Source organism: Glycomyces sp. YM15 (genome assembly GCF_016918015.1).
GTDB lineage: Bacteria > Actinomycetota > Actinomycetes > Mycobacteriales > Micromonosporaceae > Glycomyces.
Genome location: NZ_JAERMK010000007.1, coordinates 142,626 through 199,679, shown reverse-complemented (window position 1 = coordinate 199,679; position 57,054 = coordinate 142,626). Strand labels below are relative to the sequence as shown.

51 protein-coding genes and 2 pseudogenes (2 of these 53 running past the window's edge) are annotated in these 57,054 nt (G+C 69.7%); 22 read left to right on the top strand and 31 right to left on the bottom strand.

The features are described from left to right. On the top strand, positions 1-181 hold the final stretch of the coding sequence (locus tag JHY01_RS27710; protein ID WP_205325568.1) for a helix-turn-helix domain-containing protein. The gene continues 656 nt to the left of window position 1, outside the view; 181 of the gene's 837 nt are visible here — the last part of the coding sequence; its start codon lies beyond the left edge, outside the window; its stop codon occupies positions 179-181. A gap of 24 nt (positions 182-205) precedes the next feature. Here JHY01_RS27710 and JHY01_RS10415 read toward each other — a convergent pair whose 3' ends face one another. Next, on the bottom strand, positions 206-742 hold the full coding sequence (locus JHY01_RS10415) for a histidine phosphatase family protein (protein ID WP_205325567.1): 537 nt from the start codon (positions 740-742) through the stop codon (positions 206-208). A 414-nt stretch (positions 743-1,156) separates the two neighbouring features. Here JHY01_RS10415 and JHY01_RS10410 point away from each other — a divergent pair, with 414 nt between their 5' ends. Continuing rightward, positions 1,157-1,501, top strand: coding sequence for a hypothetical protein (locus tag JHY01_RS10410; RefSeq protein WP_205325566.1), 345 nt, complete (start codon positions 1,157-1,159; stop codon positions 1,499-1,501). Here the strand turns inward: JHY01_RS10410 and JHY01_RS28100 are convergent. From JHY01_RS28100 to JHY01_RS10340, 14 genes are all read right to left on the bottom strand, one after another. Further along, complete coding sequence (locus JHY01_RS28100; RefSeq protein WP_205325565.1) at positions 1,455-1,721, bottom strand: substrate-binding domain-containing protein; 267 nt, start codon at positions 1,719-1,721, stop codon at positions 1,455-1,457. The genes JHY01_RS10410 and JHY01_RS28100 overlap by 47 nt on opposite strands. A gap of 461 nt (positions 1,722-2,182) precedes the next feature. Further along, complete coding sequence (abc-f, locus tag JHY01_RS10400; protein WP_205325594.1) at positions 2,183-3,814, bottom strand: ribosomal protection-like ABC-F family protein; 1,632 nt, start codon at positions 3,812-3,814, stop codon at positions 2,183-2,185. A 260-nt stretch (positions 3,815-4,074) separates the two neighbouring features. After that, positions 4,075-5,397 carry a M20/M25/M40 family metallo-hydrolase gene (locus tag JHY01_RS10395; protein WP_205325564.1) on the bottom strand — a complete coding sequence of 441 codons (1,323 nt, stop codon included), beginning with the start codon at positions 5,395-5,397 and terminating at the stop codon, positions 4,075-4,077. Between the two features lie 81 nt (positions 5,398-5,478). Next, a complete protein-coding gene (locus tag JHY01_RS10390) occupies positions 5,479-6,669 on the bottom strand; it encodes a cation:proton antiporter (RefSeq protein WP_205325563.1) in 1,191 nt (396 codons plus the stop codon). Further along, complete coding sequence (locus JHY01_RS10385; protein ID WP_205325562.1) at positions 6,669-7,154, bottom strand: cation:proton antiporter regulatory subunit; 486 nt, start codon at positions 7,152-7,154, stop codon at positions 6,669-6,671. Before JHY01_RS10385 ends, JHY01_RS10390 begins: the two co-directional genes overlap by 1 nt. Before the next feature lie 54 nt (positions 7,155-7,208). Then, a complete protein-coding gene (locus JHY01_RS10380) occupies positions 7,209-8,096 on the bottom strand; it encodes a transglutaminase domain-containing protein (RefSeq protein WP_205325561.1) in 888 nt (295 codons plus the stop codon). Positions 8,097-8,256: 160 nt separating this feature from the next. Continuing rightward, the gene (locus JHY01_RS10375; protein WP_205325560.1) at positions 8,257-9,342 is read right to left on the bottom strand and encodes a polysaccharide deacetylase family protein; all 1,086 of its coding nucleotides are present in this window, start codon (positions 9,340-9,342) and stop codon (positions 8,257-8,259) included. Between the two features lie 326 nt (positions 9,343-9,668). Continuing rightward, a complete protein-coding gene (locus tag JHY01_RS10370) occupies positions 9,669-11,618 on the bottom strand; it encodes a phosphatase PAP2 family protein (protein WP_205325559.1) in 1,950 nt (649 codons plus the stop codon). Between the two features lie 202 nt (positions 11,619-11,820). Then, complete coding sequence (locus tag JHY01_RS10365) at positions 11,821-12,828, bottom strand: serine hydrolase (RefSeq protein ID WP_205325558.1); 1,008 nt, start codon at positions 12,826-12,828, stop codon at positions 11,821-11,823. Between the two features lie 80 nt (positions 12,829-12,908). Beyond that, positions 12,909-14,237 carry a glutamate mutase L gene (locus JHY01_RS10360; RefSeq protein WP_205325557.1) on the bottom strand — a complete coding sequence of 443 codons (1,329 nt, stop codon included), beginning with the start codon at positions 14,235-14,237 and terminating at the stop codon, positions 12,909-12,911. Then, entirely contained in the window at positions 14,234-14,614 is a 381-nt protein-coding gene (locus JHY01_RS10355) for a hotdog fold domain-containing protein (protein WP_205325556.1), read from the bottom strand. Before JHY01_RS10355 ends, JHY01_RS10360 begins: the two co-directional genes overlap by 4 nt. Beyond that, positions 14,611-15,357 (bottom strand): OAM dimerization domain-containing protein, encoded by a 747-nt coding sequence (locus tag JHY01_RS10350; protein WP_205325555.1) that lies wholly within the window; start codon positions 15,355-15,357, stop codon positions 14,611-14,613. Before JHY01_RS10350 ends, JHY01_RS10355 begins: the two co-directional genes overlap by 4 nt. Further along, positions 15,354-16,943, bottom strand: coding sequence for a lysine 5,6-aminomutase subunit alpha (locus JHY01_RS10345; protein WP_205325554.1), 1,590 nt, complete (start codon positions 16,941-16,943; stop codon positions 15,354-15,356). The genes JHY01_RS10350 and JHY01_RS10345 overlap by 4 nt, the downstream gene beginning before the upstream one ends. Next, positions 16,940-18,025, bottom strand: a complete 1,086-nt coding sequence (locus JHY01_RS10340) for an L-erythro-3,5-diaminohexanoate dehydrogenase (protein ID WP_205325553.1) — start codon at positions 18,023-18,025, stop codon at positions 16,940-16,942. Before JHY01_RS10340 ends, JHY01_RS10345 begins: the two co-directional genes overlap by 4 nt. A gap of 222 nt (positions 18,026-18,247) precedes the next feature. On the opposite strand from JHY01_RS10340, the gene JHY01_RS10335 reads away from it, so the two are divergent. From JHY01_RS10335 to JHY01_RS10320, 4 genes are all read left to right on the top strand, one after another. Continuing rightward, positions 18,248-19,687: a KamA family radical SAM protein gene (locus tag JHY01_RS10335; protein ID WP_374199518.1), complete on the top strand. Its 1,440-nt coding sequence runs from the start codon at positions 18,248-18,250 to the stop codon at positions 19,685-19,687. Beyond that, complete coding sequence (locus JHY01_RS10330) at positions 19,684-20,523, top strand: 3-keto-5-aminohexanoate cleavage protein (protein WP_205325552.1); 840 nt, start codon at positions 19,684-19,686, stop codon at positions 20,521-20,523. The genes JHY01_RS10335 and JHY01_RS10330 overlap by 4 nt, the downstream gene beginning before the upstream one ends. Positions 20,524-20,741: 218 nt before the next feature. Further along, a complete protein-coding gene (locus JHY01_RS10325) occupies positions 20,742-21,827 on the top strand; it encodes a tetratricopeptide repeat protein (RefSeq protein ID WP_205325551.1) in 1,086 nt (361 codons plus the stop codon). Between the two features lie 55 nt (positions 21,828-21,882). Beyond that, the gene (locus tag JHY01_RS10320) at positions 21,883-22,404 is read left to right on the top strand and encodes an isochorismatase family protein (protein ID WP_307814363.1); all 522 of its coding nucleotides are present in this window, start codon (positions 21,883-21,885) and stop codon (positions 22,402-22,404) included. Between the two features lie 60 nt (positions 22,405-22,464). On the opposite strand, the gene JHY01_RS10315 is transcribed toward JHY01_RS10320, so the two are convergent. Together JHY01_RS10315 and JHY01_RS10310 are read right to left on the bottom strand one after the other, a co-directional pair. After that, the gene (locus tag JHY01_RS10315; protein ID WP_205325549.1) at positions 22,465-22,764 is read right to left on the bottom strand and encodes a hypothetical protein; all 300 of its coding nucleotides are present in this window, start codon (positions 22,762-22,764) and stop codon (positions 22,465-22,467) included. A gap of 255 nt (positions 22,765-23,019) precedes the next feature. After that, entirely contained in the window at positions 23,020-23,322 is a 303-nt protein-coding gene (locus JHY01_RS10310; protein ID WP_205325548.1) for a hypothetical protein, read from the bottom strand. 153 nt (positions 23,323-23,475) lie between these two features. Between JHY01_RS10310 and JHY01_RS10305 the strand changes: the two genes are divergently transcribed. The 3 genes from JHY01_RS10305 to JHY01_RS10295 are packed head-to-tail and all read left to right on the top strand — an operon-like array spanning position 23,476 to position 27,583. Next, positions 23,476-25,170, top strand: a complete 1,695-nt coding sequence (locus tag JHY01_RS10305; protein WP_205325547.1) for an ABC transporter ATP-binding protein — start codon at positions 23,476-23,478, stop codon at positions 25,168-25,170. Continuing rightward, complete coding sequence (locus JHY01_RS10300) at positions 25,167-26,906, top strand: ABC transporter ATP-binding protein (protein ID WP_205325546.1); 1,740 nt, start codon at positions 25,167-25,169, stop codon at positions 26,904-26,906. The genes JHY01_RS10305 and JHY01_RS10300 overlap by 4 nt, the downstream gene beginning before the upstream one ends. A gap of 41 nt (positions 26,907-26,947) precedes the next feature. After that, complete coding sequence (locus JHY01_RS10295) at positions 26,948-27,583, top strand: hypothetical protein (RefSeq protein ID WP_205325545.1); 636 nt, start codon at positions 26,948-26,950, stop codon at positions 27,581-27,583. Between the two features lie 75 nt (positions 27,584-27,658). Here the strand turns inward: JHY01_RS10295 and JHY01_RS10290 are convergent, their stop codons facing one another. Beyond that, positions 27,659-28,855, bottom strand: a complete 1,197-nt coding sequence (locus tag JHY01_RS10290) for a serpin family protein (protein WP_205325544.1) — start codon at positions 28,853-28,855, stop codon at positions 27,659-27,661. Between the two features lie 1,476 nt (positions 28,856-30,331). Beyond that, entirely contained in the window at positions 30,332-31,294 is a 963-nt protein-coding gene (locus JHY01_RS10285) for a YafY family protein (RefSeq protein WP_275889742.1), read from the bottom strand. 105 nt (positions 31,295-31,399) lie between these two features. Between JHY01_RS10285 and JHY01_RS10280 the strand changes: the two genes are divergently transcribed. Further along, complete coding sequence (locus JHY01_RS10280) at positions 31,400-32,344, top strand: alpha/beta fold hydrolase (RefSeq protein ID WP_205325542.1); 945 nt, start codon at positions 31,400-31,402, stop codon at positions 32,342-32,344. Positions 32,345-32,422: 78 nt separating this feature from the next. Here the strand turns inward: JHY01_RS10280 and JHY01_RS10275 are convergent, their stop codons facing one another. Further along, positions 32,423-33,613 (bottom strand): serpin family protein, encoded by a 1,191-nt coding sequence (locus JHY01_RS10275; protein WP_205325541.1) that lies wholly within the window; start codon positions 33,611-33,613, stop codon positions 32,423-32,425. Positions 33,614-33,793: 180 nt separating this feature from the next. Between JHY01_RS10275 and JHY01_RS10270 the strand changes: the two genes are divergently transcribed. Both JHY01_RS10270 and JHY01_RS10265 read left to right on the top strand, forming a co-directional pair. Beyond that, entirely contained in the window at positions 33,794-35,698 is a 1,905-nt protein-coding gene (locus JHY01_RS10270; protein WP_205325540.1) for a translation factor GTPase family protein, read from the top strand. Positions 35,699-35,965: 267 nt separating this feature from the next. Continuing rightward, entirely contained in the window at positions 35,966-36,544 is a 579-nt protein-coding gene (locus JHY01_RS10265) for a GNAT family N-acetyltransferase (RefSeq protein ID WP_205325539.1), read from the top strand. On the opposite strand, the gene JHY01_RS10260 is transcribed toward JHY01_RS10265, so the two are convergent. Both JHY01_RS10260 and JHY01_RS10255 read right to left on the bottom strand, forming a co-directional pair. After that, the gene (locus JHY01_RS10260) at positions 36,528-36,719 is read right to left on the bottom strand and encodes a hypothetical protein (RefSeq protein WP_205325538.1); all 192 of its coding nucleotides are present in this window, start codon (positions 36,717-36,719) and stop codon (positions 36,528-36,530) included. The genes JHY01_RS10265 and JHY01_RS10260 overlap by 17 nt on opposite strands. A gap of 41 nt (positions 36,720-36,760) precedes the next feature. Further along, on the bottom strand, positions 36,761-37,396 hold the full coding sequence (locus tag JHY01_RS10255) for a GNAT family N-acetyltransferase (RefSeq protein ID WP_205325537.1): 636 nt from the start codon (positions 37,394-37,396) through the stop codon (positions 36,761-36,763). Between the two features lie 148 nt (positions 37,397-37,544). Between JHY01_RS10255 and JHY01_RS10250 the strand changes: the two genes are divergently transcribed. The 3 genes from JHY01_RS10250 to JHY01_RS10240 are packed head-to-tail and all read left to right on the top strand — an operon-like array spanning position 37,545 to position 40,350. After that, on the top strand, positions 37,545-38,726 hold the full coding sequence (locus JHY01_RS10250) for an FAD-dependent oxidoreductase (RefSeq protein ID WP_205325592.1): 1,182 nt from the start codon (positions 37,545-37,547) through the stop codon (positions 38,724-38,726). Further along, complete coding sequence (locus tag JHY01_RS10245; RefSeq protein ID WP_205325536.1) at positions 38,723-38,980, top strand: (2Fe-2S)-binding protein; 258 nt, start codon at positions 38,723-38,725, stop codon at positions 38,978-38,980. Before JHY01_RS10250 ends, JHY01_RS10245 begins: the two co-directional genes overlap by 4 nt. Continuing rightward, positions 38,977-40,350, top strand: a complete 1,374-nt coding sequence (locus tag JHY01_RS10240; RefSeq protein WP_205325535.1) for an FAD/NAD(P)-binding oxidoreductase — start codon at positions 38,977-38,979, stop codon at positions 40,348-40,350. Before JHY01_RS10245 ends, JHY01_RS10240 begins: the two co-directional genes overlap by 4 nt. Positions 40,351-40,377: 27 nt before the next feature. Here the strand turns inward: JHY01_RS10240 and JHY01_RS10235 are convergent, their stop codons facing one another. Next, positions 40,378-41,124: an NADPH-dependent F420 reductase gene (locus JHY01_RS10235; protein WP_205325534.1), complete on the bottom strand. Its 747-nt coding sequence runs from the start codon at positions 41,122-41,124 to the stop codon at positions 40,378-40,380. Positions 41,125-41,250: 126 nt separating this feature from the next. Here JHY01_RS10235 and JHY01_RS10230 point away from each other — a divergent pair, with 126 nt between their 5' ends. Both JHY01_RS10230 and JHY01_RS10225 read left to right on the top strand, forming a co-directional pair. After that, entirely contained in the window at positions 41,251-42,081 is an 831-nt protein-coding gene (locus JHY01_RS10230) for a helix-turn-helix domain-containing protein (protein ID WP_205325533.1), read from the top strand. A gap of 127 nt (positions 42,082-42,208) precedes the next feature. Further along, positions 42,209-44,323: a beta-galactosidase gene (locus JHY01_RS10225; protein WP_205325532.1), complete on the top strand. Its 2,115-nt coding sequence runs from the start codon at positions 42,209-42,211 to the stop codon at positions 44,321-44,323. 190 nt (positions 44,324-44,513) lie between these two features. Here the strand turns inward: JHY01_RS10225 and JHY01_RS10220 are convergent, their stop codons facing one another. Further along, complete coding sequence (locus JHY01_RS10220) at positions 44,514-45,407, bottom strand: sigma-70 family RNA polymerase sigma factor (RefSeq protein ID WP_205325531.1); 894 nt, start codon at positions 45,405-45,407, stop codon at positions 44,514-44,516. Positions 45,408-45,459: 52 nt separating this feature from the next. Here JHY01_RS10220 and JHY01_RS10215 point away from each other — a divergent pair, with 52 nt between their 5' ends. The 3 genes and pseudogenes from JHY01_RS10215 to JHY01_RS28095 form a co-directional block, all read left to right on the top strand. Further along, positions 45,460-45,657 (top strand): DUF4267 domain-containing protein, encoded by a 198-nt coding sequence (locus JHY01_RS10215; protein WP_205325530.1) that lies wholly within the window; start codon positions 45,460-45,462, stop codon positions 45,655-45,657. A 49-nt stretch (positions 45,658-45,706) separates the two neighbouring features. Beyond that, positions 45,707-46,225, top strand: a complete 519-nt coding sequence (locus tag JHY01_RS10210; RefSeq protein ID WP_205325529.1) for a GNAT family N-acetyltransferase — start codon at positions 45,707-45,709, stop codon at positions 46,223-46,225. Between the two features lie 144 nt (positions 46,226-46,369). Further along, a pseudogene (locus tag JHY01_RS28095) lies at positions 46,370-46,729 on the top strand (RDD family protein); the annotation flags it as partial. Between the two features lie 140 nt (positions 46,730-46,869). Here the strand turns inward: JHY01_RS28095 and JHY01_RS10205 are convergent. Further along, on the bottom strand, positions 46,870-48,171 hold the full coding sequence (locus JHY01_RS10205) for an MFS transporter (protein WP_205325528.1): 1,302 nt from the start codon (positions 48,169-48,171) through the stop codon (positions 46,870-46,872). 61 nt (positions 48,172-48,232) lie between these two features. On the opposite strand from JHY01_RS10205, the gene JHY01_RS10200 reads away from it, so the two are divergent. Next, a complete protein-coding gene (locus tag JHY01_RS10200) occupies positions 48,233-48,778 on the top strand; it encodes a transcriptional regulator (RefSeq protein WP_205325527.1) in 546 nt (181 codons plus the stop codon). A 235-nt stretch (positions 48,779-49,013) separates the two neighbouring features. Here the strand turns inward: JHY01_RS10200 and JHY01_RS10195 are convergent, their stop codons facing one another. The 5 genes from JHY01_RS10195 to JHY01_RS10175 all read right to left on the bottom strand — a co-directional run bounded on the left by JHY01_RS10195 (position 49,014) and on the right by JHY01_RS10175 (position 55,552). Further along, positions 49,014-50,633, bottom strand: a complete 1,620-nt coding sequence (locus tag JHY01_RS10195) for a glycerol-3-phosphate dehydrogenase/oxidase (protein ID WP_205325526.1) — start codon at positions 50,631-50,633, stop codon at positions 49,014-49,016. Between the two features lie 13 nt (positions 50,634-50,646). Beyond that, positions 50,647-52,176: a glycerol kinase GlpK gene (gene glpK / locus JHY01_RS10190; RefSeq protein WP_205325525.1), complete on the bottom strand. Its 1,530-nt coding sequence runs from the start codon at positions 52,174-52,176 to the stop codon at positions 50,647-50,649. Positions 52,177-52,243: 67 nt separating this feature from the next. After that, complete coding sequence (locus tag JHY01_RS10185; protein ID WP_205325524.1) at positions 52,244-53,017, bottom strand: MIP/aquaporin family protein; 774 nt, start codon at positions 53,015-53,017, stop codon at positions 52,244-52,246. 274 nt (positions 53,018-53,291) lie between these two features. Continuing rightward, positions 53,292-54,056: an IclR family transcriptional regulator gene (locus tag JHY01_RS10180; RefSeq protein WP_205325523.1), complete on the bottom strand. Its 765-nt coding sequence runs from the start codon at positions 54,054-54,056 to the stop codon at positions 53,292-53,294. 245 nt (positions 54,057-54,301) lie between these two features. After that, positions 54,302-55,552 (bottom strand): cellulose binding domain-containing protein, encoded by a 1,251-nt coding sequence (locus tag JHY01_RS10175; protein WP_205325522.1) that lies wholly within the window; start codon positions 55,550-55,552, stop codon positions 54,302-54,304. Positions 55,553-55,697: 145 nt separating this feature from the next. Here JHY01_RS10175 and JHY01_RS10170 point away from each other — a divergent pair, with 145 nt between their 5' ends. Then, on the top strand, positions 55,698-56,588 hold the full coding sequence (locus tag JHY01_RS10170; RefSeq protein WP_205325521.1) for an SMP-30/gluconolactonase/LRE family protein: 891 nt from the start codon (positions 55,698-55,700) through the stop codon (positions 56,586-56,588). A gap of 84 nt (positions 56,589-56,672) precedes the next feature. Here the strand turns inward: JHY01_RS10170 and JHY01_RS27705 are convergent. Beyond that, positions 56,673-57,054 (bottom strand): annotated as a pseudogene (locus JHY01_RS27705) (GyrI-like domain-containing protein); its annotated part runs 149 nt beyond the window's last position; the annotation flags it as partial.

Here is a 57,054-nt window from a genome sequence, read left to right as displayed (position 1 = left end):
CGCGGCCGACAGACTCGCCGAGGACCCGCAGACGGACCTGGCCCGCCTCGCGGCAGAGCTCGGCTGGTCCGACCATGCCCATTTCACTCACGACTTCAAAGACCTCATCGGTTTCCCGCCATCGGAGTACGCGGCTCAATGTGCCACGGAGGGAAGGGAACTCGTCCTCGCTCTTCGCTGAGCCGCCGGCATGCCCGCGGGCATCTCAGTCGAGCCGGTAGCGCCAGCCGGGTTGCCAATGGAACGGCGCGTCAACAAGGTCTTCGATCCGCTCGCCGCCGAGGATGACCTGCAGCGCCCAGCGGTTGGCCGAGTGGGCGATGATGAGCACGCTCTGGCCGTCACGTTCAGCGGCGAGTTCGCGAAGCAGCTCACGGGTGGCGTCGATGACCTCGCGGTAGCTCTGGCCGCCGGGGAAGGGACGATCGATGTGCGCTGAGCGGACCGCAGCGAGTTCGGCCACCGGACGGCCGTTGAGGTCGCCGTAATCGCATTCACGCAGGCGCGTGTCCTGGAGAATCGGGATACCGGTGTCGCAGAATGCGATTCGAGCGGTTTCCACGGCGCGCGCGAGATCAGAGGTGAGCACGACCGAGGGAGGGGACTTCCGGTGACGGCGACCGAGGTCCACGGCGAGCTCGCGGCCGCGCTGCGACAGGCGCCCCGGCAGCCAACCGGTCGCGAGGCCGCGCTCATTGTCCTCAGTGATCGAGTGCGTCTCGTATACGACCTCAATGGACATCGCTGGGCCTCACGATCGCGCAAAGCTTCAAGGATCTCATCGATCCGACCCTAGTACGGCGGCGGAAGTTTGTGATGCCATGACGGCTGGTGGTCGTTTCGTCGCCGGTAGTGGGATCGGCGTGCTTGCTCGTTGTGGTCGCATATCCACTCTGACCAGTGGGTTATGGAAGTCATCGGGGTGGACGGTCCGGGTGATCTCGCCGTAGAGGCGGGCGAGGCCGGTCAGGCGGCTGCCGAGGCTGCGGCCTTGTGGTGGGCGATGGCGGTCGCGTCCCCGTTCACTCGAACTCCTTGCGTCCCAACCAGTCGGACACGCCCCCACGGCCGTCACCGACAGTCGCGCAATGAACTTTCGACGCCGTGCTAAGCACACATTTTCGCAGGTGAACTGGCTGAGGCTAGAGTGAAGGGCATGCAGTCCCCTCAGCGCCGCCGAGCGGCGATCCTCTCCCTCGGAGTGGGCCTCGCGGCCCTCATCGCGTCGGTGTTCTTGTTCGCGCCCAACCAGATCGCCTCGGCCTCCGGCCACTGCGTGAACAAGTACCTGGGCGATAAGTACCTGGTAGTGGACTCCTGCGATTCGATGTGGGCCGACTACTTTGCAGTGTCGTCTCCGGTTCGCGACTCTATGAAGAGCACTGAGGACTGGGAGCGGCCCTACTGCGAGAAGCAGCTCGACGGCCCGGTGAAGCATTACACCTTCTTCGAGGTCACCGGGGTTGAGCACATCGCCTGCCTCGGCATCGCGATGCACTAACCGGGCGAGGGGCGGGGCAGTGCTGTCGCGGAAGACGATCTTGGGGCGTTCCGAGGAGTAGCAGCGGGAGGTTCTTCGTCCATCGCTTCTGCAGGAGCTGGAAGCCGCGGCGGCCCAGGCCGACGAAGTCCTGCTTGACCGTGGTGAGCGGCGGGGACCAGAGTTCGGCGAGCGGGTGACCGTCGAAGCTCGCAACTGAGATGTCACCCGGACCGTCCACCCCGATGACTTCCTCGCAGTGCGATTCGCACCGGAGATGGTCGGGACGAAATTTGAGGGCCCTCTATCCCTGTGGGTGATGACAGTCAGGGGTCACGCGAGGGATGATTGAGGTACGCACAGGGATACGGAAAACGTACAGGTGGCGAGTAGGTGCAAGCAGACTACGCCAAGCCTCTGGCCGAAACCCAAACCGGACCGATTCCGAGCCAACTGCTCCTGAACAAGGGCATCGCGCTCAGTCCCCGCGTGCTATCGGGATCCACAGCGGACCACGGCCCTTCCTTGGGACGTGCTGGGTGGGAGATTGCCGGTCGGGATCACCTCGACCGGAGGCAGTGTCCAGAACGAGGCACACACCGGTAAGACCGCCAGCGCGAACAGCAATGCCAGGTCGGGCATCAGAGGACCCGGCCCGGCAATGCCACGAGCCGGCGGAAACGCGGCTCACCACGTCGTCGTTCAAGAGGCCATGATCGTTTCGATGACTCCTGCCTCCATTCGCAGGCGGCGGCCTTGGAAGGACTCGCGGAGGCGGCGGTCGTGGCTTACCAGGACCACCGCTCCCTTGTAGTCGACCAGGGCTTCTTGGAGTTGCTCTGCGAGCAGCGGGGACAGATGGTTGGTCGGTTCGTCAAGGAGGAGGACATCGACTGGGCGGCTCACCAGTCTGGCCAGTTCGAGGCGGCGGCGTTGGCCCACCGAGAGGGTCGCGACCGGCTTTCCGAATTCATCGTGGGTGAACAGACCCAGGCGGTCGAGGTTTTCGGCGTGCTCTTCCAGGGTGCCGATCCCGCCCGCGGCGAAGGCCCGGAGTACCGATTCCCGAGCCGATCCCGGGCCTGCGAGTTGACGTAGGTGGCCGATGGCTCCGTTGCGTTCGGTCCGGCCTGCTTCGGGTTCGAGTTCTCCTGCGAGGACGCGCATAAGGGTGGTCTTTCCCGCTCCGTTCGGGCCGGTGATGAGGATGCGTTCGCCTCTTGCGATCGAGAGGGCCTCGACGTTGAGGCGGTCGCCCACTCGGATGCCGTTCAGCCGCAAGGCCGGGGCGTCGGCTGTAAAGCCGGTGACGGCGAGGTCGGGGCTGAAACGCAGCGGCTCGGGTGGCCGCGGGGCCGGGTTGGCCTTCAACCGTTCCAGCTGCTGTTTCGCGACCCGGATACGGCTGCCCGCACCGTGATCGCGGTTGCGGGCCCGGAAGGCCCCCGTGGACATGTTGGCCATCGGGAGCTTTCTCGGGATCGCGGCCATGCGGTCGGCGTTGTGGTCGACGATGCCTTCCTGGCGGGCGACTTCGGCGTTCCAGCGGTCGTAGGCCTCCTGGGCCTGTTGGCGTTCCGTCGCTTTGGCGATGAGGTAGCCGCTGTATCCGTTGCCGTAGCGGCGGGCCTTGCGGTCCCCGATTTCGAGCATGGTGGTGGTGACGGCCTCCAGGAAAGCGCGGTCGTGGGTGACCGCGACGACGGTGCCCTTCCATTCGCGCAGTTGCGCTTCGAGCCAGGTGACGGCGTCGTCGTCCAGGTCGTTCGAGGGTTCGTCGAGCAGGAGGAGGGCGGGGCGGGCCGTTAGGGTGGCGGCGAGCATGAGTCTTGATCGCTCGCCGCCTGAGAGCATCCCCAGGGGACGGTCGTGGTCGAGGTCGGGCAGGCCGAGAGCCGCCAGGGCCTGATCGACGCGGAGGTCGGCGCCCCAGCCTTCGCGGGCTTCGAAGCGGGCCATGAGGTCGGCGTAGTGCTCGGCGGCGGCTTGGTCGCCGTCGGTGAGCGTCTTTTCGGTGTCGCGCATGGCCTGTTCGATTTCGCGCAGGTCCGCGAGTGCGAGGTCGATCGCGTCGGCGACCGTGTCGTGCTCGGGAAGGTCGAGTTGCTGCGGCAGGTAGCCGATGCCTCCCGGGGAGGCGATCGTCAGCTCGCCGTTGTCGGGCGTTTCGACTTCGGCGATGATCCTGAGCAGGGTGGACTTGCCGGAGCCGTTGTCGCCGATGACGCCGAGCTTCTCCCCCGGTCTGACGGTGAAGGTGACGCGGTCGAGGACGAGGTTGTCACCGTAGCGCTTGGTGACGTCTACAAGGGCTAGTTGAGCATGGGGGAACATGGGCGCCTCCAGAATGCAGTCGTACGCGTCGGGATTGCGGTTGGACGGCACGCGGATGAGCGCTCGGCTTCAAGGATTGCGATGCGTGCCCGGACGGTCGTCGCGGAGCGTGGCTCTACGCGGTGACCTGGCTGCTTCTAGAAGAAGAAAATCAACATCGCGTCCGATTGTAGTCGCGGTTGCTGAGCGGTGTCCAGAGAACGACGGGCCCCGCGCCGGTGAGTGCGCTCACTGGTGCGGGGCCCGTTGGGTTCTCGAGGCTAGGACCGGCTGACGAAGCGGTCCATGACGTCGACGCCGAACTTGAGGCCGTCGAGCGGGACGCGCTCGTCGATGCCGTGGAACAGGGCGGTGAAGTCGAGGTCGGCGGGCAGCTTGAGGGGCGCGAAGCCGAAGCAGCGGATGCCGAGGGTCGCGAAGGCCTTCGCGTCGGTGCCTCCCGAGAGCATGTACGGGACGGTGCGGGCGCCGGGGTCGGCTTGGCGGATCGCCTCGGCCATCGCGTCGACGAGGACGCCGTCGAAGGAGGTCTCGTAGCCGGGTTGGCGGATCTCGTACTCGAAGTCGATGCCGTCGCCGGCGAGTTCGCGGAGGACGGCTTCGAGTTCGTCGTTGCGGCCCGGGAGCGAGCGGCAGTCGATGACGGCGTCGGCGGTCGAGGGGATGACGTTCGTCTTGTAGCCCGCGTTGAGGCGGGTGGGGTTGGCGGTGTTGCGGAGGGTCGCGCCGATGAGTCGGGCGACCGGGCCCAGTTTGGCGACCGTCTCGTCGGGGTTGTCCGGGTCGAATGCGATGCCCGTCAGCTCCGAGACGGATTCGAGGAACTGGCGGACCGTGGGGGTCATCTCGACCGGGAACTCGTGCTGGCCGATGTTGGCGACGGCGCGGGTGAGGCGGGTGACGGCGTTGTCGTCGTGGAGCATGGAGCCGTGCCCGGGGCGGCCGGTGGCGCGCAGGCGGAGCCAGTCGAGGCCCTTCTCGGCGGTCTGGACCACGTAGACGCGCAGGTCGTTCGGGAGGGTCACGGAGAAGCCGCCGACTTCGCCGACCGCTTCGGTGACGCCTTCGAAGACTTCAGGGTGCTGTTCGACCATGAAGCGGGCGCCGTAGTCGGAGCCGGCCTCTTCGTCGGCGGTGAAGAGGAGGACGAGGTCGCGCGGGGGAACCTTGCCGCGGCGCTTCCAGTCGCGCACGAGGGCGAGGAGCATCGCGTCGAAGTCCTTCATGTCGACGGCACCGCGGCCGAAGAGGTAGCCGTCCTTGATCTCGCCGGAGAAGGGGTGGACGGTCCACTCGTCGGGTTCCGCGGGGACGACGTCGAGGTGGCCGTGGAGCAGCAGGGCACCGCGGGTGGCGTCGGCGCCGGGGTAGCGGCAGGCGACCGAGGCGCGGCCGGGGGCCGATTCGTAGATCTTCGGCTCGAGGCCGACTTCGGCGAGCTTCTCCGCGACGTACTCGGCGGCGGCGCGTTCGCCCGTGGCGGTCGCGTTGTCGCCGGTGTTGGTGGTGTCGATGCGGATGAGGTCGCGCGCGATGTCGACGACCTCGTCTTGCGGGCGGGGCGGGTTCGCGGTTTCAGCCATCCATGAGTTCTATCAAGCCGAGACAACGGACCGCGCTGTGCGGTGGCGGGAGTGAAAGGTGCGACTCCCGCCACCGCAGCGTCATGTGGCGGCCTCCGCGACGCGTCTCGCGCGGCTCTTCTTGCGGCGCTTGGCCACGATCGGACCCACCAAGCGCGGCGCGAGCGGGCCGATGGCGGCCAGGATCAGCACGTACGCTGCGGCGACGGACCCGAGCGCGGGGTCGAGCCCGGCGGTGACGCCGAGTCCGGCGATGACGATCGAGAACTCGCCGCGCGGCAGGAGCACGAGCCCGGCGCGGAGCTTGCCGGTGAATGCCGAACCGCCCCGCCCGGCCGCCCACCAGCCCGTGGCGAACTTCGTCGCGATCGTGACGACCGCCAGCGCGACCGCGACGGGGAGCACCGGCGGGAGCGCGGTCGGGTCGGTCTCGAGGCCGAAGTTGACGAAGAAGATCGCCGCGAACAGGTTCTTCAGTGGTTCCAACGTCTCCTCGGCTTGGCGGGAGACCTCGCCGGAGAGGGCCATGCCGACGATGAACGCGCCGACCGCGGCCGAGACGTGCACCTGTTCGGCGAGACCTGCCACGACGAGGACGATGCCCATGACCTTGAGCATGAGGATCTCGTCGTTCGGGGAGGAGAGGAACCTCGACAGGAGTCCGCCGAACCGGGACGCGACCACGAAGGCGGCGGCCACGGCGAGCAGCGCGATGCCGAGGCCGACGGCGGCCTGCGCGAACGCGAGTCCGGCCAGGATCGTGGTCACGATCGGCAGGTAGAGGGCCATGACCAGGTCTTCGGCGACCAGGAGTGCGAGGACCGTGGGCGTTTCGCGGTTGCCGAGCCAACCGAGGTCGGTGAGGACCTTCGCGATGATGCCCGACGAGGAGATGTAGGTGACGCCGCCGAAGACGACGGCGGCGGCCGGTCCCCAGCCGAGCAGCAGCGCGCAGACCACGCCGGGCGTGGCGTTGAGGACCAGGTCGACCACGGCGCCGAGCCATGAGGTCCTCATGGTGCCGAGCAGTTCGCGCGGCGTGTACTCGAGGCCGAGGGTGAAGAGGAGGAGGACGACTCCGACTTGGGCGCCGACGGCGAGAAAGCCGGTGATCGCGTGCATCTCATAGATGCCGCCGTGGCCGAAGGCGAGGCCCGCGAGGAGGTAGAGGGGGATGGCGGAGATGCCGAATCGTCCGGCGAGGGCTCCGAGCAGACCGAGGGCTCCGATGAGGAGGCCGAGTTCAAGAAGGAGCTCGACGGTCTCGTGCATTATTCGAGCCCGCGCAAGATCCGGTCGACGGCGTCGACGGCCTCTTGCGTCCCGATGGTGACGAGGCGGTCCCCGACATGGAGGATCGCGGAAGGCGCGGGTCCAGTCTCGACGCCGTCCGCGCGGACGATGGCGACGACGGAGGCGCCGGTGCGGGTGCGGGCGCGGGTGTCGCCGAGCGGGCGATCGGCGTAGGGACTGGTGGCGTCCACGTGCAGCTGTCGCGAGACGAGGTTGTCGATCTCGTGGTGGAGGCGGTTGAGCTTCTCGACGATGCGGGCACCGCCGAGGAGTTCGCCGATCGCGGCGGATTCGTCGGCGGAGAAGACGATGCAGTCGAGCATCGAGTCGGGATCGTCGGGGTCGTAGATGATGAAGTCGCGGCGGCCCTCGCGGTGGGCGACGATGCCTAGGCGCACATGGCGTTTGGTCTCGAATTCGAACCGCACTCCGATTCCGGGCAGCTCGGTGCGCTCCACGTCCACTGTTGGTCACTCCTTTTGTGTGGGATACGCACCGAACCGTACAGCACCGGAGGGTCAGTCGGCTGCGATGACCGGTTCGAGGGCCTGACGCAGGTGGTTTCGGACCTGGTCGGGAACGCGGATGCGGTCGTCGGATTCGTAGCGCGGCCGGACGTTCGCGGCGGTGCCGGGGTCTGCGGTGACGGCGGCGAGCTCGTCGAGGAGCGCGGTCAGGTCGGGGCCGATCTCGTCCTCGGGCTCGGGCATGGCGCCCCAGACGTCCCACGGCAGCAGTTCCATGTTGGACAGGGAGGCCACGTCACGGATGAGGTTGCCCGCGATCCACCAGGCACCCTGCTCCCCCGGGATCGTCAGGCCGCACTTGTCGGGGTCGAGCCGGCCCTCGCGGTACTCGGTCCAGGCTCGGCCGCCGACGACGAAGCGGTCGCGGGGGACGTCGGCCGGATCGAACTCGAAGCCGATCGCTTCGGTGAGCACGGGGTCCATCTGGGCGTCGGAGAGGATCCATTGGCTTCCGTTCCAGTACTCGGCCACCCAGTGGTCGATGTGCCAGTCGGGCTCGAAGTAGTTGCCGAAGCCGCAGCGGGCGCGGGCAGGGATGCCGTGGACGCGCATCGCGGCGACGGTGACGAGGCTGAAGGTGCGGCAGGTGCAGGCGATCCGCCGTTCAGGGGCGCGGGGCTCGGTGAGCGGGCGGGCGTCTTCTTCGAGGATGCGACCGAGGATCGGTTCGGTCGCGCGGAAGTGCGCGGTGGTCCGGCGCCCTTCGGGCATTTCGAATCCGTAGGCGGCGGCGAGGTCCTGGTGGACGAGTATGCCTTGCACGGCAGTGAGGATCGAGGAGATGTCGCCGGGGACGGCGCGCAGCGCTTCGCGGTGGTCTCCGGCGTCGGAGAGCGGGCCGGGCTGGGTGTAGTAGGCGAGGACTTCGTCGGCGCTCATGGTGTTCCTTTCGAACGAGGTGCCCTGAAGTCTATGGAGATTTGCGCCCTGGTATCCAAATTCAATCGTACAAATGTACGGTCTTGAATTTGTGGGGATTTTGCGCGAAACCTCCGGTCGGCCCGAGGGCCGGCCGGAGGTCGTCAATCGGCGGCGCCCGTCAGACGCGGGTCCACTTCTGGTTGTCGCCGCCCCAGCAGCTGTAGAGCTGGACGGGGGCGCCGTTGTCGGAGCTGTAGACGTCCAGGCACAGGTTCGCGTAGCCGACGCTGCGGATCGTGCCGTCGGAGCCGAACGTCCACTGCTGGCTCGCGGCGTTGCTGCAAGCGTTGATCTGCAGTTCCGCGCCGTTGCCGCCCGAGGGCGCTTCGAGGCACCTGCCGAGGACCCGCAGCTCCTGCGCGGCAGTGTAGGTGAACTGCTGGTTCGCGCCCTCGTAGCAGCTGTAGAGCTGGACCTTCGTGCCGCCTGCGGTGTTGCCGCCGGGCACGTCGATGCACTTCCCGGCCGAATTGCTGCGGAGCAGGTCGGTGCCGGTTCCACCGCCACCGCCGCCGCCGTCAGGGGCGACGGCGCGGCCGGTGGACGGCGAGATCATGCCCGCGCAGAGCCCGCGCGAGCGCAGGTCGGCGGCGATCTGCGGGATCGCGTTGATGGTGTTCTGGTAGGCGTCGTGCATCAGGATGACGCCGCCGTCCTGGAGGTTGCGGGCGCTCTGCACGATCTGCGCGGTGCTGGCGGAGTTCCAGTCCTGCGAGTCGACGGTCCAGAGGATCTCGGTGAGGCCCTGCTGGGCCGCGATGGACTTGACCGTGGCGTTCGTGGCCCCGTAGGGCGGGCGGAACAGTGTCGGGGCGACCCCGGTGGCCTGCTGGATCGCCTGCTGGGCGCTGGAGATCTCCTGGGTCGCCTGCGAGGCGGACAGCTTGGTCAGGTCGGCGTGGGTCTGCGTGTGGTTGGCGACCCACATGCCGGCGCTGACCTGCGCGCGGGCGAGCGAGGGGTTGGCGGCGACCTGCCGTCCGAGGTTGAACATGGTGGCGCGCAGACCGTTGGAGGTCAGGGCGTTCAGCAGGTTGGTGGTGGTGCCGGGGTTGGGCCCGTCGTCGAAGGTGAGTGCGACGTAGCCGTTGCAGGTCTGCGCCTGCGCGGGTGCGGCGGCGACGCCGAGCACCACGGCGGCGGCGCCGAGGGTGACGACGATGGCGGACAGGGTGGCGATGAGCGTCCTCATGCGACTTCGCATGATCGGCCTCCTTGGGGTGTCGCCCGGAGACGCGCGGCGGCGTCCCGGGATACGGCGCATCAGTCGGCGTCGACGAACTCCCAGGGGTGAGGGGCCCTAGTCGTCATGAGGGGGTGACGATGGATCGATGTCCCGTGAACGTTCAGGAACGAATGCAATTATCCGGTGCCGATTCGCTGGAAGACAAGGGCTCCGCGCACCAAAACATCGACGTACATCAATTTAGAGCCGGTCGGTCGGGGAACGGGCGGCGAACGGGAGACCAGCGGGCGCAACGGGTCCCGGCCGCGGCGCGGCCGGGACCCGGTCCACTCAGGCGGGTCGGATCAGGCGGCGTCGATGCGGACGTGGACACGCTTCTTCTCGTACTCGGCCGTGGCGGTGTAGCCGGGGAGGTCGATCTGGACCTCGGCGAACTCGCCCCTGACCTCCTTGGCCTTGACGACCGGCAGGTCCACGCCCGCGGCGGGCGGCCGCTGCGGGTCGAGGGTGACCTTCAGGATCGAGCCCGCGTCGAGGGTGACCTTCTTGTCGACCTCCAGTGCGGGCTCGCCGCCGTCGTTCAGCACCACCTGGAGGGTCGCGTTCGACTGGGCGAGGGCCCGCAGTTCGAGCTGCGCGGTGTCGACGATGAGCCGGCCGCCGGTGACGGTGACACCGCCCTTGCCGAGCGCGTTCGCCGAGGCGGCCCGCAGGGTGCCGTCCTGGAGTGCCACGCCGCCGGAGAAGGAGTTGTCGCCGGCGAGGGTGAGCGTGCCGGTGCCGGCCTTCGTGAGCTTCCCCGTGCCGCCGATGTCGTTTCGCCAGGTGTCGGCGGTGTTGAAGCCGCCGGCAGCGGCGTCCATGGTGACGGTGAGGTTCGCGTCGAAGCGGCCGTAGCCGTCGGCGGCGGTGAAGTAGTCCAAACGGCCCCATTGCTCCGGTCCGTCGAGGATCGGGTACCCGCCTTTGAGGGCGGTGGTGCGCAGGACCTCGCGGCGCTGGTCGGCGCTGAGGTAGGGCAGGCGGGTCTCCAGGAGGACTTCGGCTCCCTTGGGGACGGTGAACGCGGTGTCGGGGCCCGAGCGTTCGAGGACGTAGGTGAGGCGTTCGGCGAGGCGCGCCCGGTTGACCTCGCGGTCGGCGTACTCGTCGGTGTCGGCGGCCTCGCGGTGCGCGTAGGCGTACAGCTCATCGGCGGAGACGCCGGTCTGCTCGGTGAAGTACGCGAGCGCCTGCGCGCGGGCCTCCGCCTTGATCTGGGCGGTCGCCGGATTGTGGAGCACGGCGGCGGCGAGGGCGGTGCCGAGGATGCGGCCGCCCACCACGTCGACCGCGCTGTGCATGCCGGCCATGATGCGCGAGTGCGAGGTGTCGGAGGCGCGCAGCAGCAGTTCCTGGAACCGCTCGGGCACCGCGTAGGCGAGCGCGAGGCCGGCGAGCCAGGCGGCGTTGGTGTGACCCGAGGGGAATCCGCCGTCCTCGGCGGGGGTGGTGGAGCGCTGGCGGAGCAGCTCGGGGGCGGCCGCGACCGCCGAGTCGTAGGCGGGGACGCCGAGGACGGGGATGCCGCCGGTCTCGACGACTTCGCTGGCGCGGTTCAGCCGCCAGGGACGCGGGTACTGGTAGGCGAGTTTGCTCGGGTTCGAGGAGGTGTTGTTCCCTCGGACCGTGTTCACCAGGAGCGCGACTTTGCCGAGGTCGGAGTCGGTCGCGCCGGGGCCGATCGCCGAACCGGCGGGGGCGTCGGGCGGGAGCGCGTCGCTGATCTTGTCGGCCGGGATGCCGTCGGGGGCGCCGGTGATGGCGGTGACGGCCTTCGCGCCGGCCTTGTAGAGGGCTTCGAGGGGGCCGAGGCCGCCGATGGCGCTGTAGCTCTGGTGCTGGCGGTCGAAGAGATAGGCCTGTTTGGATTCGGCGTCCGTGCGGGCGGCGGTGACCTGCTCGCTGTACTCGATGTTCGCCTCGAGGACGTCCTCGGCGAGCACGGTGCCGTTGTTCCAGTCCGGGCCGGTCTGCCACAGGTCTTGGAACCCGCTGAGGATGCGGACGGCGGCGTTGGTCTCGGGAGTGAGGTTCTCGATCGCGTTGGTGCTGTAAGTGTCGACGAAGGCGGGGCCGGTGTGCTGGGCCCATCGGGTGACGGGGGTTTCGGACGCGATCGACGCTACTGTGGACTGGAGCGCGCTAGTCGCTTCGCTCGCGGCGGCGGATTCCGCGACGATGGCCGCCGCTGCGATGCCGGCGGAGCCGGCGAGGAGGGCGCGGCGGCCGATCGTGTGCTGTCGTCCTGGCATGTTGTGCTCGTTTCGGTGCGGTGGGCCAAGCCTCGCGGCCTCGGGGCGGCGCCGCGGAAGTGGTTGCGAGCAACACTCTCGCGGCGTGCGGTGAACGGATCGTAGCGAGACGGTGAGCAGGGTCTGCACGGTGGCTAACGGTTGCACGGTCAACGGAGACGGCGGAGTCCCGGCCGCGGTGCGACCGGGACTCCGCGTCGGGTTACCGGGTCAGACCGCCGTTGGGGGCTTCCTGCTCCACTTCGAGCGTCACCGCGTCGGACGCGGACACGCCCGCGGCGTTGACGATGTCGAACATCTTGCGGCCCATGGCGGCGTGCGCCTGCACGGCCGGGTGGGTCGCGCCGTAGTTGCCCCAGTGGTTGGTGAACTGCGCCATGAACGAGTAGACGAGGGCCGGGGCGCCCGCGGCGCTGTAGACCACGCCGGACTCGCTGCGGGTGGCGTCGTCCGCGCCGTACTTCATGGCGATGCGCGAGCGCTCGACCGAGGACATGTTGCGGCGGAAGCCGTCGTGGTAACCGCTGAGTCCCTTCAGGATGTTGAGGAAGAAGCTGGTGCTCTTCGCGGAGAGGAGCTCGCCCTTGGCGAGGCGGGTGAGCAGGTCGTTCGTTTCGAACGTGGTGGTGTCGCCGAGCCACATGCGGCTCGGGTTGGCCGGATTGGGGATCACGCGGGTGTCGTTGAAGCCCTTGGCCGCCAGGGTCTCGTTGATCTCGGCGGGAGGACAGACCAGGCCGCACAGCCGCACCGAGGTGTTGTCCGAGGTCAGGAGCATGGCGACCAGGACGTTCGCGACGGTGATCTCGTCGCCGTACGCGGTCTGGTGGAAGTAGAACCCGGAGCCGGTGAGGATGATGTCCGAGGTGAGGGTGATGCGGTCGTCCAGCGAGAGTTCACCCCGGTCGATCTTGTCGAGCACGCCGAGCGCGATGCCGAGCTTGTTGATGCTCGCGGCGGTCTGGATGCTCGTGGAGCTCTGGTTCACGGCCACGACGGGCGCGCCAGTGCCGTTGAGGAGGGTCACGTAACCCTGCCAGGTGCCGCCCGCCTTGGCGGTCTCGGTGTCCCAGACCGCTTTGATCTGCGAGGCCGTCGTGACGGCGGCCTGAGCGGTGGACTGCTCCGCGTGCGCGGCGGAGGCGGAGCCGAGAACGGCGCCGCCGGCGGTCACCGCGGCACCGAGCTTGATTACATCGCGTCGTTCCATGGTCGCCTTTCGTTGGCTTGCAAGGTGTTGAGGAGGTCCGCCATTGGTACGCCGCAGCGCGCGCCAGCGGTTGCCTCGAATCAGAACGAAGTGGACGCGAGGAGTCCGATTGCGGCGTCCCGGTGGCCGTTCGAGGCGAGGAGCCCGGCTGGAGCGAGACGGTAGTCCGCGTCGATCACGAAGCGGGCGTCCTTGGGCGGCCGGACGCCGCCGGAGGTGTCCGCGCCGACCGCCTCCCGCAGCCACACTGCGGCTTCGGGATCGCGGCGCAGGATGCCGCCGGAGCCGACGACGAGGCTGACGGCCGCGAGGTCCTTGCCGCCGCGAAGCGGCTCGGTCGGGCCGCCGATGCGCTCCCCGCGCGCGTGGCGGCGCACCGCGATCCGGGCCGCGAGGGCGCTCAACTCGGCGTCGTCGGCGGGATCCGCGGACCTGAGCGCGGGGTTCGCCGCGCGCAGTCGAGCGGCCTCCGGCAGGCCCCGACTGGTGGGGAGGTCCTCCTCGTCCGCGGCCTCGGTGATGCCGATCGCCGTATGCCGCACGCCGAGGTCGCCTTCGACGGTCCTTGAGCGCCAAGCGGTCCCGGCCACTTCGGCGCGCGGGCCCTCGCGTTCGGCGTCGGGGGTGAGCACCGAGTAGACGTCGGTGGTCGCGCCGCCGACGTCCACCACGAGCAGGTCAGCGCCGGTGGTGTCGGCGAGCAGTTCGACCCCGGTGAGCACGGCGTCGGGTGTGGCGGCCTTGACCATGCGGGTGAAGTCGGCGCTGGCGGAGAGGTGCTTCCCGGCGATCACGTGGCGGAGGAAGACCTCGCGGAGCGCGGTGCGGGCGGGGACGGGGTTGAGGACGCCGATGCGCGGCAGGACGTTCGCGACGCGGGTCGTGCCGATCCCGGCTCCGGTGAGGAGCGCGGCGATGTCGGCGGCGGCGTTCGCGTTGCCCGCCACGACGACCGGCGTTCGGGATCCGGACTCGGCGAGTGCCGCCGCGTGGGCGCGCAGTGCGGTCTCGTCGCCGCCGTCGGTGCCTCCGGCCAGGAGGATCACGTCGGGTCGGGCCCCGGCGAGCTCCGTGAAGTCGCCCGTCTCGAGGTCGCCGGCGCGCACGTCCACGACCCGGGCTCCGGCGCTGAGTCCGGCCCGGTAGGCGGCGCGGGCGGTGACCAGCGGCTCGTTGCCGATCACCGCGAGCCGGAGCCCGCCGCCCGCCGAGGAGCAGACGAGCGTGTCGACGACCTTGACGCCCTTCGGGGTCGCCTCGTCGGCGGCGGCACGGAGACCGTCCATGACGTCGGTGCCGATCGTGGTGGGGCGCGAGGCCGCGCCGAGGAGCTCGCCGGTGTCCGCGTCGACGGCGGCGGCCTTGGTGTAGGTCGATCCGACGTCGACGCAGACGACGGCTGCGCTCACGGGACGACCACAGTGCCCGTGGCGGTGGTGGCGATGATCGGCACGTCGAGGACGACCGCCGACGAGTCACCGCGCTCGGGGTCGGCACGGCAGACCACCATGAGCGTGAACTCGACGGTGCGGCTGCGGCGGCCGGTGCGGACCACGGTGGCGGTGGCCTCCACGACGTCCCCGGCTTTCACGGGCGCTTTGAACTGGACGTCCGCATAGGACGCGAACAGCCCTTCGTCGCCGTCGGTGAGGATGCACAGCTCGGTGGCGACGTCGCCGAACAGTCCGAGCCCGTAGGCGCCGTCCACGAGGTTCCCGCCGTAGTGCGCGTGGCCGTGGGGGATGTAGCGGCGGTGGGTGACCGTGGTGCCGTTGTGGTCGGTCATGCTGCTGCCTCTCTGCTGGTCACGAGCCGGTGGACGAGATACGAGGCCACGTCGGACGGTGTGGTGCCGCGGGTGAAGATGCGGTCGACGCCGAGCTCGGTCGCGGCGCCCTCGTCGAAGCGGGGCCCGCCGACGACGAGCAGCGGGCGGCGGCCCGGCGGCAGGGCCTCGCGGAAGGCGGCGGCCATCTCCCGGGTGTTGTGCAGGTGGGCGTCCTTCTGGGTGACGACCTGGCTCACGAGCACCGCGTCCGCTTCCTCGTCGACCGCGCGGTTCACGAGGTCGGGCACGGCGACCTGCGCGCCGAGGTTGACGACGCGGAGTTCGCGGTAGTACTCCAGGCCCTTCTCCCCCGCGACGCCCTTGATGTTGAGGATCGCGTCGATGCCGACGGTGTGCGCGTCGGTGCCGATGCAGGCGCCCACGACGCAGAGCTTGCGGCCGAGCCGCTCGCGGATGGCGTCGTTGACCTCCTTCGGGCTGAGGTGCGGGTAGTCCTTCTCGACCACTTTGACCTCGTCGAGGTTGACGAGATGCGTGGACGCGCCGTAGACGACGAAGAAGGTGTAGCCCTCGCCGATGGCCTTGGCGTGCACGAGCATCGCACCGTCGAGTCCCATCTTGGCGGCGAGCTGGAGGGCCGCGCCCTCGGCGCGTTTGTCGTGCGGGACGGGCAGGGTGAAGGAGAGCTGCACCATGCCGTCGCCGGTGGTGTCCCCGTAGGGCCTGATGATGCGGCTCATCGGACGGCCTCCTTCTGGGCGGCGTCCTGGTCGGGGCTCGTCCTGTCGAGTTCCGCCGCGGCCGGGTTCCAGTAGTCGTCGGCGCGCTTCGCGACGCCGTCGAGGCCGCGGCCGCCGTCGGCGGGGCGCTTCATGATGCCGAACGTGCCGTCGGCGATGGCGTTGAGCAGGCCGTCGTCCACGATCTTCGCGAGCAGGTCCACGGCCTCTCCGAGGACTTGATTGGCGCGGCCGGCGATGAAGCCGTCCCTCGGCGGATGGAAGTCCTCGGCGAGCCCGGCGCACGCGTTGAGCACGTACCGCACGTTCTGGAGGGCGATGTCCCGGTCGGAGAGCCAGGGGGTGACGACCGCTTCGGTCATCATGCCCACCAGCAGGATCGACTGGCCGGTCATGACGCCGGCGAGGTTGAAGAACCCGTCGAGGAGGTTGCCGCGGAACACGTCGCCGGTCATGTGCTTCGTCGGCGGCATCCACTTCAGCGGTGCGTCCGGGAACAGCTGGCGGGCCAGCAGCGCGTGCGCGAGTTCGAGCCGGAACGACTCGGGCACTTCGGGGTTGATCTCGAAGGCGTGCCCGAGGCCGAGCAGCGGGTCCGGGAGCCCGGCCTCATGCGCGAAGCGCTCGTTGAGCAGCTGCGAGACGGTGACCGTGTGGGCGGCCTCGACGGCGTCGGCCGTGGTCAGGTAGTTGTCCTCGCCGGTGTTGATGATGATCCCGGCGCGGGCGTGGACCTGGCGGCTGAAGCGCTGGTCCACAAAGGTGCGGATCGGGTTGATGTCGCGGAACAGGATGCCGTACATCGAGTCGTTGAGCATCATGTCGAGCCGGTGCATGCCCGCCAGCGCGGCGATCTCGGGCATGCAGAGCCCCGACGCGTAGTTGGTGAGGCGGATGTAGCGGCCGACCTCGCGGGAGGTCTCGTCGAGGGCGGCGCGCATGAGCCGGAAGTTCTCGCCGGTGGCGTAGGTGCCGGCGAAGCCCTCGCGGGTGGCGCCTTCCGGTACGTAGTCGAGAAGGGACTGCCCGGTGGAGCGGATGACGGCGATGACGTCGGCTCCGGCCCTGGCGGCGGCCTGGGCCTGCGGGATGTCCTCGTAGATGTCGCCGGTGGCGACGATGAGGTAGATCCAGGGCCGCTGGGGCGGGTCGCCGATCTCGGCGACGAGTTCGTCTCTCCTGCTTCGCGACCGGTCGATGCGGTCGAACCCGTGCTGGACGGCGGCTCGCGCGTGGCCGCGGGCGGTCTCGGCGTCGGGGCCGCTCGGGAGGCTGAAGCGGACGCCGTCGGCCGCTGCGGCGTGGGCGAGGCGGTCGAGGTCGGGGAAGTCCTTGAGCGCGTGGAAGACCGGGAGGGCGATGCCGTGCTCGATGCCGACCTGTTCCTGGACGGCGTCGGCGAGGCGGTTGACCCACGGGATGCCGTCGGGATCGGCTCCGGTGAGGCCGGCGAGGCGGAGCGTGGCGCGCTCGACGGAGACCGTGGTGTGGCTGCGGGCGAGGTCGACGACGGGTTGGGCGGCTTTCGCGGCGAGGCGGCGGGCCCGGGCGACGACGGCGGGGTCGAGCGGGAGTTCGGCGGTCATTCGCTCTCTCCCTCGGCGAAGCCTGCGGGCCGAGCATCGGCGCTGCCCACCCGGTCGATGAACAGGTCCTTCAGGTGCGGGTTCGCTCGCAGCAGGTCGAGCGCGTAGTCGGCGTGGCCGGGGACGTAGCCGTTGCCGATCAGCATCTCGACGTCGGCGGCGAGGCCTTCGGCGCCGAGGGCGGCGGCCGTGAAGGAGGTGGCCATGGAGAAGAAGACGACGGTGCCGCCGGCGGCGGTCGAGAGGATCGCGCCGTGTTCGCAGCCGGGGACGTCGACGCAGACGACGGTGACGTCGGCGCCGCGGCCGTCGAGCGCGTGCTCCACCTTCTCGGCGAGGTGGAGCGGGTCGGTGGCGTCGGCGATGACGATCTCGTCGGCGAGTCCGGAGCCGCGCAGGCAGGCGTCTTCGATCTCGTCGCGGACGACGGCGACCACTGTCGCCGCGCCGGCGTCCCGCGCTGCGGCGAGCGAGAGCGACCCGGATTTTCCGGCGGCGCCGAGGACGGCGACGGTGGTCTCGGCGGGTGCGCGGCGGGAGACGACGCGGTGGACGAGCGCGGGCGCGCCGCACACGTCGAGGACGGCGAGCGCGAGGTGTTCGGGCAGGTCCGATGGGAGTGCGGCGGCGATGGAGCGGCCGAAGAGGATCGCGTGGCCGCTGGTCGGAATCTGCTCGGAGTTGCCGTCCCAGCGTGCCAAATCGTCATCTATGTGCAGCGGGGTGAGGGTGAGCGAGACGAGGGTGGCGACCTTCTGGCCGGCTTTGAGGCCGAGCGGGGAGCGGGGGCCGACCTCGTCGACGGTGCCGATGAGCATGCCGCCGGAGCCGGTGACGGGGTTGTGCATTTTGCCGCGGCGTTCGATGATGGCGCGCACTTCGGCCCGGACGGCTTCGCCGTCGCCGCCGTGGGCGGTGCGGAGCTGCCGGTAGGAGGCCGCGTCGAGATTGAGGCGTTCGACGCTGATACGGACCTCGTCGTCGGCGATGTCGGGGTCGGGGTCGAGCCGGTCGGCTGCTTGTGGCAGCGCTCCGGCGGGGCTGACGACTCGGTGCGATCCGACCGGTGAGCCTGTCGACATCGTTGCCGCCCTTCTTGTAGCAGGGAATTTTATGGAGTCTCAATATGCGGGACCTAGCGCACTACAGTAACGGAAGGTTATCCTCGTCACAAGGACGGTCATCCCCGTCTGCGAGGTTTCCCGGGCCAACAGCCCGGACATGGAGGTGAGAAGGTGTCGGATCGACCAGCGGGAGACACCGCGCACATCTACGACTCACAAGCGTCGTCGAGGCCGCCCGTGATCGAGCAGCCGTACCAGTACCGGCGCCGCAGGCTGGAGGAACCGGACTGGACCCGGTTCCCCGGCTGGGCGGACGTGACCGAGGCGGACTGGGCGTCGGCGCAGTGGCAGCGCGTGCACTGCGTCAAGAACGTCAAGCAGCTCCGGGAGGTGGTGGGCGACCGGCTCCACGAGTCGTTCTACGAGGACCTCGCGCAGGACATGGCGCATTCGGCGACCATGTCGATGCTGCTGCCACCGCAGATGCTCAACACGATGGCCCCCGCGATCGAGGAGACCGCCCCGGGATCGTGGACCGATGCGCTCGTAGCCGACCCGGTGCGTCGCTACATGCTGCCCGTCGCCTCCGACCGGCACCCCGACTGGCCCTCGCACCCGTTCGCCACTCGGGACTCCCTCCACGAGCACGACATGTGGGCCGTCGAAGGCCTCACCCACCGGTACCCGACGAAGGTCCTCGCCGAGCTGCTCTCGACGTGCCCCCAGTACTGCGGGCACTGCACCCGCATGGACCTCGTCGGCAACTCGACGCCCACAGTGGACAAGCGGAGGCTCGCGCTGAAACCGGTCGACCGGCAGACCGCGATCCTCGACTACCTGAAGGCGCACCCGGGCGTGCGGGACGTGGTCGTCTCCGGCGGCGACGTCGCGAACCTGCCGTGGAAGCAGCTCGAACGGTTCCTCGACCGGCTCCTCGACGTGGAGACCATCCGCGACATCCGCTTGGCCACCAAGGCGCTCATGGGGCTGCCGCAGCACTGGCTGCAGGACGAGATCGTCGACGGCATGGCCCGCGTCGCCAAGCGCGCGGCCGGGCAGGGCGTCAACCTCGCGATCCACACCCACATCAACCACGCCAACTCGGTGACCCCGGCCGTCGCGCGGGCGGCCGCGGCGATGCTCGACGCGGGCGTGCGCGACGTGCGCAACCAGGGCGTGCTCATGCGCGGCGTCAACGACACCCAGGCCGACCTGCTCGACCTGTGCTTCGCGCTGCAGGGCGAGGCGAACATCCTGCCGTACTACTTCTACATGTGCGACATGATCCCCAACGCCGAGCACTGGCGCACCTCGGTCTCGCAGGCGCAGGAGCTGCAGACCGCGATCATGGGCTACCTGCCCGGGTACGCGACGCCGCGCATCATCTGCGACGTGCCGATGGTCGGCAAGCGGTGGGTCCACCAGCTCTCCGAATACGACCGCGAGCTGGGCATCTCCTACTGGACCAAGAACTACCGGACCTCGATCGAGGCCGACGACCCCGACGCGCTCACCCGCCGGTACCCGTTCTACGACCCGATCGACACGCTTCCCAAAGCCGGCCAGCAGTGGTGGGCGAACATGCACCCGCCGGTGCGCGCCAAAGAGGACGGCGACGCGGCGGCCGCCAAGTCCCGGCTGGCCGTGGCCCGCCATGACGAGGCCGCGGAGATCGCATGACCGGCACCCTCATCACGGTGGCGCCCACCGGGGCCGAGGTCGACAAGGCCGAGGTCCCGGCGCTGCCGGTGACGCTGGACGAGCTGGTCGACACCGCGAAGCGGTGCGAGCAGGCCGGAGCGTCGATCATCCACGTGCACCTGCGCGACGACGACACCCGGCCGACCCTCGACCCGGTGCGGCTGCGCGATGCCGTCGCGGCCCTGCGTGACACGACGAATCTCATCGTGCAGCTCTCGACGGGCGGCTCGGTCCGCGACGGCGAGGAGGCCCGGCTCGCGGTGCTCGACGCGGAGCCGGACATGGCCTCCTGCACGATGGGCACGGTGAACTTCGGCGACGACGTGTTCCTGAACCGCTGGGCGTTCGTCGTCGAACTGCATCGGCGGATGCGGGACAAGGCGGTCGTGCCCGAGTACGAACTGTTCGATCTGGGACATCTGGCGGCGCTGGAGCGGTTGCTGGACAAGGAGGGCCTGCCGTTCGGCGGGCACGTGCATGTGGACTTCGTGCTCGGTGTGCCCGGGGGCGCGGCCGGGGACGCGTCCACGGTGGCGGCCTTCGCGGAAGGCGTGCGCCGGTACCTGCCGGAAGGGACCACGTTCTCCGCCACCGGCATCGGTCGCACGACGCTCCCGGTGATGCTGGCTTCGCTGGCCCACGGCGGGCACCTGCGGGTCGGCATGGAGGACACGGTCTCGTACGCGAGGCGGCAACCGGTCACGGGCAACGATCAACTGGTCGAGCGGGCCGCGAGGGCCGCGGCGCTGGCGCAACGCCCGGCGATCACGACGGTGGAGGCCAGGAAGCTCCTGCGGATGCGCGACGCGGACTAGCGGTGCGAAGGAGAGCCCGACCGCAGAACGGTCGGGCTCTCGCCATGCCGCGGTGTCGGTCACGGTGAGCCGAGGTGGCCGACGGCTTCGATAGTCGCGATCGCTCGGAAGGTCGGCCGAATCGGGGAATGCGTATCGGGGACATGTGTGTTTCCCTTGATGTGCAGGCTCCTGCGACCGTCGAGGCAGGACCGATGCCGTCTCGAAGGGAGCGTCCGATGCTCGATCTCGCCGTCATTCTGCCCTTCCTGGGACCAGGGGCGAAGGTCCTCGGAACGGTCATCGAATCGTTCCGAGGGAAAAGCGTCTCCCAGAGTGAGATCGAACAGACCGTGCGACGTTCGGGGCAGGAGGAACTGCAGCGCACTCCCGCCTTCGCGAATACGCCCGCTCCGCGGCGTCCCCTGATCGAGACCGCATTGATCGGCGCCGTCGTGATCACCGTGCTCAAGGCGGACCAATGGTCCGACATGCGCATCGGCCAGACCGCAGACGGCCTGCAGTTCGGCGTCCAGCGTGGACCCGCGCCGTCCGACCAGAACCTGATGGACGTGCTGCTGAAGGCCATCCAGGCCCAGCCGATCGAATCCGGCGTCGCGTCGTATGAGCCTCCGGCCATCGAGGCCCCGGGATACCCGGTGGCCCCCTACCCGGGATCGCCCGGCTACGGCCCGGTGCACAACACCGGTCATCCGACCGGTGCACCGTCCACTTTCGATGACGGGTACGCGGTGGCCCCGTATACGACGTACTCCGACGGCCAGGGCGACCCCTACGCCGTTTTCGAGGAGGTGCACCTCGACTCTCCGCCGTACGTACCGGCCTCCACCCCGAGCCCCCCTCAGGTGAACGACGAGCGGCAGCAGGCATCGAGCGTCGCCGACGCGCTCGTCCACAGGCACAACGAGGTGATGGACCTCGTCGATTCGCGTCCGACGGCGGCGGCTCGCATGATGAAGGTGATCCTGGACGACATGGTCGCGACGCTCGGGACGGACCATGAGACGACGATCCACGCGCACCGGAACTACGCCTATATCCTGGGCAGATCGGATCAGTACGCCGAGTCGGTCCGCGAATACGAGAAATCGCTGCCGAGCTTCGCACGGGTATTCGGCAGCGAGCAACGGATCACGGTCCTCGCCTGGATGGATTACGGATTCCAGCTGATGAAGAGCGGCGACTCGGCGGCGGCGATCGAGACGTTCGAGGCCATCCTGCCCGCGCTCGAGGCCGAGCTCGGCACCGACCACGAGGAAGTGGTGTTCATCCGCCGGGTCCTCGAATCGTTCAGGAACTCCTGAGGCGCCTGGGAACTCGACCCGCCGGGTCGATCCGCCCTCCGATTACCGTGGAGGCGTGACATTCCTTGACCCCCGACGAACCGCAGTCGTCATCGTCGACCTCATGCCGCGCCTGCTGAGTACGGACTTGCAGCCGCGCCCAGGCGCTGCAGTTCTCGAAGCCGCGCTCGCCCTTGCCGATGGCGCTCGAAAAGCGGGCGCGCCGGTCGTGGCGATTCGTGTCGAACGCCCGAACGTGGACCAGCAGCCGCCGGGAAGCGAACTGACGGCCGCGCTTGCGAAGGTGGCTGACGCCGTCGTCGTGAAGCGCTCGATCGGCGGCTTCTACGGCACGGAGCTCAATGAAGTGCTGCAGGGGTTCGGAGCGGCAGCACTGGTGATGGCGGGGATCATGACGAACCTCGGCGTCGAGTCGACTGCGAGGGCGGCCTCGGACCACGGCTATGAACTCATGTTCGTCGAAGATGCCATGAGCGCCTTGACGGCTGCCGAACATGAGGCGTCGGTGAACCTGAACCTCCCCCGCTTCGGAGCGGTCGTCGGTTCGGCCGAACTGCATTGGCGGGCGAGTTCCTGAACCGAGCATCAAGGCCCGGCCGCACAGCGGCCGGGCCCTTTCGGTGTCCTGCGAGCGCGCTCAGCGGTTGTTCTGGAGCTTCTTGAGACCTGCCGTCAGGTCATCGATGTTCATGACGGGTGTCATGTCCACTTTGGCGTTGAGTTGCTCGAACAGCGGCTCGGAGATCGTCGGAATCATCGAGGTGTCCTCCAAGTCGAAGAACAGCATCATGCCCCGCATCCCGTCCTGGGGGAAGAAGTAGGCGGCCTCCGGATTCAGCTGATCCATGAGCTTCTTGAGGTTCTGCTGCATGTCCCCGCCCATGATCGCCTTGTTACCCGATTCAACCGGTATCTGCACTTTCAGGCAGACTCGCATGGCACTCCTCCTCCTTGTCACCGGACCGGCGGACTGCGCGTCGGGCAGTCCACGCACCGGTCGGCACCCTCATTGCACCGTGGACCGCAACCCCTGTCAGGGTTTCCGGGATGTCCTCATATCCCTGCCGGGTGGCGGATGAAGTGCTAGCGCCCGGCCGCCTTCCGGCACAGGTCGACGTGGGCCTCGCCGTACTGCGCGGACAGTGCTATGCGGCGCTGGGGAGTTCGACTCCGGTCGGGTTCGCGATGTCGGTCAGTGGTTCCAGCGGCGGCCGAAGCCGGAGAGGAACCCGCCGATCGCCAGGTAGACCAGGGCTGCGATCCCGTAGTTCACGACCGCGCGGACCTTCGGGTCATCGATGCCGGTGAACATGTCCCGGAAGAGCCAGGAGAACCAGTTGGCGAGATCGGCCATGAAGTTCACCAACGGGTTGTGCGGATTGGCCTCCAGGAGGACGAAGCCCAAGTGCAGCAGGATGATCAGCGCGATCGCACCGAAGATCGCGGTGAGGACGTGCACGATGACGGGGTTGTAGCGGGTGACGACGTGTGCCATGACGGTTCCATTCCTTCAGGTGTCTGTCGTTCTTGGACACCCGGGTTCCCTTCCCGGAGCGGCGCAAACGGGGCCTCCCCAACCTGGCACAACCGGGAATGCGACGGTTTAAGCGGTTTCCGCGATACCGGTCGGCCGGTAAGCTTGGGTCCCATGCCCTCCAGACCACGGCCGCCGACCCCGCACGTTCACGACTCGCAGGCGTCGCCGAGGCCGCTGCGCTTCCTCACGGGTCTTGCACGGCCGCATGCCGGCGGCATCGCGCTGGGCTCGCTGCTGTTCCTGCTCGCGGGCGGCGCTTCGATGTCGCAACTGTGGATGCTCGGCCGGGTCGTCGACGATGGCCTCATCGCCCGCGACGGCGGTGCGCTCGCATTCTGGTTGACGCTCATGGGCATCGCCGTCACCGCGCAGCCGACGTTCTGGGTGCTCGGATTCCGGCGGTTCAACACCGCCGACGCCGCGAGCCAGCGCGTCATCGTGCGGCGGCTCACCGACCACCTCAACACCGCCGGTACGGGCGTGCGCGGGCGCGTCTCGGCCGGGGAGCTGGTGAACCTGCCCAGTGAGGACATGCGCAAGGCCGCCCACACGGTCACCGAGATCGGGTTCCTCACCAACAACTTCGCCATGTTCACCATCGGCTCCGCCCTGGTGTGGTCGATCCACCCGCTGCTGGGCGGCATCGTCATCGCCGGGAGCGTCGTCACCGCGCTCATCGCCGGGCCGCTCCTCAAACGGCTCCAGCGCCGCCAGGCCGACTATCGGGACATGATCGGCGGCCTCACCGCCCAAGCGGCCGACATCGTCGGCGGCCTGCGGGTGCTCCGCGGGATCGGCGGGGACCTGCTGTTCACCGACCGGTACCGGGAGCAGTCGACGGCGCTGCGCGAACGCGGCTACGCGGTGGCGAACTCGAGCTCGTGGATCCACGCCCTGCGACACTCGATGCCGATCGTGTTCGTCGCCGCCATCACCTGGGTCGGCGCGCTCCTCGTCCTGGACGGCGCGCTCACCATCGGAGGTCTCGCCTCCGCGTTCAGTTTCGCGACCATCTTCATCGCGGTCTCGGGGAACTTCATCATCTCCGCGAACTACCTGGTCGCCAGCTGGGTGGCCGCAGGCCGCCTCACCCGCTTCCTCGCCGTAGGGACCGATGTGGACGACCAGGGGACGCTGCCGGGCGCGGGCGGGGAGCTGCGCGACCCCGCTTCGGGCCTAGCGGTCCCCGACAACGGACTCACGGTGCTGGTGACCGCCGAGACCGCACCGGCTACGGAGGCCTGCGAGCGGCTGGCCCGATACCGCGACTCCGAAGCGGTCTGGGGCCCGAAGCCCTTGGAGGCGTATGCGCTCGCTGACGTGCGGGAGCGGATCATGCTGCTCACCGACGAGGACTACCTCTTCGAGGCGACACTGGCCGAGACCCTGCGGGTCGAACCGGAAGCGGCGCTCGCCGCGATCGAGACCGCTTGTGCCGCAGACGTGTACAGCGGACTCGGCGCCGCACTCGACGGACGTGTCGCCGAAGGCGGCCGAAACCTCTCGGGCGGCCAGCGCCAGCGGCTGCGGCTCGCCCGCGCGCTCGCGGCCGCGCCGCAGACGCTGCTGGCCGTGGAGCCGACCTCGGCCGTGGACTCGCACACCGAGTCGCTCATCGCCGCGCGCGTGACGGCCGCCCGTGCGTCGATGTCGACGCTGGTGGTGACGGCGTCGCCGCTGTGGCTGGTCCACGCCGACCGGGTGGTGTGGATGGTCGAAGGCAAAGTGAACGCCACCGGATCGCACGCCGAGCTGCTGTCCGACCCCGAGTACCGCCGCCTCACCGCTCATGAGGAGTCCGCATGAGCGCCACCGACGTTCGAGCGCGCCTGCCGATCGCGAGCCCGTCGCAGGTGCGCCGCGCCTTCTTGGGGCTGCTCGCCGCCGACAAGGGCCCGGCCGTGCAGGTCCTGGTCATGTACACCCTCGCGGCCGCCTTCAGCGTCGCCGTCCCGGTGCTGCTGGGCCGGGTCGTCGACGGCATCGGTGCGGGCTGGGGCGCGGGCGACGTCAACCTCGTGTGCGGTGTGATCGTCGCCTGCGTGGCCGTCCAGTTCGTGCTCAGCCGCCTGGGCCGGCGCGCAGGCTACCGGTTCGGGGAGCGGGCGGCGGCGCGGCTGCGGGAGGACGTCGTGGCCCGCGTGCTCGGACTGCCGCTGGACCGGGTCGAGCAGGCCGGACGCGGCGACCTCGGGACCCGCACGGCCGCAGACGTCAACACGGTGGCGGACCTGCTGCGGGACAACGGGCCCGCGATCGTGACCTCCCTCATCGAGGTGCTGGTGCTGTACGCCGCGCTCTTCGTCGTGGACCCGCTCCTGGGCCTGGTCTCACTGGTGACGCTGCCGCCGCTGCTGCTGGCGGCGCGCCGGTACCTGCGGCAGGCGAGCCGGGTGTTCACCGAGCAGCGCGCGGCAATGAGCGAGGCCGCCGAGACGCTGTCCGCTTCCGGGAGCGGCGCGCGAACCGTCGCAGCGCTGGCGATGCAAGAGGATCGGCGCGTGCTCGGCTACGCGCGGGCAGCGACCCTGTTCGAGCGGTTCAAGCGGCTCATCCGGCTCCAGGTCGAGTTCTTCTTCCTCCTGCTCTGGCTCAACCGGCTGCAGCTCGTGCTGACGATCGCCGCCGCCGGGCTCTGGTACCTCGAGGGCGGCCCGAGCCTCGGCACGGCGATCGCGGCGATCACCGTGGTCGTGCGCATCGCCAACCCCACGAACGGGGTCATGACCCAGCTCAGCGAATTCCAGCAGGGTTCGGCGGCGCTCGCGCGGATCACGGGAGTCGGCCTGATCGAAGCGGCGCCGAGAGAGGCCGTCCCGGACGGGAACGAACTGATACTCGACACGGTGACGTTCGGGTACGGCGACGGCCCTGACGTGCTGCACGGCCTCAGCCTCCGCCCGAAGCAGGGCGAACGGCTCGTCGTCGTCGGCCCTTCGGGGGCGGGGAAATCCACGATCGCGCGACTGCTCGCCGGGATCGACCGACCCCGGACCGGGCACGCGACGCTCGGCGGCGTCCCGGTCGGCGACATCGCGGTCGAGGAACTGCGGCGCCGCGTCGTGCTCGTGACCCAGGAGCACTATGTGTTCACCGCGACCCTGCGCGAGAACCTGATCCTCGCCGCGCCCGACGCCGACGACGCGCGGCTGGCAGAGGCGCTGCGGCGGGTCGACGCCGGGTGGGCCGTCGCCGCCGGGCTCGACACGATGCTCGGCCCGGAGCACCGCAGGCTCACCACGGCGGAGGCGCAGCAGATCGCGCTGGCGCGCGTCGTCATCGCCGACCCGCCGATCGTGATCCTCGACGAGGCCACGGCCGGCATCGATCCAGCCAGTGCGGGCAATGTGGAGGTTGCGCTGGCGGCGGCGCTCGCGGGCCGCACGGTCATCGCGATCGCGCACCAGCTGCAGGCGGCCGCCTCAGCGGACCGGATCGCGGTCGTGGAGGACGGCCGGATCGTCGAGGAGGGCCCGCACGGCGCGCTCCTCGCGGCGGACGGGGTGTACGCGGCGCTCTGGCATGCGTGGCAGGGCGACTGATTCGGGTTGCCCGGTTCGCGGCAGGCGGTTAGGGTCCGAAGATGACCAGAACCCTTGTGACCGGCCCCGATGTGGAACGGGCCGTTGACCTCACGGCTGGCGCGCTGCGCAACGCCCCCGCCGAGGCCTGGGACGATCAGGCCGGGCCGATGGACTGCTCTTGCTGGGACGCATTGGACCACTTGAACAACGGCCTGTTCTCCTATGCGCTGCGACTCGCCCCGCAGGTGCCGTACCTCCAGGGTCGTCCGACGATCGTGTGGCAGCGGCCTGGAGAGCAGCCGCTGCCGATCATCACCGACCGCGAGTCCGGCCCCGAAGCCGGGATCGAGGCCCTGCTGATGATGGGCGGCTTGGTCGCGGCGGTGGTCGACGCCCGACCGGCGTCGGCACGGGCCTGGCACATCTGGGGAACCGCCGACCCCGAAGGCTTCGCCGCCATGGGCGTGGTCGAGACGCTCGCGCACGCGTTCGACCTCACCCAGGGGCTCGGTGTCGACTTCGAGGCACCGGCCGACCTCGTCGCCCCGGCGCTGGCGCGGTTGTTCCCCGAGGCTCCCGCGGACACCGATCCGTGGCCGACCCTGTTGTGGGCCACGGGACGCGGCGAGCTCGCGGGGCACGCGAAGCGGGGCCCGGACTGGACCTGGCACGGCGCGCCCCTGGACGAGGATTAGGGCGATCTCGGCGCCGCTGGGACGCGTGCGGGCCGGCGGATGGGATAACGACCGATCTGATGCGCAGCACATGCGCTAGTCCAGCTCGGGCTCGTCGACCCATCCGGCGATGAGGATGAGGCCGGACGGCCGGTGTCTGGCGAGGTAGGCGAAGGGTCGGTCGAAGCGGATCGAGGCGCGTATGTGACGGTGCTTGGGTTTCGCGAAGGCCGCGGCACGCGTCATGGCGATCGCAGTGACCGCGGCGGCCTCGAAACCGGTGGCGCTGAAGACCGACATCGCCGTCTGCTTGGCCTGGGTGACGTAGACCGGTTCGGCCGCAAGGCGGTCGAAGCGGGCGCGGTCCGCGTCGGAGGCGGTGACGAGGCCGAGCGCGTCGGCGTCGTCGCTGAGGTCGAGATCGGCGTCGAGCTTGAAACGGACGGTCTGGACCTCGACCTCCGGACCGGCTTGCGGTCGCATGGACTGGTACTCGGTGACCTCCACGCCCGTGGCCCGCTCCCCCGGCGACAGTCCGTTGGACGAGCGGCCCCAGACGGGATCGGTCGCGGCATCGATGAGAACGTTCATGACCGCTTGCGGCGCAAGGCCGTCGCGCCCCAGGGCCAGGAGCACGTCGATGTCGCCGTCGCCGGGGACCGTGAGCACCGAGGCGTTGTCGGCGACACGCAGGACGTCGTCGTTCAGCGTCGCGGTGAGGACGCGACAGCGCCCGAGACCGGCCCATGGGCCTTGGTTGAAGGCGCGGCTCGAGTCTTCGAAGGGTGTGCGCCAGGTGGTTCGAATGGACAGGGCGCTGGCGAGGACGAGGTCGATCGGCCGGCTGAAATCCAGCGGCATCCGCTCGATGAGTCCGCCGGTGTTCCGGGAGGCCCATGCGTCGAGGACGGCCTTGTCCGCGGCGGCGTCGCCGGTGAGCGACCCGACCGCCTCCACGGGCAGACCCGCGATCCATTCAGGATCGAGCGTGACCCGAGCTCCGGCCCAGAGCGCGAGAGCGAGGCGGATCGAGGGGGTCGCGCGGACCGCTTCGAGCAGGGCTGCGGGCATTTTGGCGGCCTGATCGGCATCGAGGCCGGTGGCTGCCAACAGCTCGTTGCGGGTCTCGTGGACCGCGCCGGTCACGAGCGCGGCGAGCAGCGGCCAGATGCCGAGACCAGAGGCGACGGCCGGGATCGATTCCCGGGAGGCGAACCACCGCCGAGTGAGTTCGTTGGCGGCCTTGATCTCGCTCGCAGTCAGCGCGTCTTGAATCGTCGTCTCGGTGCCCATGCCATGGATGCTAGTGCCTCTCGGTACCAGGGGCGTCTCACTGTGGGGCCGTGAGTTCGAGGTCAAACCTGGCAGCGACGAGGTGGTGAATGGGTGGGGTGGGTTGGTCGGGTAGCGGGTCTGTTTCGGGTTGGGGCGCAGGAGCTCTGGTCGGATTCGGGGTGCGGAACATGAGGAGGTTCTCCACCTGTGGGTGATGACAGTCGGGGGCTGCATGAGGGATACTTGAGGCACGTACAGGGACAGGAAACTTGTACAGGTGTCGGGGTAGGTGTAAGCAGACTACGACAAGCCTCTGGCCGATCCGACAAACCGACTTGTTTCGAGGCGACGACCCCGCAAGCCAGGGTGCTCCTCCACTGGAGGCGTCCGATCTCACCCCCGTGCCATCGCCCGCAGCTGTCCGCGCCCCCGACGGGCCGTGACTGGGTGGACGATCCTAGTTGGGATCACCCCAACCAGCAGGCGATGCCGTACACGACGGCATACGCGATCCGAGCACGACCCGCCAGCGTCAGCGGTGAGGCCACACCGAGCGAATAGAGGACTCGGTACGGCGACACCGCAAGCACGTCCATGGCGAACACCACCCCGTCCCGGCAGCGCCGCGCCCGCAAGCCCGCGCGACTGCAGGACGGACCCCGAAGAACGGCAAGCGATCCTCGGGAGGCGAACCCGCCACCGGCAACCACCGGGCAAGCCACCGGCATCCACCGGGAGGCCGCACCACTCCCTCAGGGACGGCAGGCAACCACATCCGCCCCGGCAGGGACGGCGCGCGGCCAGGTGAAAGCCGAAGGGCCGGAACCGGAAGCCGAAGCAAGACCAGCAAGACCAGCAGGGCCAGCAGGGCCAGCGAGGGAAGCAAGTAGAGCAGCGGGAAGGAGGCGACCAGGCGCATGAGGACACGACCATGCACACGAACACGGACATGGACATGGACATGGACAAGAGCGCAACCGAGCCGAACTCGGCGGCTGACCGCTCCCGTGCCGCCGACCGCCCCGCCGCTGCGGCATCAGGCCGGACCCACCCGGCCCTGCCGGAAGCGACCACCGGCCCGGCCCCGGCGACACACCGCCGGAGCCTCGCCCACCCTTCCCTCGCTGCCGGTTTACACCCGAACCCAATCCCTACCCGAATTCGGGCACGCAACCCCGAACCCCGCCCCGCCATTCCTTGTTGACGGATTGAAGCCGGGCCGAACCCCCGCCCTATCCCGGCTGTCGGCTTTCGGATCGGCCCTGTCGTCCCGTCGCTGATCACTTGTGGCGGAATCGAAAATATCGCCGAGCGCGCGACGGCGACCGTAGCAATCACACCGGCTCGTCCGGACCGCGCTGCGATCTTTGACCGCACCGGCCCCCGACACCGATGCGGCCCCTGGCCTCGCCGTCGCTGAGCCTTTCCACACAGGGTCGGGGGCGAGTCCACGGCCGCACACTGACCGGCACTTCATAGTCAACTCCTTGCGCGTTACGGCTCAGTGAGGTGCGCGGCGAGCCGCCTGACCGTGTCGGCGAGTTCTGCTGGCTCGATGACGGCCACCGGGGCGGTGAGCGCAATGCGGGCGACGGTCATGGCAAGTCGGCCGAGATCCTCGCTGCGGATCTGGACGCGACAAGCGTCCGCCTCCATCTCGATCGGCGTGTGGTCCACCCATCGGAGCGCACTCTCGAGTTCGGCGAACGCGGCGTTGACGGCGATCTCCGCTTCATAGAGTCGCGGTATCGAGCCGAGTGAGCCTGCAAGAAAGCTCGCCGCATCGCCTCCTGGGATCTGGCGGGACGTGAAATGACCGCCCGCCGGCTGGGGCTCTCGGAGCCGATCCAGACGGAACGTGCGCCAGTCGCGGCGTTGTTGGTCCCATGCCACGAGATACCAGCGTCGGCCGGCGGTGACGAGTTGGTGCGGTTCAACGAGCCGTCGGCTGTTGTCGCCATCGTGTCGTCGGTAGTCGAAACGAACCTCCTCACGGTCTCGACACGCCGCGGCGAGCACACTGAGCGCTTCGGGATCGATGATGTCGTCGTCGGCTTCCCGCCGTATCGAAGCGACGTTCGAATGCAGCGTCGACACCCGTCGGCGCAGTCGATGGGGCAGGAGTTGCTCGATCTTCGTCAGGGCGCGCAGCGAAGTCTCTTCCATCCCGACAATGGCGGCCTCCGCGGCGTAGCGCAGCCCGACGGCTAGTGCGACGGCCTCGCCGTCGTCGAGGACCAGGGGCGGCAGGTGCGCCCCCGTTGCAAGCCGGTAGCCCCCATGCTTCCCCGGCGTGGCATCGACCCGATAGCCGAGATCGCGCAGTCGGTCGACGTCACGGCGCACCGTTCGCTCCGTGATCTCGAGGCGTTCGGCGAGTTCGGCACTGCGCCACAACCGATGGGTCTGGAGGAGCGAGAGCAGTTGCAGTGCCCGACCGGTGGGATCTTTCCGCATTTTCTCAGTCTGCCACCTACCGAGGACCGATCTTGTCCGCAATGCGTCTTACGGTGGTGGCAGCCGGATCTCCCGACCGCCTCGAAAAGCAATGGAGGAAATGCAATGTTCAATCCCACCGATTTTCCCGAGCCCACCGTCATTTCGGTCAACGGGGTGGACCTCGAAGTGTTCGAAGCAGGCCGTCGAAACACAGGTACACCCATTGTGCTGTGCCACGGCTGGCCGGAGCATGCCTTCTCCTGGCGCTATCAGGTGCCTGCCCTGGTCGCAGCCGGCTACCATGTCATCGTCCCGAATCAGCGAGGTTACGGCAACTCATCCCGTCCGAACGGAGTAACCGACTACGACATTGAACACTTGACGGGCGATCTCGTCGCGCTGCTCGATCACTACGGATACGAAGACGCCACGTTCGTGGGCCATGACTGGGGAGCAATGGTCGTTTGGGGACTGGCCTTGTTGCATCCAGACCGAGTGAACAAGGTGATCAACCTGAGCCTGCCTTATCAGGAGCGCGGAGAACAGCCCTGGATCGAGTTCTTGGAAGCCGTGTTCGGAGGCGACTTCTATTTCGTCCATTTCAATCGGCAGCCGGGCGTCGCGGACGCCGTGTTCGAGGGCAACACTCTCCAGTTCCTTCGCAACATGTACCGGAAGAACGAACCCCACACCGAGCCGCAGCCGGGTATGGCGTTGATCAATCTCGCCAGAGCCGCGACACCACTCGGCGAGCCCGTCATGAGCGACGACGAACTGGCCGTCTTCGTCTCGGCCTTCGAATCATCGGGGTTCACGGGCAGTATCAATTGGTACCGGAACTTGGACCGCAACTGGCGGCTGCTGGCAGATGTGGACCCGATCGTCCGTCAGCCCACCCTCATGATCTTCGGCGACCGGGATCCGATCTCGAGGTCTGAGAATCTGACAGCGTTCGTGCCCGACGTTGCAGTGGTCAATCTGGATTGCGGTCATTGGATCCAGCAGGAGAAGCCGGAGGAGACCAACCGAGCGATGCTGAAATGGTTGGAACATCAGGTCAACCGTTAGCGCTCGTGTTACCGGTCGGGGCGGAGTCCGGCCTCGTAGGCGATGAGGGCCGCTCCGACTCCACTGTTCGGAACTCTGTCAGAGGTTCGTAGGGTTGTCGATCCAGCCGCCGATGAGGATGAGCCCTGAGGGGCGGTGGCGGGCGAGGTAGGCGAAGGGGCGGTCGAAGGTGATCACCGCGCGCCGGTGCCGATAGGTCAGCTCGGGAGGGGCCGAGCCCATCCAGTCCATGCCGAATGCGGTGATCGCCGCGGCCTCGAAACCGGTGGCGCTGAAGACCGCGGTACAGGCCTGCTTGGCCTGACTGACATAAAGGCGTTGGGCGGCAAGGCGGTCGAACTGGGCGAACTCGTCGTCCGAAGCGAGTTCCAGGCCGAGCGAGGCGGCGTCTTCGAGGAGGTCGAGGTCGCTGTCGACGCTGAACGCGGGTACGACGGCGTCGGTCTCGGGGGTCGTCTGCGGCTGAGGCGCCTGATAGTCGCGGAAGATGATCCCGATCGAGGGCGCGTCCGTGTCGAGTTTGCCTGCGGGGCGGCCCCACTCGGGATCGGCGATGGCGTCGATGAGGGTTGAGATGACCGCCTGGGGCGAGAGCTCCTCGCGGCCGAGCGCCAGCAACACGTCGATGTCATCGTTCCCCGGCACCGTCAGCACCGCCGCGTCCTCGCTGACGCGCAGTACCTCCTCGTAGTAGGTGGCCGAGAGGGGCTTGCCTCGGCCCTGCCAAGGGCCGCTTTGGAAGGGCCCGTGCCATTCCAGGAACGGGATCCGCCATTTGGTGCGCACCGACAGGGCGCTGGCGAGGAGCAGTTCGATCGCTTCATCAAGGCTGATCGGCATCTTCTTGATGAGGCCGCCCGTGTTGCGATCGGCCCAATCGTCGAGGACGGGCCGGTCGATCGAGGGGTTCCCGGTGAGGGAGCCGATGGCCTCGGCGGGCAGGCCCGCGACCCACTCGGGGTCGAGAGTGACACGGGAACCGGCCCAGGCCGCCAGCGCGAGGTTGAGGGCGGGGGCCGAGCGGACGGCGTCGATGAGTGCGGCGGGGAGGCCGGCGGCCTGTCCGATGTCGATCCCGGCGGCTTCCAGCAGCTCGTCGAGGGTGGCTTCGACGGCTCCGGTGGCGAGGACGGCGAGCAGCGGCCAGATGCCGAGGCCCGAGGCGACGGCGGGCACTTCGCTGCGGCCGGTGAGCCAGCGCCGGGTGAGTTCGTTGGCGGCCGTGACCTCGTCGGCGGTCAGGGCATCCTGCAGGGTGGTCTGCTCCATGCCCCGGATGCTAGCGGCCGCATGCGCGCTAATTCGCTTGCGCGGCCCCGGCAGCGGTTCTACCCTCGGGCACATCGTCGGGTCAGACGTGTCAGTCCTCGTTGCAGAAGGAGATCGCAATGCGCCAAGCCTCGGAGTGCTTCAGCCGATTCCAGTCGAACTCACTCTCGAGGACTTGCAATGTCGTATCTGAATCTGGGGATTCTCGCCCACGTCGACGCCGGTAAGACCAGCCTGACCGAGCGGCTGCTGTTCAACGCGGGCATCATCGACCGTGTCGGCAGCGTCGACTCCGGAAGCACGCAGACCGACTCCATGGATTTGGAGCGGCGCCGCGGGATCACCATCCAGTCGGCGGTGGTGGCGTTCCGGTTGGACGATCTCACCGTCAATCTCATCGACACCCCCGGTCACACCGACTTCATCGCCGAGGTGGAGCGGGCGCTGCGCGTGCTCGACGGCGCGGTCCTGGTGGTCTCGGCCGTGGAGGGTGTGCAGGCGCAGACGCGCGTCATCTTCCGAACGTTGGAGCGGCTCGGGGTGCCGACGCTCCTGTTCGTCAACAAGGTCGATCGGCGCGGTGCGCGCGAGGCGGACCTGCTGCGGGACCTGGTCGAGATGCTCAGCCCGCGGCTGCTGCCGATGGGCACCGTCCGCGATATCGGTGGCGGGGACGCCGCCGTGGAGCCGTTCGCGTTCGGCGACCCGGTGTTCACCGATCAGGCGATAGAAATGCTGACCGCGGGCTCGGACGAGTTCCTGGCCGCGTACCTCGACGATCCCGAGGTGCTTGACTGCGAGGCGGAGCTGGCGGCGCAGGTGCGGGCGGGCCGGGCGCACCCGGTGTTCTTCGGGTCGGCCGTGACGGGCGCGGGGGTGGCGGCCCTGACTGAGGGGATTCGGCGTTATCTGCCGGTCCCGCAACGGGATCCGGAGGGCGAGCCGGTCGGGACGGTGTTCAAGGTGGAGCACGGCCATGCGGGTCAGAAGGTCGCGTACCTCCGGTTGCACAGTGGGCGGATCGCGCCGCGTGAGCAGCTCACGACCTTCCGCCGGGTGGACGGGACCGTCGAGTCGTTCGAGGGCAAGGTGACCGGGGTCGAGGTGTTCGCGACCGGTACGGAGACGGTGACGGCCGTAGCGGAGCCGGGATGCATCGCGAAGGTCAGGGGCCTCACCGAAGTCCGTATCGGTGACGCGATCGGGTCGAAGGAGGCGCTGGCGAGCGGCGGGTTCTTCACGCCGCCGACGCTGGAGACGGTGGTTCGACCGGCCGATCCCGGCGACCGCATCCCGCTGAACCGGGCGCTGCTGAGCCTGGCCGAGCGCGATCCGCTCGTCGACCCGCATTTGGACGAGCTGTCGGAGGAGATGGCGGTCCGGCTCTACGGCGAGGTGCAGAAGGAGGTCGTGGCCTCGCTCCTCGACGAGGAGTTCGGCATCGCCGTCGAGTTCGAGGAGACGCGGGCGATCCACATCGAGCGTCCGGTCCGGACGGTCGAAGCGTTGCACGAGATGGGGCCTTGGCAGCAGACGCCGCACCTCGCGACGGTGGGCCTGCGGCTCGAACCCGGCGAGCCGGGCTCGGGTCTGCGGTATGCGCTCGAGGTCGAGCGGGGTTCACTGACGCGAGCGCTGCGCAACGCGGTCGAGGAGACCGTGCACAAGGTGTTGCGGCGCGGCCTGTACGGCTGGGTGGTCACCGACTGCCGGGTCGAGCTGACGGCGACCGGCTACATCGGCAAGGCGAGCACGGCGAACGACTTCCGGGCGGTCACCGCGTTCCTCCTCGACGGGATGCTCAAGGAGGCGGGCACGGTAGTCTGCGAGCCGGTCAACAGCTTCCACGTCGAGTTCCCTGCGGGAACCGGCAACGCGGTCTTGAAGACGCTCGGCGAGGCCCGGTCGAACATCAAGGGCCAGTTCTCGACCGAGACCACCGGTTATGTCTCGGGGTTCATGCCGACCGAGGCCGTCCACGGCGTCGAGCGGCGCCTGCCGGGCATCACCGAGGGCCTGGCGCTGTTCACGACCGAGTTCGCCGAGTACCGGGCGGTGTACGGCACGCCGCCGAGGAGAGGTTAGGGATCGCCTTGGAAGTCGTCCGGATCGAGGACCGATGGGAAGCCCGCGACGGGTCGGGCCGGGTCGGGACCGCGCACGTGTGGGACCGTCCGGACGGGAAGCGGTTCGTGTGGTTCGATCCGATCGAGTCGGGGGGGGGCGCGGGGGGGGGCGACGCGACCGGCCCGGCCCCGCCCGGGGTCGAACAGGCGGGGGGGGGGGTGGCGCCCCCCCGGGGGGGGCGCCCGCGGGGGGGGGGCCCCCCCGCCCCCCCCCCCGGACCGGCCGGTGTACTCGCTGGCGGACGTTGATGAGAAGGGGATGCACCGGCGGCTCGCGGCCGCCGGTTTCGTGGGCGAGCGCTACGAGCACGACTGGACGCTGCCGGTCGCGACGGCTGCCGAGTGGAGCGACGAGGCGCTGGCCGAGTTCACGATCGGTCCGCCTGAACGCTTCGGCATGGATGCGGTGCGACGCTTCGACGACGAAATGCGCGGCGACGTTCCGGGGCTGCGCGGCTGGCGTTCGAGCGCCGCGTTCTGGGCGGAAGAGCATGGCGGGTCCGCGTACGATCCGGCCGTCTATCCGGTCGCGTGGGATCCCGCGGCCGGGCGCTTCGCCGGGATGGTGCGGGTCTGGATGATGGATGACGGTCCGCGCCTCGGCTTCGTCGGTGCAGCGCGGCCGTACCGAGGTCGTGGTGTCGCGGCGGCCCTGCTCGGCGTAGCGTACCGGGTGCTTCGGGAACGCGGTCACGCCGAGGTGGTCACCGAGAGCGATGCGGCGAATCCGGCTTCGAGAGCGCTGCTGGAGAAGGCGGGAGGCACGATCTGCGGCGGGACGATCGAGTTCATCCGGCACTCATGACGCGGGTGCCGGTCACGCAGGAGAGCGCGGACAGCGGGAGCCGCAGCCTGGCCGCCGTGAACGCGGCGGTCGCCACCGCGACCAGCGCGCCGACGATGACGTGTTCGAGGCTGAGCCAGCCGTCCGCCTGCACCGAGGTGGCGGTCAGGGCCGGTGTCCACCAGAGGACGGCCAACCCGGCTCCCGCCGGGACTCACCACAGCGGTCTCCCGGTGTTCAGGTCCGATCGGCGCGTTCGCTGATGCGGGCAAGGCGTTCCTCAAGGGCCGCTTCGACTTCGAGCCATTCCGGTCGGGTGATCGAAAAGATGGCGGAGTCACGGAGGCGGCCGTCTTCGCCGGGGGCCCAGGAGCGGGACCAGTTGCGCAGGACGCCTTCGAAGGTCGCGCCCACCGCTTCGATGGCGGCGCGGGAGCGGGCGTTGCGGGCATCGGTCTTGAGGTCGACGCGTTCGACGCCGAACGCGGTGAAGGCGTGGCGGAAGAGCAGGAGCTTCGCCTCGGTGTTGAGGCCGGTGCCCTGGGCGGAGGCGGCGAGCCAGGTGAAGCCGACCTCGATCGCGTACAGGCCGCGGTCGGGGAGCGAGCGCGGGTCCCAGAAGGCGGTCGCGCCGACCGCGCGGCCGGTGGCGAGGTCGATCTGGGCGTAGGGGGCGAGTCTGCCCTGCGCGTGGCGTTCGAGCTGCTGGTCGATGTAGTCGTGGACTTCGCCGGCTCGCGGCACCCATGTGAACCGGTACGGGTCGCGGTCCTCCTCGGCGGCGGCTGCGAGGTCCGGTGCGTGGCGGTGTTCGAGGGGTTCGAGGCGTACGCGGTCGCCTTGGAGAACGGGGCCTTTGAGCAGCGGTTCCATGGACGTCAAGGGTAGGGGCGGGAGCGGGCCCGGTCGCGCGGGTTTCATGCTGCGGGAGCGGCGGACCGGTCCGCGGACCACCGTGTAGAAGGGGTGGAACGCGGGCATACTCTCTGATCGTGCAAGTTCGGAGGGGTAGGTGAGTCGGATCGAGACCGCTGACGTCGTCGTGATCGGGGCCGGGATCATCGGTGCCGCGTGTGCCGAGGCGCTCAGCGCCGCCGGCATGCGCGTGCTCGTGGTCGACCGCGGCGCCCCCGCCGGAGGGACCACGGCCGGGGGCGAGGGCAATGTGCTCCTGTCGGACAAGGCCCCCGGGCCGGAACTGGATTTGGCCGTCGCATCGCGGCGGCGGTGGCCCGAGCTGATCGAGTCGCTGCGGGCCGAGCTCGGCGACGAGGTCGCGCGGGTCGAATGGGAGCCCAAGGGCGGCCTGGTGGTCGCCTCCGACCGGGACGCCATGGGGCCGCTCTCGATCCTCGCCGAGGCGCAGCGCGCAGTCGGCGTCGAAGCGGTCGATCTGACGCCCGGCGAGGCCCGCGCGATGGAGCCGTACCTGACCGAGGACATCGCCGGCGCGGTCCACTACCCCGGGGACGCGCAGCTGCAGCCCGTGCTCGCCGCCACGGCGATGCTCGCGGCCGTGCGCGCCCGGGGTGGCGAGGTGCGCGGCTGGACCGAGGCGCGCGGCCTGGTCTTCGACGGTTCCGGGAGAGTCGCGGGGGTGCGCATCGGCGACGAGACGATCGGGTGCGGCGCGGTCGTGAACGCGTGCGGGCCGTGGGCCGGGCATTTCAGCGTCGCGGCGGGCGCGCCGATCGAGGTGCTGCCGCGCCGGGGCATGGTCCTGGTGACGGCCCCGCTCCCCCACGTGGTGGGCCGAAAGGTCTATGCCGCCGATTACGTTGCGGCCGTTGCGAGTTCGCATGTGGATCTGCAGGTGTCGGCGGTGGTCGAGTCGACCGCGACGGGCACGGTGCTCATCGGTTCGAGCCGCCAGCGCGTCGGTTTCGACGAGGCGCTGCAGGTCGAGGTGCTGCGGCGGTTGGCGCGCAGCGCGGTGAAGCTGTTCCCGGTCCTGGCGGGCGTGCCGGTCATGCGGACGTACGGCGGTTTCCGGCCGTACACGCCCGACCACCTGCCGGTGATCGGTGAGGACCCGCGGTTCGCGGGGCTGTGGCACGCGTCCGGGCACGAGGGCGCGGGCATCGGGCTGGCTCCGGCGACGGGGCGGCTGCTGGCGGATCTGATGTGCGGGCGCGAGCCCGAAGTGGACCCGGCCCGGTTCAGGGTGGACAGGCCTGCGGTGATGGCGGAGGTGCGGACGTGAGAGTGCGGTTCGACGGCGTGGAGGTCGAGGCCGAGGAGGGCCAGACCGTCGCGGGGGTGCTGCTGGCGAAGGGGATCCGCTCGTGGCGGACCACGCGGGGCGGGGACCGTCCACGGGGACTGTTCTGCGGCATCGGGGTGTGCTTCGACTGCTTGGTGAGCGTGAACGGCGTGCCCGATGTGCGGGCGTGCCAGCGCGTGGTCGCCGAAGGCGATGAGATCCGCACGCAGGCCGGGGCGGAGCTGCCGTCATGAGGCGCATCGTGGTGATCGGCGCGGGCCCGGCGGGGATGGCGGCGGCGAGTGCGGCCGCGCTGCACGGCGTCGAGGTGGTCCTGGTCGACGCGGGCGCGAAGCTCGGCGGCCAGTATTTCCGGCAGGACGCGCTCGCGCCGGGCGACCGGTTCAAGCTGCCCTCGAATGTGGAGCATGTGGCGAACGCGGCCGTGTGGGCGATCGAGCCGGTCGACGGGGGGCATCGCGTGCATCTGCGGGTCGGGCCGGCCGACGGACCGGCCCGGCGGGGCCGGGCGGTCGAGGCGCGGGCGCTCGTGCTCGCCACGGGCGCTTACGACCGCGCGCTGCCGTTCCCCGGCTGGGACCTGCCGGGGGTGTACACCGCCGGTGCGGCGCAGGCGCTCGCGAAGGGCCAGGGTGTGGCGGTGGGCGACCGGGTCGTGGTCGGCGGGACGGGCCCGTTCCTGCTGCCGGTGGCGGCGTCGCTGATCGGCGTGGGCGCGCGGGTCGTGGAGGTCGCGGAGGCGAACGCGGCGGTGACCGGGTGGTTGGTGAACCCTGTCGGGGCGCTCGCGGGCTGGTCGAAGAGCGGTGAGCTGGTGCGGCACGCGGGGACGTTGGCCAGGCACCGGGTGCCGTACCGGTCGCGGACCGCGGTGATCGAGGCGCACGGCAGCGAGTGCGTGGAGTCGGTGACGGTGGCGCGGCTCGATGCCCTGTGGAATCCCGTGCCGGGTTCGGAGCGGCGGCTCGAGGCGGACGCGGTGACGGTCGGGTTCGGGTTCACGCCGCAGTTGGAGCTGGCTTTGGCGGCGCGGTGCCGGGTCGAGGACGGGTTCGTGGTCGTCGATGCGGCGCAGGGGACTTCGGCTCCGGGGGTGTTCGCGGCCGGGGAGCTGACGGGCATCGGCGGGGCGGATCTGGCGGCGTCCGAGGGCACGGTCGCGGGTGCCGCGGCGGCGAAGTTCGTCGGCGCGGCGGTCGAGCCCCCCGTTCGGGCGATGGCGCGGGTGCGGTCGGGCCGTCGGTTCGCGGCGGCGTTGAACGCGGCGTACCCGGTGCGGTCGGGCTGGCATGACTGGCTGCGCGACGACACGATCGTGTGCCGGTGCGAGGAGGTCACGAAGCGCGCGCTGTTCCGGGCCGTGGACGAGCGGGACGTGGGCGGGGTGCGCTCGCTCAAGCTCGTGAGCGGTGCGGGACTGGGCCTGTGCCAGGGCCGGGTGTGCGGCCGGAACGTGGCCGAGCTGGTGGGCGTGGACGGGACCGGTTTCGCGAAGCGGCCGATCGCGTCGCCGATCCGGTTGGCGGAGCTGGCCGAGGAGGAGCCCGTGGAGACGCCGGTCGACGCCGAGGAGTCCGGTCGGGCGCTGGGCGTCGAGTACTGACGATGCAGTGCCCGACCGGATGCCGTGTCAGGCGCGGTTGGGCAGTTCCGTCTCGGCTGCGGGGAGGCGGACGGCGGCGTCGATGAGCTTCGCGACGGCGTCCGCGGGAACGGGTGTGCCGGGGATCCGCGCGACCCAGGCGAGGAAGTCGGGGACGCCTTCGGCGGGCGTCTCCCCCAGGTAGGGCACCACGTACACCGGCGTGTCCGGCGCGCTGCGCCAGCTCTCGGCGAGGGAACCGGTGTCCACGGTGTCCCAGCCGAGGACGTCCAGCAGCCGCGCGGCCTCGTGCTTCGCGGCGGCGTCGTCGCCCGCGATGGGGAGTGCGCTGCGGTCGGGCGCGCCCGTGGGCCGGGCGAGTGCGGGGATGAGGCTGAACGCGATGTTGTTGAAGGCCTTGACCACTCGGGACCGGGGCAGGCGCTGCTGCAGCAGTGCGCTGGAGGTGAGTTCGTCGGTGTCGAGCTCGGGCAGGTTCCCGTCGCGCTGCGGGTAGTAGTTCCCCGTGTCGATCACGGTCTTGCCCGCCAGCGCGTCGACGGGGAGCCGGTCGAGGGCCGTCAGCGGGACGGCGAGCACGACGAGGTCGGCGTCGCGGGCGGCTTCGGCCGGTGTGGCCGCGCGGGCGTTGGGGCCGAGGTCGGCGACGAGTCCGGCGAGGGTCTCGGGGCCGCGCGAGTTGCTGAGGACGACCGCGTATCCGGCTTTGACGGCCAGGCCCGCTATGGCGGCGCCGATCATGCCGCTGCCGATGAATCCGATGGTTCCTTGCACTGCTGTACTCCGTTCGTGCGGATGGAGGCTTTCCGTCGAACAGCCTGAGGGGTCCGCGGCGGGCCTGCCAGGACTCCGGCTTGCGTACTCACGGCGTGATCACCCTCGGCGGGTACGGTTGCGCCCATGGACAACCGGACCGAGTTGCGTGAGTTCCTCAAATCTCGGCGGGCACGACTGCGCCCTGTCGATGTCGGGCTGCGCGACTACGGTCGGGTGCGTCGGGTCGCGGGGTTGCGGCGTGAGGAGCTGGCCCGGTTGGCGAGCGTGAGCATCGCGCACTACACGCGCCTGGAGCAGGGCAACGGCGAGTCCGTCTCGGACGAGGTGCTGGACGCCATCGGGGCGGCGCTGCAGTTGGACGCCGACGAGCTGGCCTATTTCCATGCGATCGCGCGGCGGCCGCGCCCGTGCTCGGGGTTCAAGCACCCCGAGGCGGTGCCCGAGGGCCTGCGGTTCCTGCTGGAGTCGCTGCCGCTGACGCCCGCGCTGCTGGTGGGGCCGCAGACCGAGCTCGTCGGCTGGAACGACCTCGCGGTCGCGGTGTTCGGCGATCTCGCCGCGATCCCCGAGGACCGGCGCACGCTCTCGCATCTGCTGTTCACCGAGCCGGGCGCGCGGGAGCTGCACGGGGCCGGCTGGGAGCAGGTCGCGCGCGACCACGTGGCGCACCTGCGCTTCCTGTTCGGACGCTTCAGCGGGAGTGCCGAGATCGCCGCGCATCTCGAGGACATGCTCGAGTCGAGTGCGGAGTTCGCACGGATGTGGGCCGAGCACCCGGTGGCGCAGACGCGGACCCGGACCCATGTGCTGCACCATCCGGTCGCGGGCGAGCTGACCCTGCACGCCGAGCGCATCGCGCTGCCCGACCGGCCCTCCTGCTACGGCTTGGACCTCTTCGCCGCCGAACCGGGATCGGCCTCCGAGAAGGCCCTGCGCGCACTCGGCGGCGTGTAGCGAGGCCGCCTCGGCGGCGCGCACCAGGTGCGGCGTCCGCGTGACGCCGATGCCGGGTTCTCGGGTTGACATTCGCTCCCAGGATTGCGTACGGTACGCCTGACTACGTAGTCACAAGGAGCCGCAGATGAGCAACTGGCCGAACCCGATCCTGTTCGGGGCCGCATACTACTTCGAATACCAGCCCGACACCGCCGAAGGATTCGACACCAAGGCCGCCCGGACGCGGCTCAAGACCGATCTCGACCTCATGGTCGAAGCCGGGTTCTCGGTGATCCGCGTCGGCGAGTCCGTATGGAGCACTTGGGAACCGGAGAACGGCCGGTTCGAACTCGACTGGCTCCAGCCGGTCCTCGACGGCGCCCGCGAGCGCGGCATCGCCGTCATCCTCGGCACCCCCACCTACGCCGTCCCGCCGTGGCTCGTGCGCCTCTACCCCGAGATCGCCGGCGAGCACCGGACCGGCGAGCGCTTCGGCTGGGGCGGGCGCCAGGAGGTCGACTACACCCACGCCGCGTTCAAGTTCCACGCCGAGCGGGTCATCCGCAAGATCATGGCGCGCTACGCCGACCACCCGGCCGTGATCGGCTTCCAGGTCGACAACGAGCCCGGCCTCCGGATCTTCCACAACGAGGGCGTCTTCCAGCAGTTCGTCGACCGCCTGCGGCACCAGTACGGCGACGTGGAGACCCTCAACCGCGAATGGGGCCTGGTCTACTGGTCCCACCGCCTCTCGACCTGGGCGGACCTGTGGCGCCCCGACGGGAACGCGCAGCCGCAGTACACGCTCGCGTGGCGCAAGTTCCAGGCCGACCTGACCACCGAGTTCATCGCCTGGCAGGCCGACCTCGCGCGCGAGTACGCGCGCGAGGACCAGTTCGTGACCACGTGCATCTCCTACTCGCGCCCCGGCATCGACGACCCCTCGCTCACCGACGGCCTCGACGTGACCGCGGGGAACCCGTACTACGCGATGCAGGACGGCCTCGAGATGCCCGCCAAGGGCGGCGGCGACGCCATCGACTGGAACACCAAGGGCGCCTGGGCGCTCTACCACTCGGCCGACCGCATGTACTCCTCGAAGCAGGCGCCGTACCTGGTCACCGAGACCAACGCGCAGGCCATCGGCATGTCGTGGTGGAACGAGCCGGCCTACGACGGCCAGTGGCGCCAGGCCGCCTGGGCGCTGGTCTCGCGCGGCGCGGCCATGATCGAGTACTGGCAGTGGCAGACCCTCCACTTCGGAGCCGAGACGTACTGGGGCGGGGTCCTCCCCCACAGCGGGCGGCCCGGCAGGACCTACCGCGAGCTGGCGCGGATCGGCAGAGAACTGCGCAAGACCGGTGGGGCCCTTGACGGTCTGGTGCCGGGTGCTGACGTGGCGGTGCTGTACTCGAAGCGCAGCGAATGGGCGCTGGCGGCCGAGCCGCAGATCCAGGCCGACGACGGGAACCCCGAGCACCGTTCGTTCGAGGTCATCCACGGCCCGTTCTACCGGGGCGCGTTCGACGCGGGACTCCAGGCTCGGATCATCCACACCGGCCAGTTGGGCACGCCGGAGGAAGCGGTGGCGGAGTACCCGGTGCTGGTGGCCGCGGGGCTGTACGCCGAGGACGACGCCATGCTCGACTGGCTCACCGCTTATGCGGCGGCCGGCGGGCACCTCGTGGTCGGTCCGCGCACGGGCTACGCCGACGAGGAGGCGCGGGCGCGCCGGGAGGTGCAGCCCGCCAGGCTCCGCGAGGCGGCCGGGGTCTGGTACGAGGAGTTCGCGAACCTCACCGGCGAGATCGCCGTTCGGGCCCCGGAGGGTTCGCCGCTGGAGCTGGCATCCGGTGCGGCGGCGGTGAAGTGGGCCGACGGCCTGAACGTGGAGGGTGCACAGACGCTCGCCGAGTACGTACACCCGCATTACGGCCGGTTCGCCGCGGCGACGACGCAGCCGCACGGCGCGGGCCGGATCACCTATGTGGGCGCGATCCCCAACTCGGCCTTCGGGAAGTCGCTGTTCGAGTGGGCCGTCCCCGGGAACGCGTGGCGGCCCGAGCACCCGAGCCTCACGGTGACCAGCGGTGTCACCGGCGCGGGGCGGACGGTGCGGTTCGTGCACAACTGGTCCTGGAACGAGGTCGACTACCCGCTGCCCGCGGCGGCGACCGACGCGATCGACGACGCCGATCACGAGGCGGGCACGGCGCTGCACCTCGGCCCGTGGGACGTGAAGGTCCTCATCGAGCGGTGACGAACGGACGGTGGCCGGGCTCAATGGGCAAGGCCACCGACCTTCGCGGGTCGGACGCCGCATGTCGGACCCACCTGCGACCGTTGAACAAGGGCGACGCTTCCCGGGCGCCGATGGCGTTGCCCGTGCCCGGAGACGACCCGGCGAACGACGGGCGGTCGACGCGTTTCGCGTCGGCCGCCCGTCGGCGTCATCGGTCGAAGGGGACGAGCTCGAGCGACGCGATCGTGTCGGGGGCGTTCATGGCCTCGATGCTCGCCACCTTGCCATCGACCACCGCGAACGCCAGCACCGAGCGCGGCTTCCCGCCCGGGGCCCACATCGCGCCGGCGAGACCGTCGACCAGGACCGGGACCGCGGCCTTGGCCTTGCCGTTGAAGATCGCGGCCACGGAGGCGGCGCCGATGACCTCGCGCCCCGAGAAGCCGGTCGCGACGGCGGCCTCGTCGGCGACCACGACGATGTCGGGATCCAGCACGGCGAGGAGGTCCTCGAAGCGCCCTTCGCGGGCGGCGGCCAGAAACGCCTCGACCACCGACCTCCGCTGCCGCGCATCGCGATCCGCTTCCGCGCGGTCGCGCCCCTCGCGCACGCGCCGGCGCGCGCGGCTCGCGAGCTGCCGCGTCGCCTCCGTCGTGCGGTCGAGGACCGGCGCGATGCGGTCGAACGGCACGCCGAACATGTCGTGCAGCACGAACGCCACCCGTTCTGCGGGCCCGAGCGCGTCGATGACCACCTGGAGCGCCAAGCCGACCGAATCGGCCATGACGGCGTCGGACTCCGGATCGCCGCCGGCGCCCGGAGCCGAGGCCAGCGGCAGGTCGGCGTCGAGGGCGTCCTCCTGACGGTGGCGGCGGGAGCGCAGCAGGTTCAAGCAGATCCGCGAGACCACGGTGGTGAGCCAGCCGCGCAGGTTCTCCACCGCAGCGGTGTCGGTGCGGGCGAATCGCATCCACGCCTCCTGCACCGCGTCGTCCGCCTCGCCGGTGCTGCCGAGCATCCGGAACGCGACGGCACGCAAATGCGCTCGGTGCTCCTCGAAGCGCAGCACCGCATCGTGATCGAAATCGACGCCGTCGTTCATCGCATCCTCCGCTCGGGCTCATCACTGTACTGACCCGCCGGGGCCCGAAGACGTGACGAGGAGTGGTCGCGAGCACAGACGGGCGCTCGGCCGGGTGCTGCTGTGCGAGGCCCTCATCCCGCTCGCGGACGGCACGCTGATCCTCGTCCACGGCGGCAGCGCCGCCGCCGCGTTCGGCATCCACTACGCCACCGCCGCGCTCGTGGTCGCCGCCGGCATCCTCCAACTGCAGGTCGCGCGCCGCCCCTGAACTGCGCAAATGCGTTGCAGGCGTTGGCATCGGCTGTGATACTCGGCCGGTGACCTTCATCAGACGCGAGACCGAGGGCGACGCGCCCCTCATCCATACCCTCCACGACGCCGCCTTCGCCACGGTCGCTTACGCCTCCGGGACGGAGGCGGCGATCGTCGATGCGCTGCGCGGCAGCGAGGACTGGGTACCGCAGCTCTCGCTCGTGGCCGAGGCCGACGGGAGACCCGCCGGGCACGTGGTCTGCTCGTACGGGCGGCTGGGCGAGCGGCGAATCCTCGGCCTCGGACCGATCGGCGTGGACCCCTCCCTGCACGGCAAGGGGATCGGATCGGCCCTGATGCACGCGGCCATAGCGGCCGCGGACGCGCTGGACGAACCGGCGATCATCCTCCTCGGCAACCCGGACTACTACGGCCGCTTCGGATTCGAGTCGGCCGCGCCACTCGGGATCGAGCCTGAGGACCCGAGCTGGGGGAGCGCGTTCCAGATCCGCAGGCTCGCCGGCTGGAGCGACGACCTGCGCGGCCGGTACACCTACTCCCCCGGGTTCGGCGCGCAGAACTGATGGGGAGGCGCCGTCGACGGCGGCAGCTGCAGAACATCGCGGCGGCGCTGCGTCGCCGCATGGCCCGGAAGGCGAGCGGCCGGGCCCGAGTAGGCTCGGGTCCGCCTGCTCCCCCGCCCCCTTCCCGCTGAACGTGAGGTGCCCATGGCCGCAAGAGAAGTCAAAGCCTTCGCCGATGGGACGCGATACGTCCCGGCCGGCGAATGGGCACGGGCCTGGGCCTGGCTCATCGATGCCGTCGTCGTCATGCTCGGGTTCGTCACCGGGGTCGTGGTCCTGGTGCTGATCGACGATGCCCAGGGCCTCAGCGGCGGCGTGATCGTGCTGGTGGTGGGCGCGCTGGTCGTGGGCATGCCCCTGCTGTACGGCCTGTGCTACACCAACGGCCGCGCGCTCGGCGCGCTGCTCACCGGCACGCGCCTGGTGCGGCTGCGCGACGGCGGGAGGATCGGCGCGAAAGGTCCGTGGGCGATGCTGATCCGCACGATCCTGCTGCCTTTGGCGGTCCTCGCGGTGGTCACCGGCGGCACCGCGGACGGGACGTTCCGGCGCGTCAGCATCGATGTCGCGCTGACGCGTCGGCTCGCCGAAGTCGACCCGAACGGCGGCGTCCGGCTGCCGCCCCGCAGGGCCTTAGTCCGGGCTCAGGCCGCCCGGGCCGGTTCCGGTTCGGGTCCCGGCCGCGGGAGGTCCCGCAGGTTCCGCAAGGGCGAGAAGAAGACCGGCAGGAACGCCAGGCAGACGCCGATCGCGCCGATCCAGAGCGTCGCCCTCGCCCCGGCGAACTCGCCGAGGACGCCGCCCATGAGCGCGCCCACCGCGCTGAGGCCCCAGGCCAGGAAGCGGACCGTGGCGTTCATGCGGCCCAGCAGCCGGTCGGGGGTGAGGCGCTGCCGGAAGCTCACCTGGTTGACGTTGTAGACGACCGCGCCGATGCCCACGGTGCCCATGCCGAGCGCGGCGATCCAGACGCGCCAGCCCGGTTCGGCGGCGGGGAGCAGGAGCAGTCCGGGTGAGGAGATGAGTGTCGAGATCCAGATGGCGCGGCCTTCACCCAGCCAGGCCGTGACGGGTCCGGTCACGAATGCGCCGATGAGGCCGCCGACGCCGAACACGCCGAAGAACAGGCCGATCGTCCCCGGCGTCAGGCCCAGGTCGCGCGGCAGGAACACCACGGCCATTGCCATGTAAGCGCCCATCCAGAGGTTCCACCAGCTGGTCGCGGCCACGATGGACGCCAGGATGCGGTTGCGGAAGACGAACGCGAGCCCTTCCTTGATGTCGGTGAGGATCCGGGCGTCCCGGGCGACTCGGGGTTTGGGCTCGCGGCGGCGGATGCGAACGAGGAACAGCGCGGAGGCGCCCATCGCGACGGCGTCGAAGGCGAGGGCCACCGGCGCGGTGAGCCAGCCGATGAGCTGTCCGGCGAGGACCGGACCGCCGAGTTGGGCGGTCGAGCGGACCACTTCGAGCTTCGCGTTGCCTTCGACGAGGTGCTCGCGGCCGACGAGGTGCGGCAGATAGCTCTGGTAGGAGACGTCGAAGAAGACGGTGAAGAGGCCGATCACGAACGCGACGGCGTAGAGCTGCCAGATGGTGAGCGCGCCTGCCCACCAGGCGATCGGGACGGTGGCGAGCACGGCGGCGCGCACGAGGTCGCTGACGATGAGGACCCGCCGACGGCGCATCCGGTCGACCCACGCGCCGGCGGGGAGGCCGATGAGGAGGAACGCCAGCATCGTCATCGACGAGAGCACGCCGACTTCGAGTTCACCGACGTCGAGCGCGATGACCGCGGCGAGCGGCAGCGCGAGCGTGGTGATCTGGTAGCCGATCTGGGCCACGGTGGTGGAGAGGAAGAGACCGCGGAAGTCGGGTTCGCGTAGGAGGCCGAGGCGGTCGCGTTTCGTGGGGGCGTCGGGGGCGGGGGCGCCGAGGGAGATCACGCGATTGAGTATTCCCAATCAATTGGGAAAAGTCAATCGCAGCTGCCGCTAGGATGAGGTGGTGTCAGACCAGCGCGGATCAACAGGCTCCGAGGACGACCGGCCGCTCGCCACCGAGGCCGAGGCCAAAGCGGTGGCCTCGGCGATGCGACTGCGCATCCTGCGGTTGTGCCTCGACCGCGCGCTCACCAACAAGGAGATCGCCCAGCGCCTCGACGCGAACCCGGCGACGGTCCTGCACCACGTGCGCAAGCTCGTGGACACCGGATTCCTCACTCCGCAGCAAGAGCGGACCGGCGCCCGGGGATCGCGGGAGATCCCCTACCTGGCGACACGGAAGTCGTGGGCGCTGCGCCTGGGCGAGGAGTTCAAGTCGGACCTCTCCACCGCGATGCTGGAGGCCTTCCGCACCGAGGTCGCACAGGTCCCCGACCCGAAGCAGGTGAACGCGGGACGGCTCGGCATGCGACTCAACGAGGAGCAGTACAAGGAAGTGAGCGCCCGCTTCAAGGAGCTCTTCGACGAGCTGGCGGCGATCGAACCGGGGCCGGGGGCGCGGCCGTACTCGGTGTTCATGGCGATCCACCCGGACACGGGACGAGACTAGGCCGTGGTCAAGGCTCCGGCCTTCAGAACGGACGCTGCCGGTGCACGGCTCGCAAGCGCCGCCGAGATCCCGATCCAATGCCGGCGCACGGGTACGGCAGCCGTCGCCGCGCAGACGCGTACGAAAGGCCGGGAACGAGAACCCCTCAGATCTCGCTCCCGGCCGCTGAGTGAAGCTTGCGAGCCGCGTATCGGCCCCTTCGACGCTTGCGCGCTCCACACGCTGCGGTCGCCGGTCACTTCCGGTCGAGCAGCGCCTGGACCTTGGCGCGGACCTCGGGCGTGTCCAGGCCGCGGATCATCAGCGTGGTGCGGCGCCGCAGGACGTCCTCCGCCGTCTCCGCCCATTCGACGTCGCGCGCGTAGACGACCTGCGCCATGATCTCCGGCGCGTCCGGGTGCACGCGCTGAGCGAGCTCCGGGTGCTCCCCCGCCAGGCGGGCGATGTCGAAGGCGAGCGAGCCGTAGTGCGTCGCAAGGTGCTTCGCGGTGTCCGCGCCGAGGTTCGCCAGCGGCGAGCCGCCGTCCGAGAGCAGTCGGTGCTCGACCGCGTGCGGATTCGCGATGCCCGGCAGCGGCAGGCGGTACGGGAGGTTCGCCATCGGCTCCATCTCGGCACCGAGCGAGTAGCCCGGCAGGGCCGCGAGCTTCTTCATCACGGTCCGTCCGATGTGGCGGAACGTGGTCCATTTGCCGCCCGCCACCGAGAGCATCCCGCCGCGCCCCTCGGTCACCACGGTCTCCCGCTTTGCTTTCGAAGTCGCGCCCGGACCGCCCGGCAGGACCCGCAGGCCCGCGAACGCGTATGTGATGAGCTCGGGATGCAACTGCTCCGAGCGCACCGAGAGGCTCGCCTCGTCGAGGATCTGCTTGAAGTCGGCCTTGGTCGGCGCGACCTGGCCCGGGTCGCCTTCGTAGATCTCGTCCGTGGTGCCGAGCAGGAGCATGTCCTCCCACGGCAGCGCGAACGTGATGCGGTACTTGTCGACCGGCGTCGCCAGCGCCGCGCCCCAGTCGGCGGTGCGCTTGAGCACCAGGTGCGCGCCCTTGGAGAGCCGGATCGACGGGTCGGCCACAGGGTTCTCCATGCGGCGCAGGTGGTCCACCCAGGGTCCGGTGGCGTTGAGGACGACGTGGGCGTTCACGCCGAACTCGGTGCCGTCGACCTTGTCGCGCAGGTCGGCGCCGGTCACGCGGCCGTCGGTGAACCGCAGGCCGGTCACTTCGGCGTAGTTCAGCGCCGTGGCGCCCGCTTCGACCGCCGCGCGGGTGGTCATGAGGGCCATGCGGGCGTCGTTCATCTGGCTGTCGCCGTAGACGGCGACGGCTTTGAGGTTCTTGACGCGCAGTTCCGGCACGGCCTCGCGGGCCTTGGCGGGGCTGAGCAGGTGGCCGACGCCGTCGCCGAAGCCGGAGAGCGCGGAGTAGGCGAAGACGCCCGCGCCGAGTTTCGCGGCACCGTGCGGGCCGCCTTTGTAGACGGGCAGGTAGAACTTGAGCGGGCGGGACAGGTGCGGCGCCACCTGGCGGGTGACGGCGCGGCGTTCGAAGTGGTTCTCCGCCACGAGTTTGACCGCGCCGGTCTGGAGGTAGCGCAGGCCGCCGTGGAGGAGCTTCGAGGAGGCGGAGGAGGTGGCGCCGGCGAAGTCGCCGGCGTCCACGAGGGCCACCCGCAGCCCCGACTGGGCGGCGTGCCAGGCGGTGGAGATGCCCAGGATGCCGCCGCCGATGACGAGCAGGTCGAACGTGGCGCTCGACAGCTGCTCGCGCGCTTCGGCTCGGCCCATCCGCCCCGTGAAGCGAATGGAACCGGTCGGGTTCGCCTCCGGGCCGGAGACGTGCTGCAAGGTGGTCATCGCGATGCTCCCTCTACTCGTCCTGCCAGCCCATGGTCCGCTCGACGGCCTTGAGCCAGTTCTTGTATTCCCGGTCGCGGACCTCGGGGTCCATGTCGGGGGTCCATTCGGCGGCGCGGCGCCAGTTGACGCGCAGGTCCTCGACGCCGTCCCAGAAGCCGACCGCGAGACCCGCGGCGTAGGCGGCGCCGAGGCAGGTGGTCTCGGCGACCATGGGGCGCACGACGGGCGCGTCGAGCACGTCGGCGAGGAACTGCATGAGGAGGTTGTTGGAGGTCATGCCGCCGTCGACCTTGAGCGTGACCAGTTCGACGCCGGAGTCCTTGACCATGGCGTCGCTGATCTCGCGGGTCTGCCAGGCGGTGGCTTCCAGGACGGCGCGGGCGATGTGGGCCTTGGTGACGTACCGGGTGAGGCCCGCGATGACGCCGCGGGCGTCGGAGCGCCAGTAGGGCGCGAAGAGCCCGGAGAACGCCGGCACGAAGTAGGCGCCGCCGTTGTCCTCGACGGACATCGCGAGCGTCTCGATCTCGGCCGCGGTCTTGATGAGGCCCATCTGGTCGCGCATCCACTGGACGAGCGCGCCGGTGACGGCGATCGAGCCTTCGAGGGCGTAGACCGGGTCCTGGTCGCCGATCCGGTAGCCGACGGTGGTGATCAGGCCGGACTTGGAGTGGATGAGCTTCTCGCCGGTGTTCATGAGCATGAACGTGCCGGTCCCGTAGGTGGACTTGGCCTCGCCGGTGCTGAAGCAGGTCTGTCCGAAGAGGGCGGCCTGCTGGTCGCCGAGGGCGGAGGCGACGGGCACCCCCGCGAGGAGTCCGCCGAGCGGGCCGCCGGTGACGGTGCCGTAGACCTCGGAGGAGGAGCGGATCTCGGGGAGCACCTGCATGGGCACGCCCATTTCGGCCGCGATCTCCTCGTTCCACTTGAGGTCGTCGAGGTTCATGAGGAGGGTGCGCGAGGCGTTGGTGACGTCGGTGACGTGCACGCCGCCGTTGACGCCGCCGGTGAGGTTCCAGATGACCCAGGAGTCCATGGTGCCGAAGAGGAGTTCGCCGGCTTCGGCGCGTTCACGCAGGCCCGGGACGTTGTCCAGGAGCCAGGCGATCTTGGGGCCGGCGAAGTAGGCGGCGAGGGGGAGGCCGGTCTCGCGGCGCCAGCGGTCCTGGCCGACGTCGCCGCCGAGCTTCTTGCAGAGGACGTCGGTGCGGGTGTCCTGCCAGACGATGGCGTTGTGGACGGGTTTGCCGGTGCGCTTGTCCCACAGCATGGTGGTCTCGCGCTGGTTGGTGATGCCGATCGAGAGGATGTCCTCGCGGGAGGCGCCGGCCTTGACCATGGCGCCGGAGACGACGTCCTGCACGTTCTTCCAGATCTCGGCGGCGTCGTGCTCGACCCAGCCGGGTTTCGGGAAGATCTGCTCGTGCTCCTTCTGGTCGACGGCGACGATGCGGCCGTCGCGGTCGAAGATGATGCACCGCGAGGAGGTGGTGCCCTGGTCGATGGCGGCGATGAACGGGCCGGTGTGCGTGTCGGTCATGGTTCGCTCCAGAACGTCGTTGTCGTGGTGGGAGTCGGCGAGGGATACGTCGATTGTGTCCGCATGGCTATGCGAAGGCGATGTTGTAGAGGCCGCCGGCGAATGCCGCGCCGACGAGGGGGCCGACGACGGGGATCCACGAGTAGCCCCAGTCCGAGCGGCCCTTGCCTTTGAGGGGCAGCAGGGCGTGCACGATGCGCGGGCCGAGGTCGCGGGCGGGGTTGATGGCGTAGCCGGTGGGCCCGCCGAGGGAGAGGCCGATGCTGACGACGACGAGCGCGGTGATGAGCACGCCGAGGGTGCCGAGGCCGTTCCCTTCGTCGTTGAGCCCCTGGGTGAGGATCGCGATGACGAGCACGAAGGTGCCGATGATCTCGGTGAGGAGGTTCTGCCCGGTGTTGCGGATCTCGGGCCCGGTCGAGAAGACGCCGAGGACCGGTCCGGACTCGGCGTCCTTGGCGCCCTCGATGGCGTCGGCCTGGTGGGCGAGGTCGGCCATGTGAACTTTGAACTGTCCGTAGTAGGCGACCCAGGCGAGGAAGGCGCCGAGCATCGCGCCGATCAGTTCGGAGGCGAGGTAGAGCGGGACGTCCGCCCACTCGGTGCCGCCCTGGATGGCCAGGCCGAGGGTGACGGCCGGGTTCAGGTGGGCGCCGGAGACGCCGGCGGCGACGTAGGCGCCGGTGAGGACCGCGAATCCCCAGCCGAAGGTGATGGCGAGCCAGCCCGCGTTCTGGGCCTTGGACTTCTTGAGGGTCACCGCGGCGCACACGCCCGCGCCGAGGAGGATCAGCAGCGCGGTGCCGAGGATCTCTCCGATGATGATGTCTGCGTTGGACACACCGACTCCTTTGTCTGCGTCCGAGGCCGTCACCGGGGGGTTCCGACCTCGTTGGAAGGGCTTGTTCGACTCGGAAGGCGAGGCGGACGCTGAAACCCGTTAAGCGTTCGACAATGCCGACCGATGTACGAAAGTGTTCTCCTTCATCACCGACGCGTCAAGTATTATGTGATCGCCATCACATCCTTAGTTGCGAACCAACCGAAACGCCTGCAAGACAGGCATACCAGGGTCACACGACAGGCGAAGAAATATGGCGGAATCGGGCGAAACGCTAGAAGGGCTTGGCCCCGAGGTCCCGCGAGACGGAGCGTGCCGTGTCGCGGACGGCGGCGATGAGCTCCGGACGCAGTTCGCCGTCCCGGCAGACCCGCTCGACGGCACCGGTAATGCCGACCGAGCCGACCGCGAGACGGCGCCGGTCGTAGATCGGGGCCGCCACCGCGGCCACCCCTTCGAAGGTCTCCTCGTTGTCCGCGGCGTAGCCCTGGGCGCGGGTCAGGTCCAGCGTCCGCTCGATCTCGTCGAGCTCGGTGACCGTGCGGGCCGTGAACGGCTCGCGCTTGGCGTCGACCAGTTCGGCGTGGGCCACGGGGTCGGTCGCGGCGAGGACCTTGCCGAGGGCCGTCGAGTGCAGCGGCTGCATCGCGCCGACCTCGAGGACCTGACGGCTGTCGTCGGGGCGGAACACGTGGTGGACGATGAGCACGCCGTGCTGGTGCAGCACACCGAGGTAGACCGCCTCGCCCGAGGAGCGCGCGAGGTCGTCCGTCCACACCAGGGCGCGGGCCCGCAGCTCGTGCACGTCGAGGTAGGTGGTGCCCAGGCGCAGCAGTTCGGCGCCGAGCTGGTAGCGGCCCGAGCCGGGGTCCTGCTCGACGAAGCCCTCGTGCTGGAGGGTGCGCAGGATGCCGTGGGCCGTGGCCTTCGCCAGGCCGAGCGAGGAGGCGATGTCGGACAGGCCGAGGCGCCGCTCGCCGCCCGCGAGCAGCCGCAGCATGGCCGCCGCCCGCTCCAGCGACTGGATGTTCTTGGCCATCCGAGCGCCTCCGTTCCTTCGGGATCCCACCCGGCCGTGAGCCGATGACGGCTCATGGGTCGCGCCGGGGCCGCGCCGAGCTCGGCGGGGACCATCTTAACGCTGCCGCGTTCGACAATGCTAAACGCTATCGGCTCTTGCCGACCAGGTTCGGGTCCAGGGCGGGGTCGTCCGAGGCTTGGGAACGTTCGCGCGCACGGGAACGGCGGCGGACCCGGAGGGCCCGCCGCCGTCGGAGGAAAGGACTAATAGCCGTAGCGGCTCTTGAGGTGGCGCCACCAGTCGCGCAGCATCCACTGGTCGAACGTGGTGATCGTCGAAGAGGAGCCGGCCTTCATGATGAAGCAGCATTGGCCCGTCGGCGTCCAGTCGTAGAAGTCGTCCAGGCCGAAGGTGTGGCCGAGCTCGTGCAGATAGATCGTGATCTGCGTGGAGCTCAGTGAGTTCACGAAGTACTCCTGGCCCATGCGCTGGCCCCAGTCGCCGCCCGCGCCGCCGCCCATGCCCTGGGTCAGCCACAGGCTCTGGTCGTAGTGGCGCGCCGCGCCGCCCGGGCACCGGGAGTAGTTCCCGTCCTGGTGGAAGAACCGCCCGCAGTCCTCGGAGCACTGCGGCGCGTCCTCGCGGATGTCTCCGATGTAGACGTCGACCGAACTGTCGCTCCACTGGAGGAGGTTGCGGTCGTAAGCGGCCCAGCCGACGACGTTCACGTCGATCCGGTCGAACGGCCACTCGCTCCAGCCCTTCATCTGGTCGAACCAGAGGTCGTACTGCTGCTGGAGCTTCGCCTCGATCGCGTCGCGCGTCTGCACCGAAACCGAGTTCCGCGAGTCCCAGCGGACGCAGTAGTTGATCGTGCCGCCGGTGGCCATCACCTGGTCCCAGCCGAAGTTGCGGAAGTCCAGGTCGTAGGTGTCCTCGACGTGCGCCCAGACCTCGCCCAGCGGCTGGACCAGATTCGAGGGCGGGTTCCACTCGTCCTGGCCGGGACCGCCCGTGGGCACCTCGGTGGGCGAGGCGGTGACGTTGGTGGGCGGGTTCGTGGGCGAGGGGCCGACGGCGCCGGTGCAGGTGTTCCCGTTGAGCTCGAACGAGGTCGGCACCGCGTTGTCGCTGCCGGTGAAGGTGCCGCTGAAGCCGAAGCTCGCGGAAGCGGCGGCCGCGATCCGCTTGTTGTGTTCCACGCCCGTGGCGGTGACGTGCGCCCCTGACTGGGCCGCGGTGGTGTTCCAGGCGTTCTGGACCTTCTGGGTGCCGGGGAAGTCCCATTCGAGCTTCCACGGGTCGACCGCGGCGTCGCCGAGGTTGGTGATCTCCACATTGGCGTTGAAGCCGCCGGGCCACGAGGCGGTGACCTGGTAGTCGACCTTGCAGCCGACGGTGGCCGCCTCGGCCGTCATGAGGGTGAACGCCGTCGCGCCCGCGGCGACCACGGCCACCGCTGTCGCGGCGATCGCGGCGCGCAGGCGCCGTCTACTGGGGAGTGCCGGTCCCATGTTCGTTTCCCGTCTCATAGCGGCGGCCGGGCCGGGCCCGGCCGCCTTGGAATTGAGCTAACGTGAGTGCGGCTTCGCACCGCATACAGGTGACCGTGACGAGACTGTGCACGATCACACGATCAGGTTATATCGAGGAGTTTCGATGCACAATGCTCCGGTGGGCTTCCGAGAACTCGACGAGCGCTTCGCGGTCGCCGGCGACGACTACCTCGAATGCCTGTTCTCCGGCGGGCGCTGGACCGAGGGCCCGGTGTACGTGCCCTCCGGGAAGTACCTGCTGTTCAGCGACATCCCGAACGACCGGATCATGCGCTGGGACGAGACCGACGGTTCGGTGAGCGTCTTCCGCTCCCCCGCCGGGTACGCCAACGGGCACGCCCTCGACCGGCAGGGCCGCCTGGTCTCCTGCGAGCACGGGGCGCGGCGCGTGACGCGCACCGAACTGGACGGCTCGCTCACCGTCATCGCCGACCGCTGGGAGGGCAAGCGGTTCAACAGCCCCAACGACGTGGTGGTCGCGAACGACGGCGCGATCTGGTTCACCGACCCGCCCTATGGGATCACCAGCGACTACGAAGGTCACCGGGCGGAACCGGAGATCGACGGCTGCCACGTGTACCGAGTGGACCCCGGCACCGGTGCGGTCGAGCGCGTAGCCGACGACTTCGAGCGTCCCAACGGGCTCGCCTTCTCCCCCGACGAGTCCGTGCTCTACATCGCCGACACCCGCCGCGGTCACCTCCGCCGCTTCGACGTCGACGGCGGGAGGCTCAGCGGCGGCGAGCTGTTCTGCGAGTCCCCCGGCGGGAACTTCGACGGCCTGCGCGTGGACGTCGAGGGCCGGGTGTGGGCCGCGGCGGCGGACGTCTACTGCTTCCACCCTGACGGCACCCACCTGGCGACCTTGCCGATCCCCCAGCCCTCGGTGTCGAACCTGGTGTTCGGCGGCCCGAAGCGCAACCGGCTGTTCATCACCGCCACGGACTCGGTCTACTCGATCATGCTGAACACCAACGGGGCCTGGAGCCTCTAAGCCGGAGGGGCGGACCGGCTGTCTGAGGATCGTCTTCAACTTGGCTTCGGAGGTCCGCCGCGGGTCGCTGAGATAGATTTCGTGGTGGTCGCCGTTGAAGGTCAGCCCATGCTCCGGCATGAACGACCGATGCATGCGATCCAAGGTGGACGAGATGGACTCGTACGAGCCTATGTGGAGGATCTGCGCGCACGTGCCCTCGGTGAGCGTCTGCAGCCGGACGAGGCCGAGCGAGGGGTTGGGCCGCTTCTGGGCGACCGCCGCCGCGGCGGTCGCGGTCATCGCCTCGGTGACCCACTCCGGCTGATTCACCAGCAGCGTCCACTCCCAGGACTCCTTGCGCAGTTCAGCGAAGACATGCGGGTCCTCCGCGCGCCACAAGCCCTCGAGCGGTGCGACGACGAAGTCCCGTCCGAGCGCGTTCTTGCTGGTGAACTTGAGCGCGTAGGACATCCCGTAGAGCGCC

Coding starts and splice junctions, on each gene's coding strand:
- JHY01_RS10415 (WP_205325567.1), bottom strand. CDS start 742: ATGTCCATTGAGGTCGTATACGAGACGCACTCGATCACTGAGGACAAT.
- JHY01_RS10410 (WP_205325566.1), top strand. CDS start 1,157: ATGCAGTCCCCTCAGCGCCGCCGAGCGGCGATCCTCTCCCTCGGAGTG.
- abc-f (WP_205325594.1), bottom strand. CDS start 3,814: ATGTTCCCCCATGCTCAACTAGCCCTTGTAGACGTCACCAAGCGCTAC.
- JHY01_RS10395 (WP_205325564.1), bottom strand. CDS start 5,397: ATGGCTGAAACCGCGAACCCGCCCCGCCCGCAAGACGAGGTCGTCGAC.
- JHY01_RS10390 (WP_205325563.1), bottom strand. CDS start 6,669: ATGCACGAGACCGTCGAGCTCCTTCTTGAACTCGGCCTCCTCATCGGA.
- JHY01_RS10380 (WP_205325561.1), bottom strand. CDS start 8,096: ATGAGCGCCGACGAAGTCCTCGCCTACTACACCCAGCCCGGCCCGCTC.
- JHY01_RS10375 (WP_205325560.1), bottom strand. CDS start 9,342: ATGCGAAGTCGCATGAGGACGCTCATCGCCACCCTGTCCGCCATCGTC.
- JHY01_RS10370 (WP_205325559.1), bottom strand. CDS start 11,618: ATGCCAGGACGACAGCACACGATCGGCCGCCGCGCCCTCCTCGCCGGC.
- JHY01_RS10365 (WP_205325558.1), bottom strand. CDS start 12,828: ATGGAACGACGCGATGTAATCAAGCTCGGTGCCGCGGTGACCGCCGGC.
- JHY01_RS10355 (WP_205325556.1), bottom strand. CDS start 14,614: ATGACCGACCACAACGGCACCACGGTCACCCACCGCCGCTACATCCCC.
- JHY01_RS10350 (WP_205325555.1), bottom strand. CDS start 15,357: ATGAGCCGCATCATCAGGCCCTACGGGGACACCACCGGCGACGGCATG.
- JHY01_RS10345 (WP_205325554.1), bottom strand. CDS start 16,943: ATGACCGCCGAACTCCCGCTCGACCCCGCCGTCGTCGCCCGGGCCCGC.
- JHY01_RS10340 (WP_205325553.1), bottom strand. CDS start 18,025: ATGTCGACAGGCTCACCGGTCGGATCGCACCGAGTCGTCAGCCCCGCC.
- JHY01_RS10330 (WP_205325552.1), top strand. CDS start 19,684: ATGACCGGCACCCTCATCACGGTGGCGCCCACCGGGGCCGAGGTCGAC.
- JHY01_RS10325 (WP_205325551.1), top strand. CDS start 20,742: ATGCTCGATCTCGCCGTCATTCTGCCCTTCCTGGGACCAGGGGCGAAG.
- JHY01_RS10315 (WP_205325549.1), bottom strand. CDS start 22,764: ATGCGAGTCTGCCTGAAAGTGCAGATACCGGTTGAATCGGGTAACAAG.
- JHY01_RS10310 (WP_205325548.1), bottom strand. CDS start 23,322: ATGGCACACGTCGTCACCCGCTACAACCCCGTCATCGTGCACGTCCTC.
- JHY01_RS10305 (WP_205325547.1), top strand. CDS start 23,476: ATGCCCTCCAGACCACGGCCGCCGACCCCGCACGTTCACGACTCGCAG.
- JHY01_RS10300 (WP_205325546.1), top strand. CDS start 25,167: ATGAGCGCCACCGACGTTCGAGCGCGCCTGCCGATCGCGAGCCCGTCG.
- JHY01_RS10295 (WP_205325545.1), top strand. CDS start 26,948: ATGACCAGAACCCTTGTGACCGGCCCCGATGTGGAACGGGCCGTTGAC.
- JHY01_RS10290 (WP_205325544.1), bottom strand. CDS start 28,855: ATGGGCACCGAGACGACGATTCAAGACGCGCTGACTGCGAGCGAGATC.
- JHY01_RS10285 (WP_275889742.1), bottom strand. CDS start 31,294: ATGCGGAAAGATCCCACCGGTCGGGCACTGCAACTGCTCTCGCTCCTC.
- JHY01_RS10280 (WP_205325542.1), top strand. CDS start 31,400: ATGTTCAATCCCACCGATTTTCCCGAGCCCACCGTCATTTCGGTCAAC.
- JHY01_RS10275 (WP_205325541.1), bottom strand. CDS start 33,613: ATGGAGCAGACCACCCTGCAGGATGCCCTGACCGCCGACGAGGTCACG.
- JHY01_RS10270 (WP_205325540.1), top strand. CDS start 33,794: ATGTCGTATCTGAATCTGGGGATTCTCGCCCACGTCGACGCCGGTAAG.
- JHY01_RS10255 (WP_205325537.1), bottom strand. CDS start 37,396: ATGGAACCGCTGCTCAAAGGCCCCGTTCTCCAAGGCGACCGCGTACGC.
- JHY01_RS10240 (WP_205325535.1), top strand. CDS start 38,977: ATGAGGCGCATCGTGGTGATCGGCGCGGGCCCGGCGGGGATGGCGGCG.
- JHY01_RS10230 (WP_205325533.1), top strand. CDS start 41,251: ATGGACAACCGGACCGAGTTGCGTGAGTTCCTCAAATCTCGGCGGGCA.
- JHY01_RS10225 (WP_205325532.1), top strand. CDS start 42,209: ATGAGCAACTGGCCGAACCCGATCCTGTTCGGGGCCGCATACTACTTC.
- JHY01_RS10220 (WP_205325531.1), bottom strand. CDS start 45,407: ATGAACGACGGCGTCGATTTCGATCACGATGCGGTGCTGCGCTTCGAG.
- JHY01_RS10195 (WP_205325526.1), bottom strand. CDS start 50,633: ATGACCACCTTGCAGCACGTCTCCGGCCCGGAGGCGAACCCGACCGGT.
- glpK (WP_205325525.1), bottom strand. CDS start 52,176: ATGACCGACACGCACACCGGCCCGTTCATCGCCGCCATCGACCAGGGC.
- JHY01_RS10180 (WP_205325523.1), bottom strand. CDS start 54,056: ATGGCCAAGAACATCCAGTCGCTGGAGCGGGCGGCGGCCATGCTGCGG.
- JHY01_RS10175 (WP_205325522.1), bottom strand. CDS start 55,552: ATGGGACCGGCACTCCCCAGTAGACGGCGCCTGCGCGCCGCGATCGCC.
- JHY01_RS10170 (WP_205325521.1), top strand. CDS start 55,698: ATGCACAATGCTCCGGTGGGCTTCCGAGAACTCGACGAGCGCTTCGCG.